Below are 56,203 nucleotides of genomic sequence, written 5' to 3'. Positions count from 1 at the left end.
CGGGTGGGACTCGAACCCACGACCAAGGGATTATGAGTCCCCTGCTCTAACCGGCTGAGCTACCGCCCCGGTTCGCCGCGCGCGCCGGACGTCGGCACGGCAGCAGCAAGACGGCCCCAGCGAGGCCGTCCCGGGCAGCATAGCCGGTCGATCACCCGTGGTGCGCGCCGGGGCCCGCACCCGGGTGCGCGACGGGACGCCCCTCCCGGCGGCGCAGCCCGGGTGGCGGCGGGGCACCCGTCCGGGGCAGCCTGGGCGGATGACGACACGTGGGACGGGGGCGGCGGCCGCGGCGCTCGCGCTGGTGCTGGCCGCGGCGGGCTGCACCACCGCGGCGGGGCCGCCCGGGGGCACCCCGACCGTCAGCTCCGCGCCGCCCGCCGCCACCGCCGGCTCCTCCGACAGCCACGGCTGGAACCGGCAGCGGCTCAGGGGGGCGGCCGCCCGGCACACCGGGGTCACCCGCACCGCCAAGCCCACCGTGCTCAACGGCCTGGTCGGCGCGGTGTTCACCCGCAACGCCGACGGCGACCACTTCTGCACCGCCAGCGTGGTTGACAGCGCCGGGCTCAACCTCGTCGTCACCGCCGCCCACTGCGTCTGGGACCCGCGGCTCGGCCCGCGCAGCGACCTGGTGTTCGTCCCCGGCTACCGCGACGGCGAGACCCCCAGCGGCGTGTGGCCGCTGCTGGCCGTCACCGTGGACGACGCCTGGAACGACCACGCCGACCCGGACCTGGACGTCGCCTTCGCGGTCGTCCAGGCCCAGAACGGCCGTCAGGTCCAGCAGGTGCTCGGCGCCAACCGGCTGGGCGTCAACCGCGGCTACCGGCTCCCGGTGCGGGTCACCGGCTACCCGAGCAGCAGCGGCGTCCCGATCACCTGCTCCGACACCACCTCCCGGCAGAGCCCCACCCAGCTGCGGATCGACTGCCCCGACTACACCGGCGGCACCAGCGGCAGCCCGTGGGTCACCGACTTCGACCCGGCCACCAGGACGGGCACCGTGGTCGGCGTGATCGGCGGCTACCAGGAGGGCGGCGACAGCCCGGACACCTCGTACAGCAGCTACTTCGGCGACCGCGTCCAGGCGCTGTACGACCGCGCCACGGGCTGACCGGGCGCGCGGCGGTGGCGCCGCCGGGCCCGGCCTGGTAGATCTTCCTCACGAACGGCGGAACGCACGGCCCCGGTGCCCGCCCCGAGGAACGAGACGGAGCCCCGATGGCCTCCCGCCCGGCCCGGCCCGCGCGCACGGCACGAACGGCCGCACTGGCCGCCCTGCTGCTGGCCGCCGGCACCGCGTGCGGGGGGCAGGGCGCGGCGCCCAACGCCGAGGTCGCGCAGCCGAGCCCGGCCCGGGACCGGATCGGCACCCTCTCCCTCCACACCGCTCAGGGCCCGCGGGCCTGCACCGCGAGCGTGGTGCAGAGCCCCCGGCGCAACCTGCTGGTCACCGCGGCGCACTGCGTGCAGACCCGCCGGATCGGCCTGCTGGACGGCCTGGTCTTCACCCCCGGGTACCGCAACGGGTCCACCCCGTACGGGACGTGGCCGGTGCAGGCGATCACCGTCGACCCGCGGTGGGCCGCCGACGACGACCCGGAGTACGACGTGGCCTTCGTCACGGTGGGTGCCGTCGACGGCCGACAGGTCGAGGACGCGGTCGGCGGCAACCCGATCGGCACCGGCCAGGGCTTCGGGCTGTCCGTCTCCGTCACCGGCTACCCGAACGAGAGCGACGAGCCGATCACCTGCGAGGTGCGGACCAGCCCGCAGAGCGCCACCCAGGAGCGCTTCGACTGCGGCGGCTACACCGACGGCACGAGCGGCAGCCCGTGGATCGCCGCGAACGGCGCGGTGGTCGGCGTGATCGGCGGCTACCAGGAGGGCGGGGAGAGCCCCGGCACCTCGTACAGCGTCGCCTTCGACCAGCGGGTCGCCGAGCTCTACCGGCGGGCGACCGCCTGACCTGCGGGGCCGGCGCCCGGGCAGCCGCCTCGCGGCGGTGTCGCGCACGTCACGTCGGAGAACCGGGCGGCGGCAACACGAAGGCCCCCCGGTCGACCGGGGGGCCTTCGCTCTGAGCAGTCACCGGGCAGGCCCGGTGCAGCTCCCGCAATTGGACTCGAACCAATAACCTGCCGGTTAACAGCCGGCTGCTCTGCCAATTGAGCTATGCGGGATCGCGGTACCCAACTGCCGTACCACGGACGGGAACAGGACCCCGAGGGGCCTCCTCCCGAGCTCCCCCAATTGGACTCGAACCAATAACCTGCCGATTAACAGTCGGCTGCTCTGCCAATTGAGCTATGGGGGATCGGCTACCGCTCCGGCCCCCGGTCTCCCAGGCTCCTCGGCGCTCGCTGCGGGACATACATTAGCGCACTCGGGGGGGTGGTCCGCCAATCGCTTTCCCGGTTGCCGCCGGGCTGCCGCCCGGCGTGCCCCGCGCGCGCCCGGCGACGGGGCCGGGGATGCTGGGGCGCGGACGGTTCGCCGTCCCGACGGACGGGTAGGGCAATGCGGCAGAAGCCGCCAGGAGAGGGTGGATCCGACCATGTGGAAGCTGTCGTTGGCCGCGGGTCTCGCGGCCGGCTACGTCCTGGGCTCGCGAGCCGGGCGCCGGCGCTACGAACAGATCGCCAAGGTCACCCGGCAGATCGCCGGCAGCCCCGCGGTCCAGGGCGCGACCGACCGGGCCCGGCAGCAGGCCGGGGTGGTGGCCGGCGCGGTCGCGGACCGGGTCGGGGACCGGCTGCCGAACGCCGTCACCGACCGGGTGCCGTACTTCAACCGCGCCCGCACGGAGGACGACGGCTGGGGCACCTTCCGGCCGTGAGGAGCCGGCGGCTCCCCCGGCGCCCCACCCGGGGCGGCGGGGGAGCCGCGCCCCGCGCGCGGGGGCCCGCCTACCCACCGCGCGTGACGGGGCGGTGACGCCCGGGCCACACGGAGCCCAACCCCCGGTCGCGAAGCGGCAACGGCCGGCCCGGCCCGCACGCGTCCCGCGCCGGGCTGAGGCATGATCTCGGCATGGCCATCGTCGCGGGGATAGACAGCTCGACCAACCGCACCCGGATCGTCGCGTGCGACGCCGACACCGGTGCCGTCCTGCGCTCCGGCAAGGCGCCCCATCCCGTCCCCGAGGACCAGGACCTGCGCCCGGGCGAGGCCGACCCGCAGGTCTGGCTGCACTCGCTCGGCGACGCCGCGACCGGCGGCCTGCTGGAGGGCGTCCGGGCGATCGGCGTCAGCGCCCAGCAGCACGGGATGATCGGCCTGGACGCCGGCGGCGTGCTGGTCCGCCCGGCGATCCTCTGGAACGACCCGCGCTCCGGCGGCGCCGCGGCCAAGCTGCTGGACGCCCTCGGCGGCGCGGCGGCCTGGACCGCCGCGATCGGCTCCGTACCCGCCCCCACGTACACCGTCGCCAAGCTGCGCTGGCTGGCCGAGTTCGAGCCGGCCAACGCCCGCCGGGTCGCCGAGGTGCTGCTGCCGCACGACTGGCTGGTCTGGCAGCTGCTCGGCCACCCCAGGCGGCGCACCACCGACCGCGGCGACGCCTCCGGCACCGGCTACTGGTCGCCGGTCACCGGCGAGTACCGGCAGGACCTGGTGGAGCTGGCCCTCGGCCACGAGCTCCGGCTGCCCGAGGTGCTGCCCCCGGCCGAGCCCGCCGGGCACACCCCCGAGGGCCTGCTGATCTCGGCCGGCACCGGGGACAATATGGCCGCCGCGCTGGGCCTGGGCCTGGGCCCCGGCGACGCGGTGGTCTCGCTCGGCAGCGCCGGGACGATCTTCGCGGTGCACGAGGAGGCCGTGGTGGACGCCTCCGGCCTGGTCTCCTCCTTCGCCGACGCCAGCGGCCGGCACCTGCCGATGGTCGCCACCCTCAACGCCGCCCAGGTGCTGCGCTCCACCGCCGCCCTGCTCGGCCGGGACCTGGAGGGGCTGAGCGACCTCGCCCTGCACTCCTCCCCCGGCGCCTACGGCCTGGTGCTGCTGCCCTACCTGGACGGCGAGCGCACCCCCGCCCTGCCGCACGCGGCCGGCACCCTGACCGGGCTCCGGGCCGAGGCGATGACCCCTCAGCACCTGGCCCGGGCCGCCGTCGAGGGCATGCTGTGCAACACCGCCGACGCCCTCGACGTGCTGCGCGCCCGGGGCGTGGCGGTGAACCGGGTGTTCCTGCTCGGCACGGCCGGGCGGCTGCCCGCCGTACGGCACATCGCCCCGATGCTGTTCGGCGTCCCGGTCGTGGTGCCGCCGCCGGGCGCGCACGCCGCCCGCGGGGCCGCCCGGCAGGCCGCCTGGGCGCTGGCGGGCACCCCGGAGCCGCCGGAGTGGGAGCTGCCGGACGCCGAGACCGTGGAGCCCGACGGGGAGCAGGACCTGGCGATCGGCTCGGCGGTGCGTCAGCAGTACCGGGCCGCCCGCGACCAGGTCCACCCGGAGGCGGCGGCCTGACCCCGCGGCGGGGGTGACGGACCGTGCGGATGCGTCACCCGGCGCCCGGTGGCAGCGTGGGACGGGACACGGCCACCGACGCGGAGGGCGGCAGGACGCCATGGCGCTGCACAAGGGGGCCGGCGACGACCGCCGGCTGAGCACCGGCCCGTACCCGACCATCGCCGACCCGCTCGGCGCGATGAAGCTGGCGCCGCCGCTGCACCGGCTCGGCGAGGGCCCGGTCGCGGCCGAGACCGCCTACCAGCTGATCCACGACGAGCTGATGCTGGACGGCAACGCCAAGCTCAACCTGGCGACCTTCGTCACCACGTCGATGGAGGCCCAGGCCACCCGGCTGATGACCGAGTGCCTCGACAAGAACATGATCGACAAGGACGAGTACCCGCAGACCGCCGAACTGGAGCGGCGCTGCGTGGCGATCCTCGCCGACCTCTGGCACGTGCCCGACCCGGACGGGGCGGTCGGCTGCTCCACCACCGGCTCCAGCGAGGCCTGCATGCTGGCCGGCCTGGCGCTCAAGCGCCGCTGGACGCGCCGCAACGCCGACCGCTACGCCGCCGGGGCCCGGCCCAACCTGGTGATGGGCGTCAACGTGCAGGTGTGCTGGGAGAAGTTCTGCAACTTCTGGGAGGTCGAGGCGCGCACCGCGCCGATGGAGGGGGGCCGCTTCCACCTGGACGGCGAGGCCGCGGTCGCGCTGTGCGACGAGAACACCATCGGGGTGGTCGGTGTGCTCGGCTCCACCTTCGACGGCTCGTACGAGCCGGTCGCGGAGATCTGCGCCGCCCTGGACGACTTCCAGGAGCGCACCGGCACCGACATCCCGGTGCACGTGGACGGCGCCTCCGGCGGCATGGTGGCACCGTTCCTCGACCCGGACCTGGTCTGGGACTTCCGGCTCCCCCGGGTCGCCTCGATCAACACCTCCGGCCACAAGTACGGCCTGGTGTACCCCGGCGTGGGCTGGGCGCTCTGGCGCGACCGGGCGGCGCTGCCGGAGGAGCTGGTCTTCCGGGTCAACTACCTGGGCGGCGAGATGCCGACCTTCGCCCTCAACTTCTCCCGGCCCGGCGCCGAGGTCATCGCCCAGTACTACGTCTTCCTGCGGCTCGGCCGGGAGGGCTTCCGGGCCGTCCAGGGCGCCTGCCGCGAGGTCGCCACCTACCTGGCCGGACAGTTCGGGAAGCTGGACGGCTTCCGGCTGCTGACCCGGGGCGACCAGCTCCCGGTGTTCGCCCTCACCACCGGGGAGGGCCTCCCGTTCGACGTGTTCGACGTCTCGCGGCGGCTGCGCGAGCGCGGCTGGCAGGTGCCCGCGTACACCTTCCCGGCGAACCGGCAGGACCTGTCGGTGCTCCGGGTGGTCTGCCGCAACGGCTTCTCCCGGGACCTCGCCGACCTGCTGATGGACGACCTCGACCGGCTGCTGCCGGAGCTGCGGCGCCAGCCCGTCCCGCTGCGGGAGCTCGGGGTGCCGCCCCGCTCGGGCTTCCACCACTGACCGCCCGCGCACCGGGGCGCGTCACGGCGGGGAGGGCGCAGCGAAGCGCCCTCCCCGCCGGAGTGTCCCGGCGCACCGGGGCAGCCTCCCCCCGCGAGGCTGCCCCGGTGCGTGGGGGGCCGGGAGCGGGTGCGGACCGACGACGGGTGATCGATCGGATCCGAACGGTTCCACCGACGGGCGGAACGCACCGGCCAGAGAACTCTGCATGATGACGGCGTGAATGTTCGAGCGTCTCCGGGGCTTGTGAGACACTTCCGTCCGTCTCAGCGCCATGACCTGGGGTTTGGGACGCCAGGCCCACCGGGTTGGAGAAGCGCGGACCCCGGACGGCCGGTGCCGGACCGGCGTCGCTCCCCCGTTCCCCGCCCCCCGTTTCTCGAGTTTGGAGCGCCGCATTGGGTTCCGCCTGGAAGCCGCTGCCCGAGGAGCTGTCCGAGCCCGCCAGACGCCTGGCCGAGGAGCTCCGGGCCGTGAAGGACACCGCCGGGCTGTCGCTGTCCGAGCTGGCCGCCCGGACCCACTACAGCCGGGCCTCCTGGGAGCGCTGGCTCAACGGCAAGCGGGTCGTCACCGAGCAGGCGTTGGACGCGCTGGTCGGGGCGGTCCCCTGCGACGGGGCCGCGCTGCGGGCGCTGTGGCGGCAGGCGGTGGAACAGCCGGCGGTCGAGCGGGCGGCGGTGGAACAGCCGGCGGTCGAGCGGGCGGCGGTGGAACCGACGGCGGGTGCGGAGCAGGCCGGCGGGGCGCGCGCCGACGGGGAGCCGGTCGTCGCGGGGCCGGCGGTCGGGGCGCCCGCCGCCGAGGAGGGGCCCGCCCCCGTGCTCTGGTGGCGGCGCCCCGCGGCGCTGGTCTGCGGTGCGCTCGTGCTGGCGCTGCTGGTGGTGTCGGCGGGCCTGCGGCTCAGCCGGGACGACGGACGGGCCGAGGCGGCCGACCGTCCTGCCCCGACGGCCGCCGCCCCCACCGGCGCCAGGCCCGCTCCGGCCGGCCCGGCCTGTCAGGCCGTCGGCTGCGCGCACAAGGACCCGAAGACCACCGGCTGCGGCAAGGACGCCCGGACCCTGCAGACCCAGGTGATCGGCAAGGTGGTCGTCTACCTCCGGTACAGCCAGGCGTGCCGGGCCGCCTGGGCGGCCATCACCGAGGGCGAGCCGAAGGACCACGCGACGATCACCGACAGCAACGGCGACAGCGAGACGGCGCTCATCCACTGGGGCTACGACAACTACTCGGCGATGCTGGCCGCGGCCGACCCGACCGTCACCTTCCAGGTCTGCGGCTACCAGCCGGCCGGCCACGACTGCACCGCGGTGGTCTCCGACCTGGCCATGGTGGTGGCCTCCACCCCGATCCCGATCGGGCCCGCCTCTCCCCCGCCGGGCACCGGCGCGGGAGCGCCCACGACCCCGGCCCCGGCCACACCGGCCGCTCCGGACCCGACCGACCCCGGCCCGACCGCCGCGACGCCCGGGGCAGCTCCGGCCGACCAGGCCTCGCCCTCGCCCTCCTGACTAGTCCAGGTAGCCCCGCAGCTGCTCGGCGTAGGCGTGGTCGCGGAGCTTGACCAGGGTCTTCGACTCGATCTGGCGGATCCGCTCGCGGGTCACGCCGAACACCGCGCCGATCTCCTCCAGCGTGCGCGGGCGGCCGTCGTCCAGCCCGTAGCGGAGCTGGACGACCTGCCGCTCCCGCTCCCCCAGGGTGGCCAGGACGGCCTCCAGGTGCTGGCGCAGCAGCAGGAAGGTCGCGGACTCGGCGGGCGAGGCGGCGTCGGCGTCCTCGATCAGGTCGCCGAGCGCGACGTCCTCCTCCTCGCCGACCGGGGTGTGCAGCGAGATCGGCTCCTGGGCCAGCCGCAGCAGCTCCCGCACCCGCTCCTCGGTCAGCTCCAGGGCCGCGGCGATCTCGGCCGCCGTCGGCTCCACGCCGCGCTCCTGGAGCAGCCCGCGCTTCGCCCGGACCACCCGGTTGATCAGCTCGACCACGTGCACCGGCACCCGGATCGTCCGGGCCTGGTCGGCCAGGGCCCGGCTCATCGCCTGCCGGATCCACCAGGTCGCGTACGTGGAGAACTTGAAGCCGCGGGCGTAGTCGAACTTCTCCACCGCCCGGATCAGGCCCAGGTTGCCCTCCTGGACCAGGTCCAGCAGGGTCAGCCCGCGCCCGACGTAGCGCTTGGCGACGGAGACCACCAGCCGCAGGTTCGCCTCGATCAGCCGGCGCTTGGCGATCCGGCCCCGCACCACCAGGGTGTCCAGCTCGCCGGCCAGCGGGTCGGGCGGCGGCGGGTCCCCGTTCAGCCGCGCCTCGGCGAGGACGCCGGCCTCCACCCGGCGGGCCAGCTCGACCTCCTCCTCCGCCGTGAGCAGGCGGATCCGGCCGATCTCGCGCAGGTACTGGCGCAGCAGGTCGCCGGAGGGGCCGGTGTCGTCGGCGGGCGCGCGGCCCCCGTCCGGGTCCTCCTCCCCGGCTCGCGCGCCGGGCCCGGGCTCGGGGTCCGGACTGTCCGGATGGCCCTGCGACAGGCCCTGGGCGGGGATCCGGGCGCCGTCCGGGGGCGCCGCGCCGGCCCGCCCGTGGTGGGCGTCCTGCTCCCCGGTCTCCGGCGGCCCGGCCGGTCCGGCGGGGGCCGCTCCCGTACTGGTGGTGGTCGCTGCGACGAGGCCTTGCTCCACGGGCATCCCCTCGGGGCGGGCGCGACTCTGGCGGACCCGCGCTGTACGGAGGTGGGACGTCCTCCAGTGTGCGGTACGCCACGCTCCGTGGCCGAGACTCGTGCGCCGACTTTCTGCGCGCGGCTGCGGGCGGCGGGTGCCGCGGCGCGGGCTACAGCGCCGCCGCGCCCCGGCTGCGCAGCTGCTGCCCGTACTGCTGGAGCTGCCACAGCTCGGTCTGCACCGCGTGCAGCTCCTCGGCCCCGGCCCGCGGGCCGAGGCGCTGGAGGTAGCCGCGGACCTCGGTGATCCGCCGCTCCACGGCCAGCAGGCGCAGCTTCACCAGGAACTCCCCGGCGTAGATCGCGTCCGCCTTGCGGCGCGAGCGCACCGGCTCGACGGTCAGCTCGGTGACCAGCGAGCGCACCCGGTCGTCCGGGCAGGCCTCGCGCACGGCGCTGGTGAAGTCGGGCAGGGTCGCTCCGTACGCGGCGCCGCCGGCCTTGGCGATGGCCTGCCGGACGGCGGTGTACGGCGGGGTCGGGAACTCGTCCTCGCCGTAGTGGTCGAAGGCCGGGCTGACCAGGTCGGGGTGCTGGAGGGCCAGCTTGAGCAGCTCCCGCTCGACGAACTGGGCCGGGTCGCGCGGGTTGAGCCGGAAGGCGGGCTGCGCGGGGCGCTGCGGCCGGACGGGCTCGGGGCGGCGCTGGGCGGCCGCGCCGCGCGGGTTCTGCTGGCGCTCGCGGTCCCAGCGGGCCAGCTGGGAGATCCGGCGGACCACGAACTGCTCGTCCAGGATGCCGAGCATGCCCGCCAGGCGGACGGCGTACTCGTGCTGGATCGAGCGGTCCTTGATCTTGGCGACGATCGGGGCCGCCTCCTCCAGCGCCGCCGAACGCCCCTCAGGGGTGTCCACCCGGTGGCGGGCCACCACCGAGTTCAGCGCGAACTCGAACAGCGGGACGGGGTTGTCGATCAGGTGCTTGACCGCCTCGTCGCCCTGGGCCAGGCGCAGCTCGCACGGGTCCATGCCGCCCGGGCTGACCGCGATGGAGGTCTTGGCGGCGAACTTCTGGTCGTCCTCGAAGGCGCGCAGGGCGGCCTTCTGGCCGGCCGCGTCGCCGTCGAAGGTGAAGACGGTCTCGCCCCGGTACTGCGAGGTGTCCATCAGCAGCCGTCGGATGATCTTGATGTGGTCCTCGGCGAAGGCGGTGCCGCAGGTGGCCACCGCGGAGGTCACCCCGGCCAGGTGGCAGGCCATCACGTCGGTGTAGCCCTCGACCACCACGGCGCGGCCCGACTTGGCGATCTCCTTCTTCGCCAGGTCGATCCCGTACAGCACGTGGGACTTCTTGTAGATCGGCGTCTCGGGGGTGTTGAGGTACTTCGGGCCGTTGTCGTCCTCGCGCAGGCGGCGGGCGCCGAAGCCGACCACCTCGCCGGCGATGTCCCGGATCGGCCAGACCAGCCGGCCGCGGAAGCGGTCGATCAGGCCGCCGCGCTGGCCCTGCGAGGCGAGGCCGCCCAGCAGGATCTCCTTGTCGGAGAAGCCCTTGCCGCGCAGATAGCGGACCAGGTGCTCCCAGCCCGCGGGGGCGTAGCCGACGCCGAAGGTCTTCGCGGCCTCCTCGTCGAAGCCGCGCTCGGCCAGGAACCGGCGGCCGATCTCCGCCTCCGGCGAGGCCAGCTGCTCCTGGTAGTAGGCGGCCGCGACCTTGTGCGCCTCGACCAGCCGGGTGCGCTCGCCCTGCTGGTGGCGGGGGCTGTAGCCGCCCTCCTCGTAGCGCAGGGTGATGCCGGCCTGGGCGGCCATCCGCTCCACGGCCTCGGCGAAGGTGAAGTGCTCGATCTTCATCAGGAAGGCGATGGTGTCGCCGTTCTCCTGGCAGCCGAAGCAGTGGAAGACGCCCTTGGCGGGGTTCACGTAGAACGAGGCGGACTTCTCGTCGTGGAAGGGGCAGACGCCCTTGTACTCGCCGCCGCCACCGTTGGTCAGCTGTACGTAGTCGCCGACCACCGCGTCGATCGGCAGTGCGCTGCGCACCGCCTGTACGTCTTCGTCCCTGATCCGCCCGGCCACCCCGGAAGTCTACTGGGGCGGCCGGGCATTCCGGCCGGGTGCACCCGCGCCGCTCACGCCCAGGCGGCGCCGACGAGCCTGGCGTGCAGGGCCAGGGCCGAGGCGTCGGTGAGGGTGGCGATCTGGTCGACCACCGTGCGCAGGGCGGCGCGGTCGTCCTCGGCCTCGCGGTACATGGCGGCGAACACCGGGTCCAGCCCCTCGGGGGCGCGCCGGGCGAGGACGTACGCCAGCTCGGCGATCACGATCCGCTGGCGGGCCCGCAGCTGGGCCTGCTCGTCGCGCTGCATCACGAAGCGGACGGCGACCGCCTTGAGCACCGCGCACTCCAGCCGGACCTCCCGCGGCACCACCAGCTCGGCGGCGTAGCGGGTGAGCCGGCCCGGGCCGTAGCGGGCCCGGGTGGCCTGCTCGGCGGCCAGGCAGAAGCGGCCGATCAGCTGGCTGGTGAGGTCCTTGAGCCCGGCCCGGGCCCGGGCGGTGCCGTCGTAGGAGCGGGGCCACCACTCCTGGGCGAGCAGCCGGTCCAGGGCGGCGGACAGCTCCTCCGGACCGGCGTCCGGGGCGTAGCGTCCGGCGACCTCGAAGAGCGCGGAGCGCTCGCTCGGGGCGCGCAGCGCGGCCGGGTCGATGTGGCCGGCCTGGAGGCCGTCCTCGACGTCGTGGGTGGAGTAGGCGACGTCGTCGGACCAGTCCATCACGGTGGCCTCGAAGCACTTGCGCCCGGCCGGGGAGCCGGCCCGCATCCAGCGGAAGACCGCCAGGTCGTCGGCGTAGACGCCGTACTTGGTCGAGGCCGGGTCGGTGGGGTGGGCGCCCCTGGTCCACGGGTACTTGGTGGCGGCGTCCAGGGCGGCCCGGCTCAGGTTGAGGCCGACGCTGCGGCCCGGCCAGGGGGCGAGCCGGGCGGCGGGGCGCTCCTCCCGGGGCGCGAAGCGCTTGGGTTCGAGCCGGGTCAGGATGCGCAGCGACTGGGCGTTGCCCTCGAAGCCGCCGCAGGCCTCGGCCGCCTGGTCGAGGGCCTCCTCGCCGGTGTGGCCGAACGGCGGGTGGCCGATGTCGTGGGCCAGGCAGCCGGCCTCCACGAGGTCCGGGTCGCAGCCCAGCGCAGCACCCAACTCCCGCCCGACCTGGGCGCATTCGAGGGAGTGGGTGAGCCGGGTGCGGGGGAAGTCGCTGCGCATCGGGGCGACCACCTGGGTGGTGCCGGCCAGCCGGCGCAGGGCGGCCGAGTGGAGCACCCGGGCACGGTCGCGCTGGAAGGCCGTACGGCCCGGGCGCTTGTCGGGTTCGGGGACCCAGCGGGCCTCGGCGGCATGGTCGTACGGGATCGGGGCGGCGAGGCGGTGCGTGGTGTCGTCCATATGCCCTTCACCGTACGCCGCGCCCCCGACACGCGGGGGGTGGCACGCACGAAGGGGTGCGGGCCGGGGCGTGAACGGCGCGCGGCGGGCGGGCGGCCGCCCCGGTGAGTCGGCCCCACCCGGACGGCGCAGCTCCTCGCGCGTCTCACGCCCGCGGCCCGACGGCGGCCTCAGCCCCGGATCGCCTTCAGGACCACGGCGGACACCGCCTGCTGCCCCCTGGCGTTGGGGTGGACGGGCGCCAGCCCCGGGGCCGGGAACGGCGGCTCCACCCAGCGCTGGTCCTCCCCCGCGCACATGTCGTGCCCGGCCGAGGGCCCGGCGAGGTCGACGAACACCGCGCCGGCCGCCTCCGCGCGCTTCCTGAGCATGGCGTCGAGCTGCCGCTGCTTCTCCACCAGGAAGGCGAGGTCGGAGGCGGCCATCGCGTCGCCCAGCACCGGCCGGCAGGCCGCCGGGTCGGCCGGGAGCAGCCCCGGGTACCCGATCACGTACACCCGGGCCTTCGGGGAGCGCTTCCTGACGTCCTGGAGCACCGTGGCGATCCGCTCGCCGGCCGCGTCCACCTTCTGCTGGACGGCGTCGGTGCCGTGGCCGGCGGCGTAGTGGTCCCGGCAGGGCGACGTGCTGATCCGGTCCGCGCTGTCGGTGATCACGCCCTTGACGAGGTCCACCAGGTTGTCCTTGGCGCACTCCGTCACGACCTCCATGAAGCCGGCGTCGTTGCCGCCGATCCCCAGGGTGACCAGCCGGGTGTCCGCGGTGAGCGCCTCCAGCTGGGCCGGGTTGGTGCCGTCGGCGACCTTCTGCGGGCCGGTCAGGTCCCCGGTGCGGGCGCCGGAGCAGCTGACGTCGGTGAACTGCCCGGCGGCGAGCGAGAGGCCCTTCGCCACCAGGGACGGGTAGTTGACCCCGGAGCGGTAGCAGGCGCCCGGCTCGCCGACCTGCGGCGGGATCTTCAGCCCGGCGGTGTACGAGTCGCCGAGCGCGACGTACGGGCCGCCGGGCGGCGGGGCGCTGCTCGGCGCCGCGGCCGCGCGGGCCGGGGCGGCCGCGGCGGCGGCCCCCGCGCTGCCGTCCGCACCGGCGTCGTCGGTGCAGCCGGCCAGCAGCGCTGCGGCCAGTCCTACGGCCAGGGCGATGGTCGGACGTGCGGTCCTGGGCATGGTCTCCCCCCGGAGATACGGGTCACGGTCGGCTCCCTGCGGCGGCCCGTCCCCCGGGCGCACCAGAGGCCAACGAACGATCGCCGTCGATGACTCCCGCCCGCGGCCGAATCGTCGCGCCGCAGGCCCGGACCGGCCGGATTCCGCCCCCGGCCGGCTACCGGCCCGTGCGGCAGCCCGGCTACTCGGCGCCGCGCTCGTGCTCGGCCAGGAACTGCTCGAAGCGCCGCCCGAGTTCGTCCGCCGAGGGCAGGTCCACCGGCTCGGCGAGCAGGCTCTCCCGGCTCCCCGAGCCCGCCACGGCGTCGTACTGGCCCTCCATGCCGCGGATCGCCGAACGCAGCTCGCCGTCCCCCTGGGCCAGCTGCTCCTCGATGTCGGCGTAGACCTCGGAGACCTGCTCGCGCAGCCGGGTGCCGGGCAGCACCAGCCCGGTCGCGGACTGGGTGGCCTCCAGGATCTGCACGGCGGCCGCCGGGTAGGCGGAGCGGGCCACGTAGTGCGGGACGTGCACGGCGAAGCCCAGCACGTCGTGCCCGGCCTCGGCCAGGCGGTACTCCACCAGCGCCTGGGCGCTGCCCGGGACCTGCGCCTGCTCGAACCACTGCGGGTAGCCCGGGGCGAGGTCCAGCCGGTTGCCGTGCGGCGTCAGGCCGACCGGGCGGGTGTGCGGCACGCCCATCGGGATGCCGTGGAAGTCGATCGAGAGCCGGACCCCGAACCGCTCCACCAGCGCGCGCACGGCGCGCGCGAAGCCCTCCCACTCGACGTCCGGCTCGGGGCCGGAGAGCAGCAGGAAGGGCGCGCCGGCGGCGTCGTGGAGGAGCTGGAGCAGGATCTCCGGCGGGTCGTAGGCCGTCCAGCGGTCGTGGTCGAAGACCATCGCCGGGCGGCGGGCCCGGTAGTCGACCAGCCGGTCGTGGTCGAAGCGGGCCACCACCTGCGGCGCGCCCGTCTCCAGCAGGTGGGCCACCACCTGGCCGCCGGCCTCCCCGGCGTCCATGAAGCCCTCGAAGTGCTGGAGCAGCACGAGGCCCGCACCGGTGTCGCGCAACTGCTCGTTGGCCGCGGCCACGGCGGCCACGCCCCGCTGATCCAGCTCGTACAACGCCTGGAAGTCACGCACCGCGCACCCAACCCCGTTCTCTGCTCGTCCCGGCCGACCGGCTTCTCGTCCTGTCCAGCGTGCCGGGCGCCGCCGGAATTCCCGACCCCGCCCCCGTCCTGCCGCCGCCCCGTGGCCGGGGCGCCCGCGGGACCGCCCCGGGGGCCCGCCGACGGTGCCCCGGGGGCCGCCGGACGGCCGCCGCCGACCGCTCCGGACCATGATCGCACCCGACCGGAGAGCCCCTGGTCACGGCCCGGACGGGGGCCCCTCCGCGGGGCACCCGAACGGGCCGCACGGCCATTCGCGTGCCGCGAAGTGACGCACCGCCTTCTGGCGGGTATCGTCCTCTCGCTGCCTCGCATCGTCGCGTCGTCGTCACGTCGTCCGTAACGCCGTCGGCCACGTCCCGGTCCGGTGCTCGGCCAGCCACCCACGACGCATCTTGCCTTCACCTGGCCGCCTGCTTCCCTTCGCGCTCTCGTACCCTTCTCGGCCATTTCGCGGACGCACACTGTCCCCCCGCTCTTCCCGCCGGACCGGTCCGAGGACCCGTGTCCGTTCCGGCACCCCGCGCCGCCCGTTACGGGCCGCCGCCCCCACCCCGCCCGACCGGACCTCCGGCGTGCGCGGGCACCCGGCCGGCGGACCCGGGCCCAGGCGTACCCAGCCCAGCGCACCCCGTGCCGTACCCCGGCGCGGGAGGCACCCTCCGACCGATGAAGGACCAAGGTTCCGTGCCCGTACCTGTCATCCTCACCGGCCGCACCGTGCGGCTGGAGCCACTCGCCGCGCACCATGCCGAGGCCATCGCCGAGGCCGGCGCCGAGGACCGTACGACCTACGCCTTCACCCCCGTCCCGCACGGCCTGGAAGCCGCCCGCGACTACGTCGCCCGGGCGCTCGCCGACCAAGCCGCGGGCCGGTCGCTGCCGTTCGCGACGGTGAACCTCGCCGACGGCCGGGTCGTCGGCTCCACCCGCTTCCTGGAACTCGACTACTGGCAGGGCCCCATGGTGTGGCCGCCGGTGCCCGGGGTGCCGTTCGGCGATCCGGCCACGGCCGTCCCGGACGCGGCCGAGATCGGCAACACCTGGCTGTCGCCGCGCGCCCAGGGCACCGGCATCAACACCGAGGCCAAGCTGCTGATGCTGCGCCACGCCTTCGAGACCTGGGGCGTGCGGCGGATCTCGCTGCGCGCGGACGCCCGCAACCTGCGCTCGCGCACCGCCATCGAGCGGCTCGGCGCAACCTCCGAGGGCGTCCGCCGGGCGCACTCGCGCGGGCTGGACGGCGTGGTGCGCTCCACCGCGTTCTACTCGATCCTGGACGACGAGTGGCCGGCCGTCCGGGACATCATCGAGCTGCGGATCGCCGCCGCCACCTCGCCGAGCGCCCCGGATCCGGCGATCAACCAGGAGTGCCTTAGACCGGGCGGCAGCGGCGCCGGGCAGCTGATGATCACGGCCTGAAGCCGGGGCGGAACGACTCGTAGCCGAGGGCGGCCAGGCCCAGGACGACCGGCAGGGCGGTGTGGTCGTCCCAGGCCCGGTGGCGGCCCGGGTCGGCCTCGACCAGCGCCTCCACCGGCCGCCAGCCGTCCCGCACCCGGGCCGCCTTCACCCGGTAGATCTCCGCGCCGCCCACGCTGCGGTACAGGTGCAGCACGCCCTCGGAGACGACGGACGCCCAGCGCTCGTCCACGTCCCGGGGCCGCAGGCCGCGCCGGATCCGCTCCCAGTCGGCGTCCGACCAGAGCAGGTCCGGCACCGGGTGCGGGCGGGGCAGGCTGAGCGGCCTCAGGTGCGGCTCCCCGGCCGCCCGGACGCCGCCCGGCTCGGGGAACGCCCACCCGGGCAGCGGCTCCCGCGCGGCCAGCCAGGCCGGCGGGATGCCCGCGGTGCCGGTGTGCGCGGCGACCACCCCGCCGGTGATCGCGGCGACGGTGTCCGTGTCGCCGCCGGCCCCGATCGCCTCCCGGACGGCGGTGCGGTAGTCCGCGAGGTGCCGGGCGGCGCACCACAGCGCGTACGGGACGGTGTCGGCCGCGGACGTGCGGCTGCCGTTGCCGAGCACCTGCGCGGCGAGCCGGGAGTCCGCCCGGTCGAGCAGCCGGCGGGCCTCCCCCAGGCCGTCCCGCACCGCGCCGTTCGGGGTGAGGTCGGCCACCGACGCCAGGAAGCGCTCCGGCGTGGTCGGCCGGGTGCGCGCCCGCACCGCGTACGCGGCCGCCACCGCGACGGCGATCGCGCCGTCCACCGCCTGGGGGTGGGTGTGGGTGGTCAGGGCGGTGTCCGCCGCGGGGCGCACCACCGCCTTCGGATCCTCGGCGTACGCGGCCCCGAGCGGGGCGACCCGCATTGCGGCGCCGTTGCCGTACGAGCCCTGGCCGTCGAAGAGTTCGGCGGCCAGCCGCTTGGCGTCGCCGCCCTCGCGGACCAGCCGGAGCAGCCGGTTGGCGGCCGGCCCGTAGCCGCGGTCGAAGTCGTGGCGCAGGGCGAAGGCGTGGACGAGGTCGAACGCGTCGATCGCGCCGCGCTCGACCTGGGCGGCGTGGACCGAGCAGGCCATCTCGGTGTCGTCGGTCCAGGGCCAGGGGCCCGGTGGCTCGGTGCGGGCGGCGAGATGGGCCCGGGCGGTCTGCGGGACGAAGAACTGGGCACCGAGGGCGTCGCCCACGGAGAGGCCGTTGAGCGCGTCCAGCGCCGGCCCGGCGGGCATGGAGGGAATGGTCATATGGCTCCAGCTCAGCGGCTCGACGGCCCGCCGTCAACACCCGCGGCCGCGGGCCCCACCGACGGGGGATGTTTCGCATACCTCCGATCGCGCCGGGCAGGCACCGGGGCATGACCCGCGCGAACCCGCTCGACCCGGTCGCCCTGCTCGGCGCCGACCAGCAGCACATCGCCACCCGGGCGCAGCTGCGCCGGCTCGGGGTGCCCTCCGGCACGATCGCCCACCGGCTGCGGCCGGGCGGGCCCTGGCAGCAGGTTCTGCCCCGGGTGATCTGCCTCCAGAGCGGTCGCCTGACGTTCCATCAGAAGCTGCGGGCGGCACTGGCATACGCGACGCCGAAGGGCCGCGAGCCGCGCGCCGGGGAGGTGCTGCTGACCGGCCTCACGGTGCTGGCCGAGGCCGGGCTGCCGAGCGCCGGGCACCCGTCCGACCTGACCGCCGTCGACATCCTGATCCCTGCCCAACGCCGCGTCGGTGACAGGGAGTTCGTCCGAATCCACCGGGCCTCCGGGGCGATGCCGGGCGGCTTCGAGCGGGACGACGGGCTGTGGAGCACCACCGTCGCGCGGGCGCTGGCGGACCTCGCGCCGAAGGGCGCCGGGCGGCGCCGGTTCCGGGCGCTGTGCGCGGAGGCCGTCCAGCGGCGGCACTGCGAACTCGGCGAACTGCTGGACCAGTTGCTGTCCCGCCCGGGTGCGCTCGGGCTGCCCCAGGTGGCCGAGGTGGTGGAGGACCTGACGGTCGGGGTGCGGTCGGTGGTCGAGGGCGAGGCCCGCGACCTGCTGGCGCACGCCGGGCTTCCGGAACCGCTGTGGAACCCGGTGCTCTTCCTGGACGGCCGCTTCCTCGCCGTCCCGGACGCCTACTGGCCGCACGCCTGCGTGGCCCTGGAGATCGACTCCCGCGCCTGGCACCTGCGCCCGGCCGACCACGAGCGGGGCCTCGCCCGGGCCAACCGCCTCACCGCGGCCGGCCTCCCGGTGGTCCGCACCACCCCGGCCCAGCTGCGCCGCGACCCGGCCCCGGTGCTCCACGAGCTGACCGCCCTGGTCACCACCGGCCCGCACGCACCGCACCCGCGGATCACCTGGCGGCGGGCACGGTGAGCGGGGCGGGGGCGGGTGCGGGGCGGCTCGGGCACGGGCCCGGCTCAGCAGCGGGAGTCGATCTCCTGGAAGGTGGCGTAGTGGTCGGCGGACCAGTACTGCTCCCCGGCGTTGCCGGTCACCACCCGGCGGGCGCCGCGGTCGTCGGAGCCCGGGGTGACCACGGTGAACTCGTGGTAGTACCCGCCGGCCTTCTTGGGGAGGCGGCTCTCGCGGTTCTCGAAGACGATGCCGTCGCGGCTGTACGGGTAGGGGCCGCCCTTGGCGATCAGGCCGAGGGTGTCCTGGGCCTGGGCGGGGAGCTTGGTGCGGCAGACGTCGGCCATGGCCGGGTCGGTCGGGACCCAGGTGCCGGCCGGGGCGGTGGTGGCGCCGGCGCCGCCGGCGGGCGGGCTCGGCTTGGGGGCCGAGGGCTTGGGCGCCGTGGACCCGGACGTCGAGGGGGCGGCGGTGGCGGCCGCGGTGGGGCTCGCGGCGGCCTTGGGGTGGCTGCTCCCCTGGTTGGCGAGGAGGTACCCGGCCCCGGCCAGGACCGCCAGGATCAGCACGGCCACCACGACGAGCGGGTTTCTGCGGTTGGTCATGCGCTCCAGCTTGGCAGGCGGCCGGACCGCGCCGGACCAGCTACACACGTGGCCGCCGCCACACCACCGGGTGCGGACGCCTGGCCGGGGGCGGGCGAACGGCCCGGGGCAGACGTACGGCCGGGCGGGAACGGACGCCGTTGTCCGTTCCCGCCCGGCCGTGTCACGTACGCCGGTTCTCCTGCGCCGAGCTCCGGTGTACGCCCTCCCGACGGGAGGGTGAGCGGTCAGTCGTACCCGCGCGTGCGGAGGGGATGCCTTCCCTCCCTCAGCGCGAGTCGCTGCCCGCCGACTCGATGGCGGCGCGGCCGGCCTCCAGGCGCGCCACCGGGATCCGGAAGGGGGAGCAGGAGACGTAGTCCAGCCCCACCTCGTGGAAGAAGTGGACCGAGTCCGGGTCGCCGCCGTGCTCGCCGCAGACGCCGAGCTTGAGGTCGGGGCGGGTGGCCCGGCCGGCCTCGACGGCGTGCCTGACCAGCGAGCCGACGCCGTCGCGGTCGATGGTCTCGAACGGGGAGACCCCGAAGATGCCCTTCTCCAGGTAGGCGGTGAAGAACGAGGCCTCCACGTCGTCCCGGGAGAAGCCCCAGACCGTCTGGGTCAGGTCGTTGGTGCCGAAGGAGAAGAACTCGGCGGCCTCGGCGATCTGCCCGGCGGTCACCGCGGCGCGCGGCAGCTCGATCATGGTGCCGAGCTTGATGTCCAGCGTCACGCCGGTGGACCGGGCGACCTCGGCGAGCACCCGCTCGCACTCGTCCCGGACGAGCTCCAGCTCCTGGACGGTGCCGACCAGCGGGATCATCACCTCGGGGCGCGGGTCCCCGCCGGCCAGCTTGCGCTCGGCCGCGGCCTCGGCGATCGCCCGGACCTGCATGCCGAACAGACCGGGGATGACCAGGCCGAGGCGCACGCCGCGCAGGCCGAGCATCGGGTTCTGCTCGTGCAGCTTGTGCACCGCCTGGAGCAGGCGCAGGTCGTTCTCGTTCGGGTCCTTGCGGGCCTCGGCGAGCGCGACGCGCACCGACAGCTCGGTGATGTCGGGCAGGAACTCGTGCAGCGGCGGGTCGAGCAGCCGGACGGTGACCGGCAGTCCGTCCATCGCCTGGAAGAGCTCCAGGAAGTCGCCCTTCTGCAGCGGCAGCAGGGTGGACAGGGCGAGCTCGCGGTCCTTGTCGTTGTCCGCCAGGATCAGGTGCTCGACCTCCTTGCGGCGCTCCTCGCCGAGGAACATGTGCTCGGTGCGGCACAGGCCGATGCCCTGGGCGCCGTAGCGGCGGGCGCGCGAGCCGTCCTCGGCGTTGTCGGCGTTGGCGCGCACCGCCAGCCGGCGGCGGCCGTCGGCGTGCGACATCAGCCGGTGCACGGCCTGGACCAGACCGCCCTGGACGTCGGCGCCGGCGTGCAGGGTGCCCTCGAAGTACTCGACCACGGGGGACGGCAGGACGGGCACCTCGCCGAGGTAGACCTTGCCGGTGGCGCCGTCGATCGACACGATGTCGCCCTCGTGGACGACCTGGCCGTCGGCGGTGGTGAAGCGGCGGCCCTTGGTGTCGACCTCCAGCTCCTCGGCGCCGCAGACGCAGGTCTTGCCCATGCCGCGGGCGACCACGGCCGCGTGCGAGGTCTTGCCGCCGCGCGAGGTCAGGATGCCCTCGGCGGCGATCATGCCGTCCAGGTCGTCCGGGTTGGTCTCCCGGCGGACCAGGATGACCTTCTCGCCGGAGCGGGACCACTTGACGGCGGTGTAGGAGTCGAAGACGACCTTGCCGATCGCGGCGCCGGGCGAGGCGGCCAGGCCCCAGGCGATCTGCCGCGACTCGGCGTTGGGGGCGAAGCGCGGGAACATCAGCTGCGAGAGCTGGCCGCCGGTGACCCGCATCAGGGCCTCGTCCAGGTCGATCAGGCCCTGGTCGACCAGCTGGACGGCGATCCGGAAGGCGGCCGCGGCGGTGCGCTTGCCGACGCGGGTCTGGAGCATCCAGAGCTTGCCGCGCTCGATGGTGAACTCGATGTCGCAGAGGTCGCGGTAGTGGTTCTCGAGCGTCTGCATGATCGTCATCAGCTCGTCGTACGACTTCTTGTCGAGCGTCTCCAGCTCGGCCAGCTGCAGGGTGTTGCGGATGCCGGCGACGACGTCCTCGCCCTGCGCGTTGGACAGGTAGTCGCCGTAGACGCCCTGGGCGCCGGTGGAGGGGTCGCGGGTGAAGGCGACGCCGGTGCCGGAGTCCTCGCCGAGGTTGCCGAAGACCATGGTGCAGATGTTGACCGCGGTGCCCAGGTCGTTCGGGATGCGCTCCTGGCGGCGGTACAGCCGGGCGCGGTCGCCGTTCCAGGAGTGGAAGACGGCGTGGACGGCGAGGTCCATCTGCTCGCGCGGCTCCTGCGGGAAGGCCCGGCCGGTCTCGCGCTCGACGATGCCCTTGAACACCTCGACCAGGGCCCGGAGGTCGTCGGCGTCCAGGTCCAGGTCGTTGGCGGTGCCCTTGGCGCGCTTGGCCTCGTCCAGGGCCTCCTCGAACAGCTCGCCGTCGACGCCCAGCACGGTCTTGCCGAACATCTGGACCAGGCGGCGGTAGGAGTCCCAGGCGAAGCGCTCGTTGCCGGACTGCGCGGCGAGGCCGGCCACCGAGGCGTCGGAGAGGCCGATGTTGAGGACGGTGTCCATCATGCCGGGCATGGAGAACTTCGCACCGGAGCGCACCGAGACCAGCAGGGGGTTGTCGGCCTGGCCGAGCTTCTTGCCCATCTGCTGTTCGAGGGCCGCCAGGTGGGCGCTGATCTCCTCGTGCAGGGAGGCCGGCTCGCTACCGGTCTCCAGGAAGACCTTGCAGGCCTCCGTGGTGATGGTGAACCCCGGGGGGACCGGCAGGCCCAGGTTGGTCATCTCGGCCAGGTTCGCGCCCTTGCCGCCAAGAAGATCCTTGAGGTCCTTGTTTCCTTCGGTGAAGGAGTAAACAAACTTCTGCTGGGACGGCACGGGTCGGTCTCCTCGTACGCGGTTGCCCTGACGCCGGAGAACATACCCATTTCGAAGGCACTTCTCTGCCCTGAATAGGCCACCCGAGGCTGGTACCAATCGGTAACCCGCTAGATCGAATGCACATAAAGGCGTTCACCTCTGTTGGTGAAATCGTCCGCCTGACGCTAGCTAGTGTTCAATTCTTGAAGCCAAGCCGACCTTGTGATCACCCGATGCGGACGCACCGTAGCGGTCGGCGACCCCTGGCGTCGCCCCGGATTGATTTCCTGCACCCGGATCGCCCGATCACCGGCCGATCGACTTCGGGAAGCGATCCGCCACCGACCTGTCCACTTCGTCCACTGACCGGCCGTCAGCCCCCGCCGCATGTGGCAAGCGTCACCAGCGCATCCCACCGGTCGGACGTAGGGCGCCTGCGCCAATCGTCGCACTACGTCCGCACTCGTGCCCGCTGAGTGACCTCGGACTGACGAAAAGGAGCCCTCTTGGCCAGGATGGACAAGAGGGCCAGGACTCGGCGGCCATCGACCCGAACGGGCCGATTTCGCCAGGTCGTACAGATCAGCCGCCAGAGGTGTCCGATTCGGCGTCGACGCCGGGTCGGGCGCAGTCGTACGGATCGTCCAACCAGCCGTCCGGCAGGACCACCCGGTTGTTGCCGCTGGTCCGTCCGCGCGGGCCGTCCGCGCCCTCCGGCCAGCCCTGGGACTGCTCCACCTGGGAGAGGGTCTCGGCCAGTTCGGCCAGCGAGGAGGAGCCGGCCAGCCGCACCCGCAGCTCGGAGCCGACCGAGAAGCCCTTGGTGTACCAGGCGACGTGCTTGCGGAAGTCGACCACGCCGCGGGTCTCGTCGCCCATCCACTCGCCGAGCAGCTGCGCGTGGCGCACCATCGCCGCGGCCACGTAGCCGAAGTCGGGCCGAGCGTAGTCCGCGTCGCCCTCGAAGACCGCGACCAGGTCCTTGAACAGCCACGGCCGGCCCAGGCAGCCCCGGCCCACCACCACGCCGTCGCAACCGGTCTCGCGCATCATCCGCAGCGCGTCGTCGGCCGACCAGATGTCGCCGTTGCCCAGCACCGGGATGTGCGCCGGGACGGACTCGCGCAGCCGGGCGATCGCCGACCAGTCGGCCGTCCCGCCGTAGTGCTGGGCGGCGGTGCGCCCGTGCAGGGCGATCGCAGCCACGCCCTCCTCGGCACCGATCCGGCCGGCGTCCAGGTAGGTGAGGTGGTCGTCGTCGATGCCCTTGCGCATCTTCATGGTCACCGGGAGGTCGCCCGCGTTGGCGACGGCCTCGCGCAGGATCTCGCGCAGCAGGTTGCGCTTGTACGGCAGCGCCGAGCCGCCGCCCTTGCGGGTGACCTTGGGGACGGGGCAGCCGAAGTTGAGGTCGATGTGGTCGGCCAGGCCCTCCTCGGAGATCATCCGGGCGGCCTTGCCGACGGTCTGCGGGTCGACCCCGTACAGCTGGATCGAGCGCGGCTTCTCGCTCGGGTCGAACCTGATCAGCTGCATGGTCTTGGCGTTGCGCTCGACCAGCGCCCGGGTGGTGATCATCTCCGAGACGTACAGCCCCTTGCCGCCGCTCTGCTCGCGGCACAGGGTGCGGAACGGCGCGTTGGTGATGCCGGCCATCGGCGCCAGCACGACGGGCGGCCACACCCGGATCGGGCCGATGTCGAGCGGCGCGAACTCGGTGTCGGACGCGGTGGCTGCGGGCGTGACTGTCATGCGCGGCTGACCTCGGGTGAGGGGGACGGGACTCTCCATTGTCCCCCACCCGGGTGAGCGGCCCCGCTACGGAGCCGAGGACGCCGGGGCGGGCGGCGAGGCGGACGGGGCCGGGGAGGCCGCGGGCGGCGGCGCGAACGCCGACGGGAGGACGGTCACCGCCCCGGAGGTGACCGCGGTGTGCACCCGGTTCGGGCTGGACGAGTCCGCCAGCGCCGGGTCGATCCGGCCGCTGCCGCTGCCGATCTCGCTGGAGACGGCGTACCGGCTGTCCTTCGGCAGGAACAGCGCCACCGACCCCGAGGTGGCCGTGGCCTCCACCTCGTGCGGGGGCCTCGCGAAGGCCAGCTCCACCGCGCCCGAGGTGAGCTGCGCCGACACCCGCGGGGCCGCCAGGCCGGTGCCCCGCACCAGACCGGAGGTGCCGTGCACCGACACCTCCCCGGAGGTGTCGGAGAGTACCAGCTGCCCGGAGGTCAGCTCCATCCGCACGTCCCCGCTCATCCCCTCCAGCTGGACGGAGCCGGTGCCCACCGAACCCGACACCTCCGTCCCGGCCGGCACCTCCAGGTCGATCTCCGCCCCGCAGCCGACCTCCGCGAACGGCAGCACCAGGCGGCAGTGCATCCCGACGGTGAGCACGTCCCCCTCGAAGACGGTGGAGAGCACCGGCTTGCGCAGCAGCCAGTCCAGGCGCTGGCGGACCACCACGTGGCCCTCCTGGCCGGCCCGGACCCGGACCGACGCGTTGCCGGTCTCCAGCCGGAGCCGGTGGACCACCACGTCGTACGGCCGGGTGGAGTCGGTGCGCTGCTGCACCGCCATCGACCAGGTCTGGAGCCCGGCGACGAGCACGACGAGGACGATCGCGAGCGTCCCGGTGATCCGCCAGGCCTTCGCCGCCCCCACTGCTACCCGACCTCCAGGAAGCGCAGCACCGCCATCACCCGGCGGTGGCTGTCCTCGGCCTGCGGCAGGTCGAGCTTGGTGAAGATCGAGTTGATGTGCTTGGCCACCGCGCTGTCGCTGACCACCAGCGCACCGGCGATCGCGGCGTTGGAGCGGCCCTCCGCCATCAGGGCGAGCACGTCGCGCTCGCGCGGGGTCAGCTTCTCCAGCGGGTCCCGGTGGCGGCGCACCAGCAGCTGGGCGACCACCTCCGGGTCCAGCGCGGTGCCGCCCTCGGCGACCCGCTGGAGCGCGTCCACGAAGTCGTCGACGTTGGCCACCCGCTGCTTGAGCAGGTAGCCCACGCCGCTGGTGTTGGTCGCCAGCAGGTCCGCGGCGTAGCGCTCCTCCACGTACTGGGAGAGCAGCAGCACGGCGGTGTCCGGCCACTGCCGGCGGATCACCATCGCCGCCTTCACCCCCTCGTCGCTGAAGCCGGGGGGCATCCGGACGTCGGCCACCACCACCTTCGGGCGGTGCTCCTCGACGGCGGCCAGCAGCTCGGTGGCGTCCCCGACCGCGGCCACGACCTCGAAGCCCACCGCCTCCAGGACCTTGACCAGGCCGACCCTCAGCAGGACCGAGTCCTCGGCGATCACAGCACGCACGGCAACTCCACGGTGATGGTGGTGGGGCCCCCGAGGGGGCTGAGAACGGACAGCGTGCCGTCGACCGAGGCGGCGCGCTTGCGCAGCCCGGTGAGCCCGGTGCCGCGCGAGGCGTCCGCGCCGCCCACGCCGTCGTCGCTGATGACCAGGCGCAGCCGGCCGCCGGCCGTCCGCACCGAGAGGTCGACCTGGCGGGCCCTGGCGTGCTTGGCCACGTTGGTGAGCGCCTCGGAGACGGTGAAGTAGGCGACCGCCTCGACCGTCGGGACGACCCGTTCGGAGAGGTCCACCTCCAGGCGCACCGGGAGCGGGGCGCGGGCCGCGATGCCGGACAGCGCCGCGTCCAGACCGCGGTCCTCCAGGACGGCGGGGTGCAGGCCGCGGACCAGGTCGCGCAGCTCGTCGATGGCCGCCTGGGCCTCCTCGTGCGCGTCGACGATCACCTGCATCACCTCGGGCGGCACGTCCTTGAGGGTGCGCCGGGCCAGGCCCAGGTTCATCGCGAGGGAGGTCAGCCGCTGCTGGGTGCCGTCGTGCAGGTCGCGCTCGATCCGGCGGCGCTCGGCGTCCACCGCGTCGACCAGCCCGGCCCGGCTCTCGGCGATCTCCTCGACCCGCCGCTCCAGCGCCTCCGCCCGGTCCGGGCCGAGCAGCCGCCGGGCCGCCCACACCTCCAGCGCGGCCAGCTGGGTGCCCGCCGGGGAGAGCGCCGCCAGCAGCAGCACCCCGCCGAGGGTGAGCAGGAGGTCCTGGCCGGCCAGGCCGGAGCGCAGGCCGGTCCCGGCGGGCAGCAGCCAGACCCAGCCGTACACGGTGGCCAGCACCGCCCCGGCCGCCCAGGCGTACAGCACCGCCAGCGCGCCCACCGCGAGCAGCGGGCCGACCACCAGGTGGTAGAGGACCTGGCGCCAGGTCATCCCGAGCAGCCAGCGCCGGCGCCCCGTCGGCGGGCGCAGCGGCGGCACCTCCACCCCGTGCAGGGCGCGCAGCCGGCCGCGCTGGACGGCGGTCAGCGGGTGGGTGCCGGCCAGGACGGCGGCGATCACCGGGAAGAGCAGGGACGGCGTGGTGACGGCCAGCCAGACCGGCAGGGCCACGGGTATGCCGGCGGCGGTGAAGCGGACGTCCCGCCAGACCCCGGGCGACCACGGCGGGCGCCCGAGGCTCCTGGCGAGCGCTCGGCGCAACGTGGTGGAGGGCATGGCCGACAGCGTAGGGCCCGGTGATCACGAGCCGCCATGAAGGGGGGTTCCCGGTGGGGGTGTAGCTGGCTACACCCCCGATTCGGTGTGGGGCACCACCGACAGGAGGCGGGCCCGGGCGGAAGGCTTGGGGGCATGACGAGCACCGCACCGCACTCCGCCACTCCGCCGCACGGACGGCGCCCCGACACCCGGGGTGCCGCGTCCGAAGGGCTGCTGTCGGAGCAGGACGCGCCGACGGAGGAGGACGCGCTGCCGGCCGGGGGCGGGCCCTGGTCGGTGCGCAGCATCGCGTCCGGCCGCGGCCGGCCCGCGCTGGAGCTCTACCAGTACGGGGAGCTGACGGACGTCCTGGTCGCCGCCCGGCTCACCCCGCACCTGCTGCGCGGGGCCCGGCACTGCCCGTCCGCCGGGCGGAGCCGGCACGTGCTGGCCTGGGGCCGGCTGGCGGCCGACGGCACCGTGCCCTCGGTGGTGTTCACCGGGCGCCGGCCGTTCCGCCGGGTGCGCGCCGCGGCCGAGGTGGCCACGGTGGCCGGCCGGTTCTGGGTCGCCTGGGCCGAGGGGCCGTTCGACGCGGTGCGGGTCGAGCACACGGCGGGCGGGGTGGCCGAACGGCTGCCGCTGGAGCGGGTCCGCGGCCGCGGCCGGGGGGCGGCGTGACGACGGCCGTCCTCACCGCCGGCCCCGCACCCGCGGACGTCCTGCCGGCGCGCTTCGCCCGGGTGCCGGCCCTGGCCGCGGTCGCGCTGCTGCCCTGGCTGGGCGTCCTCGCCGTCTGCCACGAGACCCCGTGGGTCGTGCTCGACCTCACCGAGTTCGCCGCCCTGCTCTCGCTGGACGCCCTGCTGCGCCGGCGCAGCCCCGCCGCACTGTGGGCGGGCGCGGCGGTGGCCCTGCTGCTCGCCGGGGACGCGCTGGCCGACATCGCCTGCGCCGGGCCCGGCCACGCGGTGCTCGCCGCGCTGGTCATGGCCGCCGGCGTGGAACTGCCGCTCGCCGTGCTCTGTCTGCGGCTCGGGCGGGACGCCGCGGCGCGGACCTAGGACGTGCCCCGGGGCGCTTGCTGCGCGTCCTTGCGGGGCAGCCGGTCCATCAGCGCGCGGGTCTCCTCGTCCAGCGGGGTGTAGGTGACCATCCGCGTCCCCAGCCGGGGGCTGAGCCAGAAGTTGGTGTACTCGCAGCGCAGCAGCCCGACGCCCGGCACCTGGAAGCGCTTGACCCCGTTGCCCGGCCGCATCACGTCGTGCCGCTGCCAGAGCTCCGCGAAGTCCGGCGAGGCCTTGAGCACCCGGGCCAGCAGCGCCTTCCAGGCCGGCTCCGCGCTGTGGTCGGCCATCGCCGAGCGGAACCGGGCCACGATGCCGAGGCGCTCGGTGCGGTAGTCCACCAGCACGTCGCGGAAGTGGGAGGGCGTGAACGCCATCCACATCAGGTTCCGGTCCTCGGGAGCCAGCCGGTCGAGGTCGCCGACGAACGCGGTGTACTGGGGGTTGCACGCCAGTATGTCGTAGCGGGAGTTGAGCACCACGGCCGGGTACGGCGCCAGCTGGTCCAGCAGCAGCCGCACGCTCGGGGTCACCGAGGGGCACTCCTTCACCAGGACCGGGTCGTCCGCGCCGGCCAGGGTGAACAGGTGGGCGCGCTCGCTCGGGTCCAGCAGCAGCGCCCTGGCCACCGAGTCCAGCACCTGGGCGGACACCTGGATGTCCCGCCCCTGTTCCAGCCACGTGTACCAGGTCACCCCGACCGCGGCGAGCTGCGCGACCTCCTCCCGGCGCAGCCCCGGCGTCCGTCGGCGGCCGGTCATCGGCAGGCCCACCTGCTCGGGCGCCAGCCGTTCCCGGCGGCTGCGCAGGAAGCCGGCGAGCTCGTGCCGGCGGGCTTCGGCGGGGCTGGTCCGGCGCTGTACGGCGGCCGAGGCGGCAGCCGGGCCGGTGAGGGCTTGCGCGGAGGGCGGGGCGAGGCTCATGCTCCCCAGCATGCGGCAGCCGACAGCCTGTTGCCAGGTACTTCTTATACCCGGATAACCACACTCTGGTACCAGGGTGCGGCGCGGCGGATCGTGGTGCCCGTGACCCGACCTCTCGCCGTAGCCCCCGTACCGAGCCGCACCGCCACCACCCCCGGCACCGCGGCTGCCCGTACGGCCACCGGCTCCACCGCTCCCGCCCCAACCGCTCCCTCCGCCACCCCCGGCACCGCCACCCTCGGCACCGCCGGGCTGGTCACCGTCCTGCTCGGCGCGTTCCTGCCGATGCTCGACTTCTTCATCGTCAACGTCGCCCTGCCCACCATCGACCAGGACCTGGCCGCCGGGCCCGCCGTCCTGGAACTGGTCGCCGCCGGGTACGGCATCGCCTTCGCCGTGCTGCTCGTCCTCGGCGGGCGCCTCGGCGACAGCTACGGCCGCCGCCGGCTGTTCGTCATCGGCGCCCTGGCCTTCGCCCTGACCTCGCTGGCCTGCGGCCTCGCCCCCGGCGCGTGGTCCCTGGTCGCCGCCCGGGCCGCCCAGGGCGCCTCCGCCGCACTGCTGATCCCGCAGGTGCTCGGCACCATCACCGCCGCCACCGAGGGCGCCCGGCGCGGCCGCGCGCTCAGCGTCTACGGGGCGGTCGGCGGGATCTCGGTGGTGATCGGCCAGGTGCTCGGCGGGATGATCGTCGCCGCCGACCTGTTCGGCACCGGCTGGCGCTCGGTGTTCCTGCTGAACGTGCCGTTCGCGCTGCTCGCCGCGGTGCTCGCGGTCCGCTGCGTCCCGGAGAGCAGGGCCGCCACGGCCACCCGGGTCGACGTCCCCGGCACCGTCCTGCTCACCGCCACGCTGCTCTCCCTGCTCGTCCCGCTGATGGAGGGCCGGGCCGCCGGCTGGCCGCTCTGGTCCTGGGTGCTGCTGGCACTGTTCCCCGTCCTCGCCCTCGCCTTCGGGGCCGTCGAGCGCCGCGCCGAGCGGCGCGGGGACACCCCGCTGGTGCCGCCGTCGCTGCTGCGCGTCCCGGAGATGCGGCGCGGCCTGGGCATCGCCCTGCCCTACTTCACGGGCTTCGGCGGCTTCATGTTCGTCATCGCCGTCGCCCTCCAGCAGGGCCTGCGGCTCGGCCCGGTCGCGGCCGGCTGGGCGCTCGTCCCGATGGCCGTCGGCTACTTCTCCGCCTCGCTGGCCGGCCCGCGGATGATCAGCCGGTGGGGCAGCCGGGTGCTCAGCGCGGGCGCCGTCGTGCAGGCCACCGGCCTCGCCGCCCTCGCCCTGACCGTGCTCGCCGACCCGGCGCACTTCTCCCCGCTGCGGATGGCCCCGGGCGTCGCCCTCGCCGGCATCGGGCAGGGCATGATCGGCACCCCGCTGTTCCGGGTCGTCCTCTCCACGGTGCCGGCCGCCCGGGCCGGCGTCGGCAGCGGCGTCCTCGCCACCGGCCAGCAGTCCAGCCTCGCCCTCGGCGTCGCCACCCTCGGCACCCTCTACCTCTCGCTCTCCCCCGTCCTCGGCATGGACCGCGCCCTCGCCCTGTGCCTGGGGATCCAGCTCCTCGGCTCCTTCACCATCCTCTACCTGACCACCCGGCTCCCCCGCTCCATCGGCTGACCGGGCTCGGCTCCGGCGGGGAGCCGGCGGGCGGCCCCCGCGACCGGCGGCACCGGGCGCGGGGGCCGCCCGCGCTCCGCTGCCGGGCCCTGTGACGGGTTGTCAACCCCGACCAACGTCAGGGGTGCCGCCTGACTTTCGGGTCGGGTGGAAAGGCCGCACCGGGTTCTACCGTCCGGAGCATGACGTACACGCACAGGAATGCGAGGAGGGCCGGCGCGCGAGGCGTCGCCTCCGGCTCCAGGCCCGTCCTCGCCTCGGCCGTGCTCTGCGCAGGCGCCGGGGCGGTGGCATGGCTGGCGCCTAAGCGGGGTGGCGGCGCGGGGCCGGTACGGGTGGCGGCCGGGTGGTCGGCCGAGGGGTACCGGTGGGCTGCGGAGGCTGTCGGCGACGCCCCGCACGCGGTGGCCTCGCTGGCGGCGCCGGCCACCGAGGCCGGGCTGCTGGTGCTGGGGCTGCTGCTGGCGTTCTGCTGGTGGACGGCCCGGGCCCGCGGGGCGGGCGGGGTGGTCGCGGGGGTGGCGCTGGTCGGGCTCGGCACGGTGCTGGCGTACGGCGCGAGCGAGGTGCTGAAGGTGCTCCTCGACGAGGAGCGGCCCTGCCGGGCCCTCGCCGGGCTGCCGGGCACGGCGGTCGGCGGGTGCCCGCCGCCGGGTGACTGGTCCTTCCCCAGCAACCACGCCACCCTGGCGGCCGCGCTGACGACGGGGCTGGTGCTGCTGCGCCCGCGCTGGGCGCCGCTGGTGATACCCGTCGGCGGGGCCACGGCCGCGCTGCGGGTGGCGGCCGGGGTGCACTACCCCCATGACGTGCTCGCCGGCGCCGCGCTCGGCGGTACGGTCACGGCCGCCGTGGTCCTCGCCCTGCGGCCGGCGGCCACCACCGTAGCGGCGCTGACCGCGGCGCCCCTGCTCGGGTGGCTGCTGTCGGCGCCGCCGGCACCGTCCGCCGGCGGCACGGCGGCCTCAGTCCCGCGGGCCGCCCGCGCAGGCCGCGCCGAGGGTCAGCCCGGCCTCGTGGGCGAGGACGGCGGCAGCCGCCCGGTTGGCCACCCCCAGGCGCGACAGGATGGAGCTCGCATGGGCCTTCACCGTGCCTTCCACCACTCCCAGCCGCCGCGCGATCTGACCGTTGGACAGCCCGGCGGCGATCAGCGTCAGCACGTCCCGTTCCCGGGCGGTCAGGGCGGCCACCCGGTCCCGGGCACCGGCGCGCCGGCCGGCGGGGCCGCCGGCCCCGGTGGCGGCCAGGTGGGCGACCACCCGGGCGGCCACCTTGGGTGAGAGGTAGGCCGCCCCCGCGGCCACCGCGTGCACCCCGGCGAGCAGTTCCTCGGGCTCGCCGGACTTGATCAGGAACCCGTTCGCGCCGCCGCTGAGCGCGCGCAGGATGTAGTCGTCCTCACCGAAGGTGGTCAGCATGAGTACTCCGGTGGCCAGGCCGTTGCGGCGGATCTCGGCGGCGGCGGTGATGCCGTCCGCGCCGGGCATCCGGATGTCCAGCACGGCGACGTCCGGCCGGTGGCGCCGGACCAGGTCGACGGCCTCCCGGCCGTCCCCGGTCTCGGCGACGATCTCGACGTCCGGGTCGGTGGCGAGCACCGCGCGCAGTCCCGCGCGGATCATGGGCTCGTCGTCGGCGAGCAGCACCCGGATCGGTGCGGTGGTCATCGGCGGCTCCTGTCGGTCGCTCGGTGCGGAGGTGGTACGGGGAGGCAGGCGCGGCGGGTGGTCAGGAGAGGAGCACGTCGCGCGAGACCAGGCGGGAGTCCTGGAAGCAGAGCCGGTAGGCGTCGCCGGCCCGGTCCACGAACAGTTGGGCGGTGATGGCGTAGTGCGCGCAGGAGACTCCTTCCCCCGAGGGCGGTGCGGGCGTCGAGGGCCCGCTCGGCGGGTGGTACGGCAGCCGGTGGCCCGGCAGCAGCCGCTCGACCGAGGCCTGGTCCTGCCCCACCTGGAGGGTGGCATAGACCTCCGGGTCCAGCACCGACAGGCTGACCACGTAGAACGTCCATGCTCGCAGCACCACGGTCAGCAGCACAGCCGTCGCCAGCGGGACGAGCACCACGGCGGCCAGCGTCCGGCCGGCCTTGCGCCGGGCCCGGTGCAGCTCGCGCACCGGCGACGGCGGGACGGCGGGCTCCGGCGGGACGGGCCCCGCGGCCCGGCGCGGCAGCTCGGCCACGACCTCGAAGCCGCCGTCCGGGCGGGCCCCGTGGGCGAAGGTGCCACCCGCGAGCCGGACCCGCTCGGTCAGCCCGGCCAGGCCGTGGCCGCCGCCGGCCGGACCGCCCGGCGGGGCGGCGGGCGGGGCGGAAGCACCGGTGGGCGTTGCGCCGCGCACGGTTGACGCGGGTGCCGCCGACGCCGCTCCGGGGGCGGCGGGCCCGGGCGCGGGGCCGTTGGCCACCCGCACCCGGGCGCCGTCGGCCGCGTACGCCACCTCCACGGTGACGGCCGCCCGCGGTGCGTGCTTGGCGGCGTTGGTCAGCGCCTCCTGCACCACCCGGTACGCGGCGTGCTCCGTGGTGCGCGGGAGCCCCTCCGGCTCGCCGGTGATCTCCGCGCGGACGTCCAGGCCGGCGGCGGCCGCGTCGGCGACCAGGTGCGGGATGTCCGAGTCGGCCGGCCCCCGGGCCGCGGGGGTGCCGGCCCCGCTCTCGTCCCCGTCGCGCAGGATGCCGATCACCTCGCCGAGCCGGTCGACGGCGGCGGCCGCGCCCGCCCGGATCTCCTGGGCGGCCTGCCGGTGGGGCGGGGCGAGGCCGGGGGCGAGCTTGAGCGCCCCGGCACGCAGGGCGATCAGGCTGAGGTCGTGCCCGAGGGCGTCGTGCATGTCCTGGGCGATCCTGGCCCGTTCGCGCAGGCGGGCCTGCTCGGCGATCAACCGCTGCTCGCGCTCCAACTGTTCGGCCCGCTCCCACCCGGCGCGCACCAGTTCCTGCGACTGCCGCCAGAACCGGCCCAACAGCCACGGCCCCATTCCGGTGCTCACCGCGAGCGCGACGAACCTCAGGCCCAGCACGATCCAGGAGGGCACCGATCCGACCACCAGCACCCCGGCCGACACCAGGACGGCGAAGCCCACCGCCGCCGGCCGCACCCGCTCCGTCCGCAACCCGGCCAGGAAGGAGAACCCGATCGCCGGCAACGCCCACCAGAGGCTCGTGACACCGAGCCCGACACACACCGACGCCGCCACGGGCAACGCCGCTCCACTCATCCGCATGCCCACGACCCTACGAGGGCCGCCGTCCCGGCGGATCTGTCGAAAGTCATGCCCGGGGCGGCCCCGAGCCGGCCGGCGCCGGACCGGTACGACGCACGGGGTGCCGCCGGCGGACCACCTGTGAGATAACCGTGGCACGCATCCGAACCGGGGGAAGGACGGCGGCATGGTCCTCGTCATGGTGTTCCTGCTCGTACTCGCCGGCACCGTCGCCGGTGCCACGGTCCACCTGGTGCTGCGGGACCGCGCGCGGCGGCACCGCTTCGACGACGCCGAGGGAGTGCTGATCGAACAGCACCGGACGGCCCACGCCGCGCGCATGCGGGCGACGTACTCCAGCCTGTCCGTCCACCACGGGAACGGCGTGATCGGCGACGAGGGGAACCGCCACCGCTCCTGACCGCCCGTCGGCTCCGGCGCCGCCTCAGCGGCACAAGGCGGCGTCGACCAGGTCTTCGAGGTGCCGGGTGACGGCGTAGTCGGTCGGCACCGTGGTCACCGCGAGGTGTGCGGCGCGCCCGTCCTCGGTGACGCCGCCCCGGGTCTCGTAGCCGGGGATGTCGCCGCCGTGCCCCCAGTAGACCCCGCCGCAGGACAGCGGCCGGCTGAAGACGCCCAGTCCGGCGCCCATGCCGCTGTCCCCCACCGGGACGGTGGTGCGCAACCGGGCGAGCTGGGCCGCGGGCAACAGGCGGTCCGGGACGAGCAGTTCGGTGAAGAAGCGGTTGAGGTCCGAGGCGGTGGAGACCATCTGCCCGGCCGCCCAGCCCGCCGACGGGTCCATCTCCGTGAAGTCGGTCAGCGGCCCCTCGACGGACTCCCTGCGGTAGCCGTGCGGGTGGGGCTCCCGGATCGTCCGGTCGCCCGCGGCCGGGAAGTAGGTGTGCCGCAGCCCGAGGCGCCGGACGATCCGCCGGTCGATCTCCTCGGCGAGCGGCCGGCCCGTCACCCGCTGGACGACCAGGCCCGCCACCACGTAGTCGGTGCTGCTGTAGCCGAACGTCTCCCCGGGCGCGAAGGCGGGCTTCTGCCGCAGGGCCGCGTCCAGCAGCTCCCGGGGCTCGAAGTACCGGGAGCGGAGCGAGGCCTCGTCCAGCAGCCCCTCGTAGTCGGGCAGGCCGCTGGTGTGCTGGAGGAGCTGCCGGACGGTGATGCCGCGCCCGTCGAGGCCCTCGCCGCGGACCAGGTCGGGGAGGTAGGTGTCGACGGTGGCGTCGAGGTCGACCCTGCCCTCCGCCACCAGCTGGAGCACCACGACGGCGGTGAAGGCCTTGGTGTTGCTCCCGATCCGCACCTGCCCGTCGACGGGGACCGCGGCGCCGGTGGCGAGGTCCCCCACCCCCGCGGTGTAGGTGCGGGTCCGGCCCCGCCCGTCCCGGACGGTCGCGAGCGCGGCGGGCACCCCGTCCGTGCGCACCAGGGCGTCCAGTCCCCGCTGTACGGCGTCCGGTGCGGAGGCAGCGGGCCGGGCCGAAGCGGCGGCCGACGGCGCGGACGGTGCCACGGCCGCGACGGCGCCGGCGGTCGTGAGCGCGAGGCCGAGTGCCATGTGGCGGATGCGCGAGCGACGCACGGGTCAACTCCTCTGTCGTCGTGGGGGCCGGGAGGAATCCCGGTCACGGCCGCCAGTCTGGTCACGCCGCGCACGACGGACCTCCCCCGATCGAGGGAGCGAGGGAGCGCCTCCCCTCCCCCGGCGTCAGGGCCGGGCGGGCCCGCGCAGCGGCAGCGTCCGGCTGTAGACCACGCTCGTGGTGGTGCTGCCGAAGGCGGCCAACTCGTCCACCAGGGCCTCCAGGTGCTCCATGGAGGTCGCCGCCAGCTTGAGGGTGTAGCAGTCGTCGCCGGTGGTCCGCAGGCACTCCAGGACCTCCCGCCGCTCCGCGAGCAGCCGGCGCAGCGGCTCGTGCCGGTTGCCCGGGTACTTCAGCCGGACGACGGCCAGCACCGGGTAGCCGACCTTCGCCAGGTCCACCGCCGCGTGGTAGCCGGTGACGACGCCCAGCGCCTCCAGGTTCCGCACTCGTTCGGTGGTCGCCGAGGCGCTGAGCGACACCCGCCGCCCCAGCTCGCTCAGCGAGATGCGGGCCTCCCGTTGCAGCTGCTCGATGATCGCCCAGTCGGTGTCGTCAAGGTTCACGGTCATAGCGCGAATCTACCGGGAAAACCACGGCGATCCGCTCCCCACAGAGGGAGCATTCCGTTCCGTCCGCCATGATCACGGGGATAGCCTCGATCCATGCAACTTGGCGTCAACATACCGAACTTCGGCCCGGGGACGGACCCCGGCGTGCTGCGCGAGTGGGCCCGGACGGCGCAGGGCCTCGGCTTCGACCTCCTCATGGTGTCGGACCACGTGGTGGTGACCCCGGACGTCGCCGAGCGCTACCCGGAGCCGTTCTACGAGCCGTTCACCACCCTCTCCTGGCTCGCCGCCACCGCCCCCGGCCTGCGGATCGGCACGACCGTACTCGTGCTGCCCTACCGCAACCCGCTGCTGGTGGCACGGACGGCCGGCACCCTCGACCGGCTCACCGACGGCCGGTTCGTCCTCGGGGTGGGAATCGGCTGGGCGCGCCGGGAGTTCGACGCGCTCGGCGTACCGTTCGGCGCCCGCGGCAGGCTCACCGACGAGTACCTGGCCGCGCTGCGGGAGGCCTGGGCGCAGGGGCCGGACCGCCCCGGTCACCGGCGCGTCCCGGTCTGGGTCGGCGGCCACAGCGCGGCGGCGCTGCGCCGGGCCGTCCGGTTCGGCGACGCCTGGCACCCGCTGCGGCTCCCCGTCGCCCGGATGCGGGCGGCCCTGGCCGAACACCCGCTGCCGGGCTTCGCCCCCCGCATCGCCCTGCGGCCGACGCCCGCCCCGGTCGAGGACCCGGAGCGCCCGGCCGGCGTCGGCACCGTCGACCAGATCCTCGACGACCTGCGCCGGCTGCGCGACCTCGGCGCCGGGACCGTCGTGTTCGACCCGTACCACGGCGACCCGGAGGAGACCCGCCGGCCCCACCGGGCCTGGCAGGCCCTCACCACCGTCGCCACCCAGTGGAGGAACGCATGATCACCGAAGCCGACGAGGCCCTGCTGCGCCGCGCCATCGCGATCGCCGCCCGGGCCGTCGACCTGGGCGACGCCCCGTACGGCTCCCTGCTGGCCGGCCCGGACGGCGAGGTGCTCGCCGAGGCCCACAACACCGTCCGGCGCGACGACGACATCACCGCCCACCCCGAGCTGAAGCTCGCCCGGTGGGCCGCCCGCGAACTCGCCCCGGGCACCGCCGCGCGCACCACGCTGTACACCAGCTGCCAGCCCTGCGGCATGTGCGCGGGAGCGGTCCTGCGCTCCGGCCTCGGCCGGGTCGTCTACGCCCTCTCCACGGAGCAGCTCGTCGAGCTCAACCCCGACTCGGGCGCCTGGCCGGCCGTCCCCACCGAGGGCCCGGCCCTGCCCGAGGAGGCCCGGGCCCCGGTCACGGCCTACTACCGGCCGAGCTGAGCACCAGCAGCACGCCGCGGGCCGCACGGGGGAAGGCCCGGGGACGTCAAAGCCGCTGCCGGAACCGGCGGTGCACGCCCTCCTAGACGAACAGCAGCAGGACCCAGCCGACGCCCGACAGGACGGCCGCCGACCGGCCGACCACGGCCGGCCGGCGGCCGGACCCGTCGCCCCGGGCCTGCTGGAAGGCGGCGACCAGCGGGGCGGTCGCCGCGACCGGCAGCGCGATCCCGAGCAGGAACGCGTCCGGGCGGCCGAACCCGAATCCCCCCAGCAGCAGGACGACTCCCGCGAACACCGCGGCGGGAACGACGGCGCACCCGGCGACGACGGTGGCCGCCCGGAAGCCGCGCGGGCGGGCGCAGCAGAGGGGCACGGCGCAGAGGACCACGCAGAGCGCCACGACCACGCCCGCGATCGACAGCCGAAAGCCGAACCTCGCGGAGGCGAGCAGCTGCGGCAGGGCGATCACCGCGATCACCACCCCGATCAGCCCCCGGGCGCTCGCCGGAACCGTCGCCATGCCTCTCCCCTCCCCGCTCCGGCATCCCGTGCCGGGGTCCACTGCCCCGGACACCGGCGGGACGGCCACCGGTTCCCGGACGGAGCCCCGGCCGGCGCCGCTAGGTTCTGTCCGGCCGATCTTGGGCTGTGGGAGGATGTCGTGCATGACTTGCATCCGAAGGGGCCGTGCCTCGTAGAACACCAGCTTTGCTTCGGCCGCGGGAACGCGGCTGGGGTAGACCGTGGGTGCGATATCGCGATGTCCCAGGTCTGTCGGGAGCGGCGAATGCCGCTGTCCGCGTGCTCGAACGGGAGCAATTGTCTCCGGGCATCGTGGCGGTGGCGCTGAGCGTGTGGTCCGTGCGTGTCCACGGCACGAGGCGCCGGTGGAGGCAATGGGAGGCGGAGTTCAACTGCCCTTGCTGCGGCGAGGGTTGGGCCAGGGACAAGCTGCAAGACGCTTTGTTCATGCTTCCGCCAAGGGCCGCCAGCGAACTCCGAGTGCAGGTCGAGCGCCTGGACGCGGTGCTCCTCGGGCGAACGCATCACGAGCCGACGGAAGACCCGGGGCTGGCGTGGTGGCATCGGAGGTGCTGACCGTACTCATGCCACCCACTGGTTCGTTGGCCCTTGCGTGACTGGTCGGGGGGATCTGACAGAGGCGGAGTGGCGGCGCCTGGAGCCGCTCCTACCCACGGCAACAACCGCTGTGGGCGCTGGCGCGATCACCGTCAGGTGGTCAACGGCATCCTGCACCGGGTGCGGACCGGGGTGCAGTGGCGTGACCTGCCTGAACGCTACGGGCCGTGGAAGACCGTCTACGAGCGCCACCGGCGTTGGTCGGCCGACGGAACCCGGGAACGGCTGCTCCAGCAGGTGCAGGCCCAGGTCGATGCCACCGGTGGGATCGACTGGGACGTCTCGGTTGATTCCACCTCGATCCGTGCCCACCAGCATGCGGCCGGCGCACGGAAAGCTCCGCCGCCCGCCGCGTCAAAAGGGGCGGCCGCGATGGCACACCAGAGCGGAAGACCGTGGGTGAGACTGTGCGCCCGTCTGGCGGAGGTGGTGCAGGAGGTGAGGCGCTCGGTCGCTCCCGAGGAGGCTTCACCACCAAGATTCACCTGAGTGCCGACGGGCGTGGCCGCGTGCTTTCACTGTTGCTGACGGCAGGCCAGCGGGCGGACTGCACGCAGTTCGAGCCAGTCATGAGACGCATTCGGGTACCTCGACTCGGGCCGGGCCGCCCGCGCACCACACCGGACAGCGTGAGCGCCGATAAGGCATACAGCAATAGCCGGACCCGCCGCTACCTGCGGCGACGCGGCATCCGCCATGTCATCCCCGAGAAGAGCGACCAGGCCGTGAACCGTGTACGCCGAAGCCGGGCAGGTGGTCGTCCACCCGGCTTCGACACGGAGCGGTACAAGAAACACAACACCGTGGAACGGGCGATCAACAAGCTCAAGAACTACCGAGCTGTGTCCACGAGGTACGACAAGCGCGCATACGTCTACCTGGCACCGTCACCGTCGCAGCAACCATCATCTGGCTCCGGACATGATCGGCGGGACAGAACCTAGGGCGTGCCCGCGGGCCCGGCCGCGCCCGGGCGGCGCCCGTCCGTGCGCGGCAGTTCGTCGAGGTGCTCGCGGGCCCAGGCGCAGGCCGCGTCCATCGCCCCGAGCAGCGAGCGGCCCAGCTCGGTGAGGGCGTACTCGACCCGCGGCGGGTTCTCGTCGTACGCGGTCCGGAGGAGCCAGCCGTCGCGCTCCATCGCGCGCAGCGTCTCGGTCAGCACCTTCGGGCTGACGCCCCGGAGCGGCACCTTCAACTCGGTGAACCGGCGCGGCCCTTCCTCCAGGCAGCGCAGGAGCAGGCCGGACCACTTGTCGCCGACCCGGATGGGCATCCGGTGGCTGCAGTGCGGTCCGGAGGCGCCGGCGTCCACGCGTACGGTCATGACCCCACGATAGAGCCGGTTCCGTTGAAGTAACCGGGCGCCTGCCGCCTATCGTCCTCCCACACCGGGCCCGAACGGGCCATCCAGGGAGGAACCATGAGCAAGATCGTGATCTTCGGCGCGGGCGGACGCGTGGGCCGGGCGGCCGTGGCCGAGGCCGTACGGCGGGGGCACGCCGTCACGGCGGTGGTGCGGGACCCCGGGAAGTACGAGAGCCTCGGCACGCAGCCCTCGGTGACGGTCGTTCAGGGCGACGCGACGGACGCCGACGCGGTGGCCTCGGCCGCCGCCGGGCACGACGCGGCCCTGAACGCCTCGGTACGCCTGGACGTGCCCGCCGAGGAGTACTTCACCGCCACCGCACGGGCGCTGGTCGACGGGCTCGGCCGGGCCGGCGTCGGGCGCCTCCTGGTGCTGGGCATCGCGACCACCCTGGAGGTCGAGCCGGGCCTGCGGGTGATGGACGACCCGCAGTTCCCCGAGGAGTACCGGCTGTTCTCCCAGGGCCACGTCGCGGAGCTCGCGTACCTGCGGGCCGCCGCGACGGACCTCGACTGGCTGATGGTGGTCCCCCCGATGGACCTGGACGCGCAGGCCGAGGCCACCGGGCACTACCGGGGCGCCGTCGACACCGTGGTGGGCCGGGGCCGGATCTCGCACGCGGACCTGGCGGTGGCGCTGCTGGACGAGATCGAGACGCCGCGGCACCACGGGGTGCAGTGGGCCGTGTCGCACTGAGGGCCCGCGGGGCCGCACGGAAAGGGGCCGCACGGAAAGGGAGTGGGCGGATGATCTTCCCCTGAGTAGGGTGAATCCCCGGGCTGCGGGCAGCCGTCCGCCCACGCCGTCCACGCGGCTCCGCACTCGAAAGTGAGCACCAGACAGATGCAACCGACCTTCGTGCTGGTCCACGGGGCTTTCGCGAACTCCTTCTCCTTCGCACCCCTCCAGGCCGAACTCGGCCTCCTCGGACACCGCTCCGTCGCCGTCGACCTGCCCGGGCACGGCTTCGCCGCGACGTTCCCGCGGGCCTACCAGGCACCGCAGGACCCGGTCGGGCTCGCCACCACGCCCGGGGCGATCAAGGGCGTCACGCTCGCCGACAACGTCGCCCACCTCGTCGGGATCCTCGAACGGGCCAAGCGCAACGGGCCCGTCATCCTCGTCTCCCACAGCCGCGGCGGCCTCACCGCCACCGTCACGGCCAACCAGCGGCCCGACCTGATCGACCGCCTCGTCTACGTCTCCGCCTGGGCCCCCGTCGACCTCGACGTCGGCGCCTACTACGCCGAGCCCGAGATGGCCGCCGTCGACGTCATGGCGCTGGCCCTGGCGGTGGTCGCGAACCCGGCCGAACTCGGCGTGCTGCGCACCAACTTCCGCACCGCGGACCCCGAAACCCTCGCCGCCTTCAAGGCGGCCTTCCTCGCCGACGGCACGGACGAGGAGTTCCTGGCCTTCCTCAACACCTTCCAGCCCGACGAGAACCTCGACACCGGCACCCCCGACGACCGGGCCCGGGCCGACACCTGGGGACGGATCCCCCGGACGTACGTCCGGCTGGCCGACGACGCCAGCATCCCGCCCGCTGCCCAGGACCGGATGATCCGCGAGGGCGACGCCCTGACGCCGGAGAACCCGTACGACGTCCGCACGCTCCCGGGCAGCCACCTGAAGTGGCTGGTCGATCCGGCCCCGGCAGCCCGGGTCCTGGGAGAGGTGGCCGCGCTCCTGCCCGCCGCCGAGGCGTGACCGGGGGCCGCCCGCCCGCGCCGCCCCCGGCCCGGGCGGGCGGCCTGCGGCCGGTCCGGCCGCAGGACCCGCCGCTAAGGCCGGCCCGCGGGGATCTCCCGGGGAACCCGGGCCAGCGCCGCGCGCACCATGTCGGCGACGTCGGGGACGTCCGCGCCGAGTTCGCGCAGCCAGTGGGCCGCCTCGGCGACGGGCAGGCGGGCGCGCCGGGCCATCTCCACGAGTCTGGGCAGCAGACTCGGCTGCCCGTAGCCCCGAAGGTCGATGTACCTGCCGCTCTCGCCGACCAGCGCCACCGCCGTGCGAAGGTCCAGCCCCTGGGGCAGGTCGTGCCTGCTGACGGTGATCCCGAAGGTGGTCAGGCAGGCGGCCACCTCGCCGGGCCCCACCCCCAGGTCGCCGGCGACGCCGACGAGTCGATGGAACGGCAGTACCCGGCCGACGGGGATGCCGCTCCACCAGCTGCCATAGATATTCGAATGCGCGAGGAGGCGCTCCTCCAGGTCCCTGGGCTGTGCCGGGAGGCGCAGTCCCGTGCCGACGCCGTACGCCTCCAGCCTGGCGACGACCTCGGCCGGTGAGGCATCGGCATTCCTGCACGCCTCAAACACCTGCTCGAAGGTCATGGTCGACTCCGAGCCGCGGCCCATCGCATCGGGACGGAACGCCTCCAGGATCTCCCGGTCCCGGGGCAGCCTCCGGTCAGGCAACGGCAGGACACGGAACCCCGCGGACAACAGCAGCTCGGCTGCGGATTCCGCCGACAGACCCAGCTCGGACTCGGCCGCGAGCAGATGGCCGGGCGGGACCGTCTCCGCCGAGCTGAGCCACGGCCACCGGCCCTTCAGGTCCTTGCTCGACAACCGGAGCAGGAGGTGATCCGGTGTGGTCGGGAAGTCCATCGGCTCGACGGGCCGCCCCAGGCCCTCCAGCCGGCGGACGACCTCCGGCCCTTCCAGTCCGAGCACCAGGGCCGCCTGGAGCACGTGCCCCGGCCGCACCGCACGGCCTCCGGTCAGCCAGTTGCCGCGCCTGACCGTCTGGTTCCGGCTCAGCAGCCTCAGTGCCGTGCCGTCCGTGAGCAGGTGCTCGGGGTGGGGACCGGCGGGCACGTCGAATCCGTAACGACGGAGGCGGTCGGCCGCGTCGGCCAACGTGGTCCCCAGAGCATGGCGCACGGGCACGAGGTCCGCGGTGACCAGCCTCCCGACCGCCGCGGGATCCCTGCCGGGCGCGGCGTCCAGCAGCGCGGTCTCGTGGCGGAACGAGCCGGTGACGGCCGTCGCGAACCCCTCCGGCTCCAGGCCGAGGACCCCGAGTGCCCGCGCCCTGCGCGCCACGTCGAAGGGATCCCGTCCGGTGCGTCGGGCGTGGTGGTAGACGACACCGGGATCGGCCGCAGTGTGGCTCATGGTCAGCCACCCCCAGTACCTGTTCCCGTCGGCCACGAGGTACCTGTCCGAGGGCAGGGCGCGCAGCAGGCCCGACACGTCGCGGAGCTCCGGGACCAGACGCGCCAGGTCGCTCAGGACCTCGTTGGGTCCGTGAACCAGGATCCGCCACAGGAAGAGGTGATCGGGCATGCCCACGCTCCTGGTCCCCAGTCCGTCCTGCCTCTCGGACAGGAAGAGGCGTCGGAGCTCGATGTCCGGCTCGAAGCCCCCCACGGTGGCGAGGTCCACGCTCGCGCCACGGTGCCTGATCGGTGTCCCGGCCGCCGCCGACGCCTCCGCGACCAGGTCGGCGAGCCGCGGGCTCTCCTCGGACATGCTCATCAGCCACTCGTACGAGACGAAGGGGGCCGGGTCCGCGAGCAGCGCCCTCGCCGCCTCGGCGATCAGCTCGGAGACGGCCGCGGGCAGACCGTCGAGCACCTGGCCGCGGTCGACGGACAGGCGCGCCGGCGAGTAGCGGGCACGCAGGTTGACCGCCAGGCCGAAGGGCTGCTTCTGCGTGCTGGAGAGCAGGTCGGGCTCGGACGGGGGACTGACCACCAGCCCGTCCACCATCAGGGTCCCCTGGCCTTCGCACCAGATGATGTCCACCCCGTCCGGCGCCTGCGGCCAGGGCACCGCCGCCCTCCCCTCACGGTCCAACCGGTCGTACGCGAAGACCCCCCGTTCCCAGACCTCCTCGCGGCTCCCGTGCCTGGCCGTGGTGGTGAACTCCGCGATGCCGAGCACGTCGCACAGCACGTCCACGCACGACCAGGCCGGGTCCCATTCCGCGTCCTGCCGGAGGTACAGCCGGACGCGGGTGTACGACTCCGTGCCGTGCTCCGCCACCCTGGTGATCCCGAACAGGTGCCCCGGGCCGAAGATGGAGGCCTCCAGGACCGCTCCCGCCAGCCCCGTCCGCTTGTCCATCCGGCAGGTGGTCACCTCGATCTCGTCGGCCAGCATGAAGTAGCTGAGCACCCCGATCCCGAAGCGGCTGTTCGGGAAGAGCTCGATCGGCGGCTCCGCGGCCGCCCACAGCGCCGCCTCCTGCCGGTAGGCCGGCTGGTCGGCGAACCGGGCACCCGCCTGCGAGAACACGCCGCGCAGCTGGGTCTCCCCCATGCCGACGCCGTCGTCGTAGCACTCCAGGTACGGCCGGCCGTCCTCCTCCCCCTGGGTGAAGGTGATCCCGCCCTCGTAGTGCGGAACCGGGCGCCCGGTCCTCCTCAGGTACTCCGTGCGGGCCCGGCGGTAGCGGCAGGCGTCCAGGGCGTTCTGGTAGAGCTCGCGGACGGCCAGGTTGCGGTCCTTGTACAGCTGGGTGCCCATCAGCAGGTCGCGGACGCGCCGCTCGTCCAGGCGGAACCTGACCCAGTCGACGATGTTCTCGTCGGCGGCCCTGACCTCCGCCGTGGAGAACCGCTGGGGCAGCTGCGGCATCGCATGGGCGATCCGGTCCGGGATCACCCGCTGGATGCCGTGCAGCAGTTCGTCGACCCTGGCGATGTGCTCTCCCAGCGCCTTCTTCACGGCGCCGTGGTGACAGACGGCGTCGAGGACGGGCAGGGCCTCCGACCCCTTCCAGTCGGCCCCTTCGAGCGTCTCCCTCAGCTGGGCCGGCTGCACCGGCACGGGGATGCCGAGGTGCTCGACGACGGTGTCCGGGAGCGCGGTCATCTCGATGGCCGTCCCGTGGGCCAGCGCGAGCAGCAGGGCGAGCCGCCGCTCCCGGATCAACTGCCGCCCGGGGCCTGCCCGGAGGGCCTGCTCCGGCTTGAGGTCGTCCAGGTGCTCACCGGAGCAGACGTCCGGGCCGCGCCGGAAGCCGTACAGCAGCTTCCGCAGCCGGGCCTGGTCCAGCACCTCCCGGAGCAGGGATCCGGGAGGCACCACCAGGTCGAGGAACTCCGGGAGGCCCGTGTCCCCCCGCTCGACCAGCAGCCACCGGTGGTACAGCCACCAGCCGATCGGCTCCCGCGCCTCCGGGCGGAGCCGGGCCCGGCTGAGCAGGATCCCGTGCTCCGCCAGCGACCGCTGGTAGGAGAGCCGGTCCCCGGTGGCCGAGGGGTCGTGGCCCAGGTCGGTCGGGCCGGCGCCGAGGTGCCCGACGGCCGTCTTCTCCTGGTACACCTGGTGGATCAGCGGCACCAGGAGCAGCAGCGCGGCCTCCGCCGGGCAGAGGTCCGGGGGCAGGTACGACTCCGCCTGGCGCAGGAAGCGCAGCCCGTAGCCCGGGTCCCGCCAGGGGTCGGCGGCCAGCGCCCGGTGCGCCTGGTCGTGGAGCAGGCGGAGCCGCCCGGCGACGGCCGCGGCCTCCTGCCGGTACGGCTCGACGGCGGTCCAGGCCCGGGAGTTCCAGACCTCCTGCGCCCAGGGGCCGAGTGGGGGCGGTGCGCCGGGCGTTCCGGTCTGGTACACGTTCATGACGCCCGCCTGGGCCATCATCCCGTTGACCGTGCCGCCACCGCCCTGGTTGTGGATGTCGTACCGTTCCATCCCCACCTGCTCCGAAGTCCCCGCGTGCGTGCGGAAATCCTAGAAGCCGGGCCTGAGCCCCGAGGGTGATTCGCCGCAAAACGGTTCGCGCCACGGAACCCTTCATGTCAGACTGACGATATGAGCGAGATGCACGTGGGGGACCTGGCCGCCGTTCGCAGTCGCGAGCAGCTGGCCGCCGTGATGGCCGACGGGGCGCGGCCGAAGTGGGTCATGTTCTGGGGGCACACCGAGCGCAAGGGCGGGGGCACCCGGCAGGAGTGCCTGAGCCAGTGGTGGCCGGGCGAGTTCACCGTCGACGGGGTCGCGTACGCCTCCGCCGAGCACTGGATGATGGCCGGCAAGGCCCGGATGTTCGGTGACGAGGAGATCGAGCGGCGGGTGCTGGCCGCCCGCACGCCCGCCGAGGCGAAGAAGCTGGGGCGGCTGGTCAGGGGCTTCGACGACGAGACCTGGACGGCCGGCCGGTTCGAGCTGGTGGTGGCGGGCAACGTGGCGAAGTTCGGGCAGGACGAGGCGCTGCGCTCCTACCTGCTGGGCACGGGTGACCGCGTACTGGTCGAGGCCAGCCCGCTGGACCGGATCTGGGGCATCGGGCTCGCCGCCGACGACATCCGGGCCCAACAGCCCACCGAGTGGCGGGGGTTGAACCTGCTCGGGTTCGCACTGATGGAGGCGCGGGCGCGGCTGGCCGGATGAGCCGGGCCGCCCCGCCGCCGGCCGGGGCGGCCCCGCCGCGGAGCGCGACCGGCGCACTTCTCACAACGACCGCCCTCTGCGCGCTCCTTGACACCACTCGGGCACGACTGGTCGTGCGCTCTTAACTCCCACGCCACATACTGACGCCAGGATGTCACGCAGTCAGGGTCTGGATGGACAGGTTGGGGCGATCATGCGCATGCGGCCGACGGCACAATCCGCAGGCCGGCAGCCGGAGGGCGAGCACCTGGCCGCCGAACTCCGCGCAGAGCTGGACGAGTTACTCCGCGCGAGCCGCTACGCGAGCCAACGCGAACGGCGTCTGAACGAGGCGGTCCGGGCCACCCCGGGGCGCCAGCGGCCGGACGGGGAGCTGCTGCGCCAGCTCGCCCAGGCCCGCACCCTCCGCGAGGGCCTGGCCGCCCGCTGCATCCAACTCAGCGACCAGCTGGAGGAGTTGGAGAGCCGGATCCGGAACCGCCGGCAACCCCCGCCGCCCCCGGACCAGCACCATCAACCCCCGCCGCCCCCGGACCAGCACCATCAACCCCCGCCGCCCCCGGACCAGCACCGGCACCAGCAGCCCCCGCCGCCCCCGGTCCCGCAGCACCAGGACCCCCGGCCCCAGGACCCGGCGCCGCCCGTCCGCCCCGACCTCGGCGCCCTCACCGAGCGGATCACCGCCCTCCACCGGGCCGGCTCCCTCGCCGAGGCCACCGAGGTGATCGACGCGGCCGCCGCCCGCCTGACCCCGGCCGACGCCGCCCTGCTGGTCGGCATGCTGGCCCGCTACGGCCCGGCCGGCGGCTCGCTCCAACTCGCCCGCAGCATCGCCCGCTCCGCGCCCGACCACTCCGTCGCCGTCCTCGCCGAGCTGCGCGAGCTGGGCCTGGCCGAGGAGGCCGCCGAGGTGTTCCACGCCTTCTGGAGCTACCCGGCCGCCTCCGTCCCCGGACTGCTCTCCACGCTGGACCGGGCCGGGCTGGCCGCCGACAGCGCGACACTGCTCTGGGAGTGGGGCTCGGCGCCGGTGCCCGAGCTGACCTCGCTGGCCGCCTGCCTCCAGCAGCACGGCCGGACCGACGGCGTACGGACCCTGCTGCGCCAGGCCGCCGGCCGTTCCACCGCCGACCTGGCCGCCCTCGCCGCCGGGCTGCCGCCCGCGCTCGCCACCCTCCTGCTGGGCGAACTGGCCGTCCTGCGCCCGCCGGCGGAAGTGGTCCGACTGGCCGGCGCCCTGGACGGCGCGGGCAGCTCCGAGCTCTACGGGCAGCTGCTGGCCGCGCTGCTCGCCGAGGAGGCCCGCCACCGCACCACCCTCGCCGCGCTGCGTGCCGCCGGGCTCCCGACCCGCCCGCCCACGGCCCCGCGCTCGCGCTGGGGCCGCCGCTAGCCCCGCCCCCGCCCTACTGCCCCTACCGCCCCTGACCGCCCCCTCGACAAAAGGGGGGAGCCCCCGCCCGCCCCTCAGGGCGAACGGGGGCTCCCCGAGCCGCAGTCACAGCCGCAGCCGCAGCCGCAGCCGCTAGCAGCCGATCAGCCGCGCGCCCAGGTACGCCTTGACCTGGTCCAGCGAGACGCGCTCCTGCGACATGGTGTCGCGGTCGCGGACGGTCACCGCGTTGTCCTCAAGGGTGTCGAAGTCGACCGTGACGCAGAACGGCGTGCCGATCTCGTCCTGGCGGCGGTAGCGCTTGCCGATCGCGCCGGCGTCGTCGAACTCGACGTTCCACGCGGTGCGCAGGTCGGCGGCCAGGCCGCGGGCCTTCGGGGAGAGCTCGGCGTTGCGCGACAGCGGCAGGACGGCGACCTTGACCGGGGCCAGGCGCGGGTCGAGCCGCATGCCGACGCGCTTCTCCATGACGCCCTTGGCGTTCGGCGCCTCGTCCTCGAAGTAGGCGTCGATCAGGAAGGCCAGCATGGCGCGGTTGAGGCCCGCCGCCGGCTCGATGACGTACGGGAAGTACCGCTCGCCGGACTCCTGGTCGAAGTACTTCAGGTCCTGGCCGGAGGCCTCGCTGTGCACCCGCAGGTCGTAGTCGGTGCGGTTGGCGACGCCCTCCAGCTCGGAGAACTCGCTGCCGCCGAAGTTGAAGCGGTACTCGATGTCCACCGTGCGCTTGGCGTAGTGGGAGAGCTTCTCCTTCGGGTGCTCGAAGAAGCGCATGTTCTCGGTGCGCAGGCCGAGGTCGACGTACCAGTCCCAGCGCTGCTGGAGCCAGTACTCGTGCCACTGCTCGTCCTCGCCCGGCTTGACGAAGAACTCCATCTCCATCTGCTCGAACTCGCGGGTGCGGAAGATGAAGTTGCCGGGGGTGATCTCGTTGCGGAAGCTCTTGCCGGTCTGGGCGATGCCGAACGGCGGCTTCTTGCGCGAGGTGGTCTGGACGGCCTTGAAGTTGGTGAAGATGCCCTGGGCGGTCTCCGGGCGCAGGAAGGCCAGGCCGCTCGCCTCCTCGGTGACGCCGAGGTGGGTCTTCAGCATGCCCGAGAAGTCCTTGGGCTCGGTGAACTGGCCCTTGGTGCCGCAGTCGGGGCAGTTGACGTCCTTGAGGCCGTTCGGCGGCGGGAAGCCGTGCTTGGCCTCGTACTTCTCCTCCAGGTGGTCGGCCCGGTGGCGCTTGTGGCAGGAGAGGCACTCGGTCAGCGGGTCGTTGAAGGTGGCGACGTGGCCGGAGGCCTCCCACACCTCGCGGGCGAGGATCACCGACGAGTCGAGTCCGACGACGTCCTCACGGGCCTGGACCATCGTGCGCCACCACTGGCGCTTGATGTTCTCCTTGAGCTCGACGCCCAGCGGCCCGTAGTCCCAGGCGGCACGCGTGCCGCCGTAGATCTCGCTGCAGGGGTAGACGAAGCCACGGCGCTTGCTCAGGCTGACGATCGTGTCGATCTTGTCGGCGGCCACAGTGCTCTCTTCAGTACGTACGGCACGGTCAGGGCACGGCTGGTTGCGCGTACCCGAATACCTCAGGTTACCGGCCATACGGGTACGTGGTTCAAATCGGTACCGTCCGGCCGCCACCACTCTCCGCCATCCGCCGTTCACCCACCCGAGTGATTTGACAATCATTTCCATCTGAGATGAGAATGATTGTCATGATGATCGGACTGCATCGACTCGGCCTCTCCCGGCGCGCCCGCCGTTCCCTCGCCCTCGGCACCACCGCGCTCGCCGCCTCGCTCGCCCTGACGGCCTGCGGAGGCAGCAGCAGCGCCGACGGCGGCGGCGGCCGGCTGAAGGTCGTCGCGTCCTTCTACCCCATGGAGTTCCTGGCCCAGCAGATCGGCAGGGAGCACGTCGCGGTCACCGACCTGACCGCCGCCGGCGTCGAGCCGCACGACCTGGAGCTCACCGCCAAGCAGGTCGGCACCGTCCAGAAGGCCGACGCGATCATCTACCTCAAGGGCCTCCAGCCCACCGTCGACCAGGCCGTCGCGCAGTCGTCCAGCAAGCACAAGATCGACGCCACCGCCGCCAGCCCACTGGTCGACCACCACCTCGACGAGGGCACCGGGGACGGGGCGGACGCGCACGGCGACGGCGCCGACGGCCACCGGCACGAGGACCCGGCCGGCGACCCGCACATCTGGCTCGACCCGACCCGCTACGCGGCGATCGCCAGGAGCGTCGGCGAGGAGTTCGCCACGGCCGACCCGGCGCACGCCGAGGACTACCGGAAGAACACCGACGAGCTGGTCACCAGGCTCACCGCGCTGGACCAGGAGTTCCAGGCCGGCCTGAAGGACACCCGGACCAGGACCTTCGTCACCAGCCACGCCGCCTTCGGCTACCTCGCCGACCACTACGGCCTCACCCAGGTCGCCATCAACGGCGTCGACCCGGAGTCCGAGCCCACCCCGGCCCGCCTCGCCGCCGTGCAGAAGGCCGCCCGGGACAACGGCGCCACCACCGTCTTCTTCGAGACCCTCGTCAGCCCCAAGCTCGCCGAGACGGTCGCCAAGGACCTCGGGCTCAGGACCGCCGTCCTGGACCCGCTGGAGGGCGTCAAGGACCCGGCCAAGGACGACTACCTGACCGTCATGAAGCAGAACCTGGCCAACCTCCGGGCCGCCCTCGGCGCCCCCGCCGACGCGGCCCCCGCCGACTCCGCCACCCCGGCCCCGGCCCCGGCCGGCACCGACGCCGCCACCGCCCCCGCGAACTGACGGGATCCCGCACCATGACCGACCCGATACCCCCGGCCGTCCGCCTCCGCGACGCCGTCGCCTCGCGCGGCGGCCGGCCGGTGCTGCGCGGCGTCGACCTCACCGTCCGGCCCGGCGAGGTCGTCGCCCTGCTCGGCGCCAACGGCTCCGGCAAGTCGACCACCGTCAAGGCCGTGATCGGCTCCGTCCCGCTGGAGCGGGGCACCCTGGAGCTGTTCGGCACCCCGTCCGGCTCCTTCCGCGCCTGGCACCGGATCGGGTACGTCCCGCAGCGCACCACCGCCGCCTCCGGCGTCCCCGCCACCGTCCGCGAGGTGGTCTCCACCGGACGGCTGCCGCAGCACCGGCTGCTGCCCTTCCGCCGCGCGGACCGCGAGGCGGTGGACCGCGCGCTGGCCGCCGTCGGCATGCTGGACCGGGCCCGGGACGGCGTGGCCGACCTCTCCGGCGGCCAGCAGCAGCGGGTGCTGATCGCCCGCGCCCTGGTCGGCACCCCCGATCTGATGATCATGGACGAGCCGATGGCCGGGGTGGACGCCGCCAGCCAGCAGGTGCTCGCCGACACCCTGCGCAGCGAGGTCGGCCGCGGCGCCTCCGTCCTCCTGGTGCTGCACGAACTCGGGCCGCTGGAGCCGCTGATCGACCGCGCCGTGGTGCTGCGGGACGGCTGCGTGGCCCACGACGGGCCGCCCGTGCCCGACACCGGCCTGCACGCGCTGCCCGGCCACGACCACGTCCACCCGCACGCCGACCTGACCCCGCCGAGGCTGCTCGCATGACCGAGATGCTGTCCTACGACTTCATGCAGCGCGCCCTGCTCGCCGCCGTCCTGGTCGGGGTCACCGCCCCGGCCGTCGGGATCTACCTGGTGCAGCGCCGGCAGGCGCTGATGGGCGACGGCATGGGCCACGTCGCGATGACCGGTGTCGGCCTCGGCTTCATCTTCCAGACCAGCCCGGTCTGGATGGCCGTGCTGGTCTGCGTGCTCGGCGCCGTCACCATGGAGCTGGTCCGCTCGCGCGGCAACCAGCGCGGCGACATCGCCCTCGCGATGCTCTTCTACGGCGGCATGGCCTGCGGCAAGCTGCTGGTCTCGATGTCCGCGCAGGCCGGGGCCGGCTCCCTGGAGAGCTACCTGTGGGGCTCGATCCTCACCGTCGCCCCCGCCGACCTGGCCACCATCGCGGTGCTCGGCGCGGTGGTCGTCGCGGTCACCGTGGGCCTGCGCCGCCAGCTCTTCGCGATCTGCCAGGACGAGGACTTCGCCCGGGTCACCGGGGTGCCGGTGCGCACCCTCAACCTGCTGCTCGCGGTGATGGCCGCGGTGACCGTCACGGTCGCCATGCGGGTGGTCGGACTGCTGCTGGTGAGCGCCCTGATGGTGGTCCCGGTGGTCGCCGCCCAGCAGCTCACCCGGTCCTTCGCCGCCACCCAGGCCGCCTCGATCGCGCTCGGCGTGATCGTCTCGCTGGCCGGCGTCACCGGCTCCTACCAGCTCGACGTGCCCTCCGGCCCGGCCATCGTGCTGCTCGCCATCGCGGTCTTCGCGGTGTTCAGCCTGCTCGCAGCGCCGCTCGCCCGGCGGCGCCATCGCGGCACGGGCGAGCACGGGCCCAGGGTCTGCGACGCCGAACTGCCGGCCCAGGCCTCCGCCGGGCCGTCCTGCGCCACGGCCTCCCCTGAGGGGCGGGCAGGACTGGCACAATGATGGGCGAGACGCCCACGACCCCAGGAGGACCCACGGTGACCACCGCAGGCCCGTCGCCGCGCGCCCGCTCGACCCGGCAGCGTGCCGCCGTCTCGGCGGCCCTGGACGAGATCGCGGACTTCCGCAGCGCCCAGGAGCTCCACGACCTGCTCAAGCACCGCGGGGACTCCGTCGGTCTGACCACGGTCTACCGCACGCTCCAGTCGCTCGCGGACGCCGGCGAGGTGGACGTGCTGCGCACCGCCGACGGCGAGGCGGTCTACCGCCGGTGCAGCAGCGGGCACCACCACCACCTGGTCTGCCGGCACTGCGGCGCGACCGTCGAGGTGGAGGGCCCCGCCGTGGAGCGCTGGGCCAACTCGGTCGCCGCCGAGCACGGTTTCAGCGACATCGCGCACACCCTGGAGATCTTCGGGACCTGCGCGGAGTGCGCCAAGAAGGCCTGAACGACGGCGAAGGGCCCGTGGGAGGACGTCCCACGGGCCCTTCGCCGTCCGTACCTCAGCGCGGGGACGGCACCGGCGCGCCGACCTCGTTCGGGATCGCCCCGCCGAAGCGCCGGTCGCGCATCGCGTACTGCTCGCAGGCACGCCACAGGTCGCGGCGGTCGAAGTCCGGCCAGAGCACGTCCTGGAACACGAACTCGGCGTAAGCCGACTGCCAGAGCAGGAAGTTGGAGGTCCGCTGCTCGCCGCTGGGGCGCAGGAACAGGTCCACGTCCGGCATGTCCGGGTGGTACATGTACTTGGCCAGGGTCTTCTCGTTGACCTTCTTCGGGTCGAGCCTGCCGGCCGCGACGTCCTGGGCGATCGCCTGTGCCGCGTCGGCGAGTTCGGCCCGGCCGCCGTAGTTGACGCACATGTAGAGCGTGACGGCGTCGTTGCCCTTGGTCTGCTCCTCGGCGACCTGGAGCTCCTGGACGACGCTCTTCCACAGCTTCGGCATCCGGCCCGCCCAGCGGATCCGCACGCCCATCGCGTCCATCTCGTCGCGGCGGCGGGCGATGACGTCCCGGTTGAAGTTCATCAGGAACTTCACCTCGTCGGGCGAACGCTTCCAGTTCTCGGTGGAGAACGCGTACAGCGAGATGTTCTTCACGCCCAGCTCGATGGCGCCCTTGAGGACGTCCAGCACCACGGACTCGCCGACCTTGTGGCCCTCGGTGCGGGGCAGCCCGCGCTCCTTGGCCCAGCGGCCGTTGCCGTCCATGACGATCGCGACGTGCTGGGGGACCAGCTCGCCGGGGAGCTTCGGGGGCTGTGCGCCGCTGGGGTGCGGGGTCGGGGGGACGTACGCCCGCTGCTTGCCGCCGCCGAAGAGCCGTCGCGCTGCCATGTGCTCACTTCTCCACGTATCTCATCGAGCGGATGCCCCGCTCCAGGTGCCACTGCAGATAGGCCGCGACCAGGCCGCTGCCCTCCCGCCAGTACCGCGGCTCGCAGGCGTCGGCCGTCTGCCAGTCCCCTGACAGCAGCGCCCCGAGCAGTACCAGTGTCTCAGGGGAGGGTACGGCACATCCGGGCACTCGGCAGTCGCCGCAGAGCACCCCGCCCGCGGGGAGGGAGAAGAAGCGGTTCGGTCCCTCCAGGCCGCACTTGGCGCAGTCGGTGAAGCTCGCGCCGTACCCGTTGACCGCGAGCGAGCGCAGCAGGAAGGCGTCCAGCACCAGGTGCGACTCGTGCGAGCCGGCCGCGAGCGTGCGCAGCCCGCCGACCAGCAGCAGGTACTGCTGGACGGCCGGCTCGCCCTCGTTCTCGGCGAACCGCTCGGCGGTCTCCAGCATCGCGGTGCCCGCCGTGTAGCGGCCGTAGTCGGTGACGATCGAGCCGCCGTACGGGGCGATCGTCTCCACCTGGGTGCAGAGCGGCAACCCGCGGCCGACCAGCTCACTCCCGCGGCTGAAGAACTGCACGTCCACGTGCGAGAACGGCTCCAGCCGGGCACCGAACTTGGACTTGGTCTTCCGCACCCCGCGGGCGACCGCCCGCACCTTGCCGTGGTGGCGGGTCAGCAGGGTGATGATCCGATCGGCCTCGCCGAGCTTCTGCGCCCGCAGCACGACGCCGTCGTCCCGGAAAAGACTCATGGGGACCATTGTCCCCCACCCGTCCCCGGCGCCGGACAGCCGTGTTGCCCGCACCGGCGGCCGTGGGGGAGGACCACTGCGGTGCGGGTCACGGCGGGCCCGGGGGTGGGGAGGCCGGGCCCGTTGTGGGGGATTCGGAGGTGGTAGGCGGCCGTCCGGGGCCCGCTCGGGAGCGGACGGCGGACGGAAGGTGCTGCTCGTACGGCGGTCGGTCGGCGGTGCTACTTGTACGGTGTCCTGGCCGCCGCCTCCAGCAGCGCCCCGACCCGGGACTGCGGCAGGTCCAGGCAGCGCCCGACCGCGGCCAGCGCCTCGCGCTCCGGCGGCAGGTAGTGCCCGTCCGCCAGCGCGATCGCCGCGCCCTGCAGCAGCAGCCGCTCGCGGCCGGAGCGGGCCAGGTGCGGGGTGAGCGGTTCGACCACGGCGTGCAGTTCGACAGCCAGGCCGCCGGACATCCCGCGGGCGTCGTGGAGCTCGTCTCCGAGCCCGGAGAGCGCGGCGAGCGCGGCCAGCACCTGGGCCTCGCCGCAGTCCTCGAACCCGGCCTCGCGCACCGCCGCGCAGGCCGCGTCGCGGGCCGCCCGGTGCGCGGTGCCGCCGGCCGCGAGCAGGGCCAGCGCGATGGTGTACTGGGCGTCCCGCAGCATCGCGCCGAGGCGCACGCAGGTGGGCTGCTCCAGACTCTCGACGCCGTACCGGCCGCGGCAGCTGGTGCACTGCACGCTGCCGATCACCGGCCCGAGCGGGACCACCGGGGTCCCGAGCAACCGCAGCCACCGCCGGCCGTGCTGCCGGCGGTAGTTGCGGTCCCCGCCGCAGCCCGGGCAGAAGAAGTCACCGAGAACGTCAGTCCGCCACCGCGGGCGAACACCCCACAACCTGGTCACGGCGCCACTCCCCAGACATGGCAGGCGGCCTGCTCGACGATGGGCAGGTCACGCGACCGGACACCGAGGCCGTCCCACCGACCCGGCTTTCCGGTGGATCGATGTTGCCACGGTTACCGGCACGTGTCAGTACCTCGAACGGCTTCCGGTCCGAAAAAATGTGGCGCAGGCCACAGCCGCAGGCGGAGGCGGCGAAGGGCCGTCCCCCGGGACGACCCTTCGCACACCACCCGTTCGAATTAGCCCCGCTGCGAGCGGTTGACGGCGCTGATCATCGCCTTCAGCGAGGCCAGCACGGTGTTGCCGTCGATGCCCACGCCCCACAGCACCTTGCCGTCCACGGCGCACTCCACGTACGCGGCGGCCTGGGCGTCGCCGCCCTCGCTCAGCGCGTGCTCGGCGTAGTCCAGGACGCGCACGTCCACGCCGATCCGGGCCAGCGCGTCGGCGAAGGCCGAGACCGGGCCGTTGCCGGTACCGGTCAGGGTCACCGGGGCGCCGTCCACCACGGCCTCGGCGGTCAGCGCGTCCCGGCCGTCCTCCGTGGTCAGGGTGCGCGAGCCGCTCAGCGAGATCCGGCCCCACGGGTTGTCCGGGGTCGGCAGGTACTCGTCCTCGAAGACCCGCCAGATCTCGGCCGGGCTGACCTCCCCGCCCTCGGCGTCGGTCTTGGCCTGGATGATCCGGGAGAACTCGATCTGCATCCGGCGCGGCAGGTCCAGCTTGTGGTCGTTCTTCAGCACGTACGCCACGCCGCCCTTGCCGGACTGGCTGTTGACCCGGATGACCGCCTCGTAGGTGCGGCCGACGTCCTTCGGGTCGATCGGCAGGTACGGCACGCCCCAGGTGTGCTCCCCCACCGGTACGCCCGCGGCCGCGGCGTCCGCCTCCAGGGCGTCGAAGCCCTTCTTGATGGCGTCCTGGTGCGAGCCGGAGAAGGAGGTGTACACCAGGTCGCCGGCGTACGGGTGGCGCGGGTGCACCTCCATCTGGTTGCAGTACTCGGCGGTGCGGCGCACCTCGTCGATGTCGGAGAAGTCGATCTGCGGGTCGATGCCCTGCGAGAACAGGTTCATCCCCAGGGTCACCAGGTCGACGTTGCCGGTCCGCTCGCCCTGCCCGAACAGGCAGCCCTCGATCCGGTCGGCGCCCGCCATGTAGGCCAGCTCGGCGGAGGCGACGGCGGTGCCGCGGTCGTTGTGCGGGTGCACCGACAGGCAGACGAACTCGCGGCGGGACAGGTTGCGCGACATCCACTCGAACTGGTCGGCCTGGACGTTCGGGGTGGCCCGCTCGACGGTGGCGGGCAGGTTCAGGATGATCTCGCGGCCCTCGCCCGGCTGCCAGACGTCCATGACCGCCTCGCAGACCTCCAGGGCGAAGTCCAGCTCGGTGTCGACGAAGATCTCCGGCGAGTACTGGTAGCCGAAGACGGTCTCCTCGCCCAGCAGCTTCTCCGCGTACTCCATCACCAGCCGGGTGCCGTCGGTGGCGATCGCCCTGGTGGCCGCCCGGTCGTTGCGGAACACCACCCGGCGGAACAGCGGCGCGGTCGCGTTGTACAGGTGGACGGTCGCCCGCGGGGCGCCGACCAGCGACTCCACGGTCTTCTCGATCAGCTCCTCGCGGGCCTGGGTCAGCACCGAGATGGTGACGTCCTCGGGGATCGCCCCCTCCTCGATCAGCGAGCGCACGAAGGCGTGGTCGGTGGCCCCGGAGGACGGGAAGCCGACCTCGATCTCCTTGTAGCCCATCGCCACCAGCAGGTCGAACATCTTGCGCTTGCGGGCCGGCGACATCGGGTCGATCAGCGCCTGGTTGCCGTCCCGCAGGTCGGTGGACAGCCAGCGCGGCGCCTTGGTGATCACCTGGTCCGGCCAGGTGCGGTCCGGCAGGTCGACGGTGCCGAACGGCAGGTAGCGCCCGTGCCGCATGCCCGACGGCCGCTGGCGCAC

At 74.2% G+C, this 56,203-nt stretch carries 47 protein-coding genes, 3 tRNA genes and 2 pseudogenes (2 of these 52 running past the window's edge); 24 read left to right on the top strand and 28 right to left on the bottom strand.

All coding sequences use genetic code 11. The features are described from left to right. Nucleotides 1-69, bottom strand: a tRNA-Ile gene (locus ACH5AR_RS11835); it reaches 5 nt to the left of the window's first position. A gap of 190 nt (nt 70-259) precedes the next feature. Here ACH5AR_RS11835 and ACH5AR_RS11830 point away from each other — a divergent pair. Next, on the top strand, nt 260-1,117 hold the full coding sequence (locus tag ACH5AR_RS11830; protein ID WP_396301207.1) for a trypsin-like serine peptidase: 858 nt from the start codon (nt 260-262) through the stop codon (nt 1,115-1,117). Between the two features lie 107 nt (nt 1,118-1,224). After that, nucleotides 1,225-1,971: a trypsin-like serine peptidase gene (locus tag ACH5AR_RS11825; protein WP_396301206.1), complete on the top strand. Its 747-nt coding sequence runs from the start codon at nt 1,225-1,227 to the stop codon at nt 1,969-1,971. Nucleotides 1,972-2,113: 142 nt separating this feature from the next. Here the strand turns inward: ACH5AR_RS11825 and ACH5AR_RS11820 are convergent. Both ACH5AR_RS11820 and ACH5AR_RS11815 read right to left on the bottom strand, forming a co-directional pair. Continuing rightward, nucleotides 2,114-2,186: transfer RNA gene (locus ACH5AR_RS11820), tRNA-Asn, on the bottom strand. Nucleotides 2,187-2,247: 61 nt separating this feature from the next. Next, nucleotides 2,248-2,320 (bottom strand) — tRNA-Asn (locus ACH5AR_RS11815). Nucleotides 2,321-2,548: 228 nt separating this feature from the next. Here ACH5AR_RS11815 and ACH5AR_RS11810 point away from each other — a divergent pair. The 4 genes from ACH5AR_RS11810 to ACH5AR_RS11795 all read left to right on the top strand — a co-directional run bounded on the left by ACH5AR_RS11810 (nt 2,549) and on the right by ACH5AR_RS11795 (nt 7,488). Further along, nucleotides 2,549-2,842: a hypothetical protein gene (locus ACH5AR_RS11810; RefSeq protein WP_396301205.1), complete on the top strand. Its 294-nt coding sequence runs from the start codon at nt 2,549-2,551 to the stop codon at nt 2,840-2,842. Nucleotides 2,843-3,036: 194 nt separating this feature from the next. Further along, entirely contained in the window at nt 3,037-4,470 is a 1,434-nt protein-coding gene (locus ACH5AR_RS11805) for an FGGY family carbohydrate kinase (RefSeq protein WP_396301204.1), read from the top strand. A gap of 100 nt (nt 4,471-4,570) precedes the next feature. After that, on the top strand, nt 4,571-5,974 hold the full coding sequence (locus ACH5AR_RS11800; protein ID WP_396301203.1) for a glutamate decarboxylase: 1,404 nt from the start codon (nt 4,571-4,573) through the stop codon (nt 5,972-5,974). Between the two features lie 398 nt (nt 5,975-6,372). Then, on the top strand, nt 6,373-7,488 hold the full coding sequence (locus tag ACH5AR_RS11795; protein WP_396301202.1) for a DUF2690 domain-containing protein: 1,116 nt from the start codon (nt 6,373-6,375) through the stop codon (nt 7,486-7,488). Here the strand turns inward: ACH5AR_RS11795 and ACH5AR_RS11790 are convergent, their stop codons facing one another. The 5 genes from ACH5AR_RS11790 to ACH5AR_RS11770 all read right to left on the bottom strand — a co-directional run bounded on the left by ACH5AR_RS11790 (nt 7,489) and on the right by ACH5AR_RS11770 (nt 14,367). After that, a complete protein-coding gene (locus tag ACH5AR_RS11790) occupies nt 7,489-8,658 on the bottom strand; it encodes a sigma-70 family RNA polymerase sigma factor (protein ID WP_396301201.1) in 1,170 nt (389 codons plus the stop codon). It abuts the gene before it with no gap. Between the two features lie 145 nt (nt 8,659-8,803). Further along, nucleotides 8,804-10,711 (bottom strand): DNA primase, encoded by a 1,908-nt coding sequence (dnaG, locus tag ACH5AR_RS11785; RefSeq protein ID WP_396301200.1) that lies wholly within the window; start codon nt 10,709-10,711, stop codon nt 8,804-8,806. Nucleotides 10,712-10,764: 53 nt separating this feature from the next. After that, nucleotides 10,765-12,075, bottom strand: a complete 1,311-nt coding sequence (locus ACH5AR_RS11780; RefSeq protein WP_396301199.1) for a deoxyguanosinetriphosphate triphosphohydrolase — start codon at nt 12,073-12,075, stop codon at nt 10,765-10,767. Between the two features lie 170 nt (nt 12,076-12,245). Beyond that, entirely contained in the window at nt 12,246-13,241 is a 996-nt protein-coding gene (locus tag ACH5AR_RS11775; RefSeq protein WP_396301198.1) for an SGNH/GDSL hydrolase family protein, read from the bottom strand. A 181-nt stretch (nt 13,242-13,422) separates the two neighbouring features. After that, nucleotides 13,423-14,367, bottom strand: coding sequence for a PAC2 family protein (locus ACH5AR_RS11770; RefSeq protein ID WP_396301197.1), 945 nt, complete (start codon nt 14,365-14,367; stop codon nt 13,423-13,425). 716 nt (nt 14,368-15,083) lie between these two features. On the opposite strand from ACH5AR_RS11770, the gene ACH5AR_RS11765 reads away from it, so the two are divergent. Next, on the top strand, nt 15,084-15,818 hold the full coding sequence (locus ACH5AR_RS11765; RefSeq protein ID WP_396301196.1) for a GNAT family N-acetyltransferase: 735 nt from the start codon (nt 15,084-15,086) through the stop codon (nt 15,816-15,818). Here the strand turns inward: ACH5AR_RS11765 and ACH5AR_RS11760 are convergent. Then, on the bottom strand, nt 15,808-17,082 hold the full coding sequence (locus ACH5AR_RS11760; protein ID WP_396301195.1) for an ADP-ribosylglycohydrolase family protein: 1,275 nt from the start codon (nt 17,080-17,082) through the stop codon (nt 15,808-15,810). The two genes, ACH5AR_RS11765 and ACH5AR_RS11760, sit on opposite strands and share 11 nt — an antisense overlap. A gap of 110 nt (nt 17,083-17,192) precedes the next feature. Here ACH5AR_RS11760 and ACH5AR_RS11755 point away from each other — a divergent pair, with 110 nt between their 5' ends. Then, entirely contained in the window at nt 17,193-18,188 is a 996-nt protein-coding gene (locus ACH5AR_RS11755) for a hypothetical protein (protein WP_396301194.1), read from the top strand. A 44-nt stretch (nt 18,189-18,232) separates the two neighbouring features. Here the strand turns inward: ACH5AR_RS11755 and ACH5AR_RS11750 are convergent, their stop codons facing one another. The 6 genes from ACH5AR_RS11750 to ACH5AR_RS11725 form a co-directional block, all read right to left on the bottom strand. Continuing rightward, nucleotides 18,233-18,772 (bottom strand): ribonuclease, encoded by a 540-nt coding sequence (locus ACH5AR_RS11750; protein WP_396301193.1) that lies wholly within the window; start codon nt 18,770-18,772, stop codon nt 18,233-18,235. A 268-nt stretch (nt 18,773-19,040) separates the two neighbouring features. Then, entirely contained in the window at nt 19,041-21,749 is a 2,709-nt protein-coding gene (gene ppdK, locus ACH5AR_RS11745) for a pyruvate, phosphate dikinase (RefSeq protein WP_396301192.1), read from the bottom strand. A 564-nt stretch (nt 21,750-22,313) separates the two neighbouring features. Further along, nucleotides 22,314-23,483, bottom strand: coding sequence for a tRNA dihydrouridine synthase DusB (gene dusB, locus ACH5AR_RS11740; RefSeq protein WP_396301191.1), 1,170 nt, complete (start codon nt 23,481-23,483; stop codon nt 22,314-22,316). Nucleotides 23,484-23,549: 66 nt separating this feature from the next. Continuing rightward, a complete protein-coding gene (locus ACH5AR_RS11735) occupies nt 23,550-24,392 on the bottom strand; it encodes a DUF4097 family beta strand repeat-containing protein (protein ID WP_396301190.1) in 843 nt (280 codons plus the stop codon). Nucleotides 24,393-24,394: 2 nt separating this feature from the next. After that, a complete protein-coding gene (locus tag ACH5AR_RS11730) occupies nt 24,395-25,039 on the bottom strand; it encodes a response regulator (RefSeq protein WP_396301189.1) in 645 nt (214 codons plus the stop codon). Continuing rightward, nucleotides 25,027-26,241, bottom strand: coding sequence for a histidine kinase (locus ACH5AR_RS11725; RefSeq protein ID WP_396301188.1), 1,215 nt, complete (start codon nt 26,239-26,241; stop codon nt 25,027-25,029). The genes ACH5AR_RS11730 and ACH5AR_RS11725 overlap by 13 nt, the downstream gene beginning before the upstream one ends. 135 nt (nt 26,242-26,376) lie before the next feature. Here ACH5AR_RS11725 and ACH5AR_RS11720 point away from each other — a divergent pair, with 135 nt between their 5' ends. Then, nucleotides 26,377-26,904: a hypothetical protein gene (locus ACH5AR_RS11720; protein ID WP_396301187.1), complete on the top strand. Its 528-nt coding sequence runs from the start codon at nt 26,377-26,379 to the stop codon at nt 26,902-26,904. Continuing rightward, nucleotides 26,901-27,287, top strand: coding sequence for a hypothetical protein (locus ACH5AR_RS11715; protein WP_396301186.1), 387 nt, complete (start codon nt 26,901-26,903; stop codon nt 27,285-27,287). The genes ACH5AR_RS11720 and ACH5AR_RS11715 overlap by 4 nt, the downstream gene beginning before the upstream one ends. Here the strand turns inward: ACH5AR_RS11715 and ACH5AR_RS11710 are convergent. Next, the gene (locus ACH5AR_RS11710; protein ID WP_396301185.1) at nt 27,284-28,213 is read right to left on the bottom strand and encodes a helix-turn-helix transcriptional regulator; all 930 of its coding nucleotides are present in this window, start codon (nt 28,211-28,213) and stop codon (nt 27,284-27,286) included. The two genes, ACH5AR_RS11715 and ACH5AR_RS11710, sit on opposite strands and share 4 nt — an antisense overlap. 93 nt (nt 28,214-28,306) lie before the next feature. Between ACH5AR_RS11710 and ACH5AR_RS11705 the strand changes: the two genes are divergently transcribed. Continuing rightward, a complete protein-coding gene (locus ACH5AR_RS11705; protein WP_396301184.1) occupies nt 28,307-29,824 on the top strand; it encodes an MFS transporter in 1,518 nt (505 codons plus the stop codon). A gap of 182 nt (nt 29,825-30,006) precedes the next feature. Continuing rightward, a pseudogene (locus tag ACH5AR_RS11700) lies at nt 30,007-30,675 on the top strand (phosphatase PAP2 family protein); the annotation flags it as partial. A 114-nt stretch (nt 30,676-30,789) separates the two neighbouring features. Here the strand turns inward: ACH5AR_RS11700 and ACH5AR_RS11695 are convergent. Together ACH5AR_RS11695 and ACH5AR_RS11690 are read right to left on the bottom strand one after the other, a co-directional pair. Next, nucleotides 30,790-31,494, bottom strand: coding sequence for a response regulator (locus ACH5AR_RS11695; protein ID WP_396301183.1), 705 nt, complete (start codon nt 31,492-31,494; stop codon nt 30,790-30,792). Between the two features lie 61 nt (nt 31,495-31,555). Further along, a complete protein-coding gene (locus ACH5AR_RS11690; protein ID WP_396301182.1) occupies nt 31,556-32,974 on the bottom strand; it encodes a sensor histidine kinase in 1,419 nt (472 codons plus the stop codon). 244 nt (nt 32,975-33,218) lie between these two features. On the opposite strand from ACH5AR_RS11690, the gene ACH5AR_RS11685 reads away from it, so the two are divergent. Continuing rightward, nucleotides 33,219-33,452: a hypothetical protein gene (locus tag ACH5AR_RS11685; protein ID WP_396301181.1), complete on the top strand. Its 234-nt coding sequence runs from the start codon at nt 33,219-33,221 to the stop codon at nt 33,450-33,452. 24 nt (nt 33,453-33,476) lie between these two features. On the opposite strand, the gene ACH5AR_RS11680 is transcribed toward ACH5AR_RS11685, so the two are convergent. Both ACH5AR_RS11680 and ACH5AR_RS11675 read right to left on the bottom strand, forming a co-directional pair. Further along, a complete protein-coding gene (locus ACH5AR_RS11680; RefSeq protein ID WP_396301365.1) occupies nt 33,477-34,601 on the bottom strand; it encodes a serine hydrolase domain-containing protein in 1,125 nt (374 codons plus the stop codon). A gap of 150 nt (nt 34,602-34,751) precedes the next feature. Continuing rightward, the gene (locus ACH5AR_RS11675; protein WP_396301180.1) at nt 34,752-35,198 is read right to left on the bottom strand and encodes an Lrp/AsnC family transcriptional regulator; all 447 of its coding nucleotides are present in this window, start codon (nt 35,196-35,198) and stop codon (nt 34,752-34,754) included. Between the two features lie 93 nt (nt 35,199-35,291). On the opposite strand from ACH5AR_RS11675, the gene ACH5AR_RS11670 reads away from it, so the two are divergent. After that, on the top strand, nt 35,292-36,110 hold the full coding sequence (locus tag ACH5AR_RS11670; protein ID WP_396301179.1) for an LLM class flavin-dependent oxidoreductase: 819 nt from the start codon (nt 35,292-35,294) through the stop codon (nt 36,108-36,110). Then, the gene (locus ACH5AR_RS11665; RefSeq protein ID WP_396301178.1) at nt 36,107-36,544 is read left to right on the top strand and encodes a nucleoside deaminase; all 438 of its coding nucleotides are present in this window, start codon (nt 36,107-36,109) and stop codon (nt 36,542-36,544) included. The genes ACH5AR_RS11670 and ACH5AR_RS11665 overlap by 4 nt, the downstream gene beginning before the upstream one ends. A gap of 82 nt (nt 36,545-36,626) precedes the next feature. Here the strand turns inward: ACH5AR_RS11665 and ACH5AR_RS11660 are convergent, their stop codons facing one another. Further along, nucleotides 36,627-37,067, bottom strand: a complete 441-nt coding sequence (locus ACH5AR_RS11660; RefSeq protein ID WP_396301177.1) for a hypothetical protein — start codon at nt 37,065-37,067, stop codon at nt 36,627-36,629. 615 nt (nt 37,068-37,682) lie between these two features. Between ACH5AR_RS11660 and ACH5AR_RS11655 the strand changes: the two are divergent. Continuing rightward, a pseudogene (locus ACH5AR_RS11655) lies at nt 37,683-38,612 on the top strand (IS5 family transposase). 15 nt (nt 38,613-38,627) lie between these two features. Here ACH5AR_RS11655 and ACH5AR_RS11650 read toward each other — a convergent pair. Further along, entirely contained in the window at nt 38,628-39,011 is a 384-nt protein-coding gene (locus tag ACH5AR_RS11650) for a winged helix-turn-helix transcriptional regulator (RefSeq protein WP_396301176.1), read from the bottom strand. A 96-nt stretch (nt 39,012-39,107) separates the two neighbouring features. Between ACH5AR_RS11650 and ACH5AR_RS11645 the strand changes: the two genes are divergently transcribed. Next, nucleotides 39,108-39,749, top strand: a complete 642-nt coding sequence (locus ACH5AR_RS11645) for an NAD(P)-dependent oxidoreductase (protein WP_396301175.1) — start codon at nt 39,108-39,110, stop codon at nt 39,747-39,749. 147 nt (nt 39,750-39,896) lie between these two features. Then, the gene (locus ACH5AR_RS11640) at nt 39,897-40,763 is read left to right on the top strand and encodes an alpha/beta hydrolase (protein ID WP_396301174.1); all 867 of its coding nucleotides are present in this window, start codon (nt 39,897-39,899) and stop codon (nt 40,761-40,763) included. A gap of 74 nt (nt 40,764-40,837) precedes the next feature. On the opposite strand, the gene ACH5AR_RS11635 is transcribed toward ACH5AR_RS11640, so the two are convergent. Beyond that, nucleotides 40,838-44,698, bottom strand: coding sequence for an ATP-binding protein (locus ACH5AR_RS11635; protein WP_396301173.1), 3,861 nt, complete (start codon nt 44,696-44,698; stop codon nt 40,838-40,840). Nucleotides 44,699-44,818: 120 nt separating this feature from the next. Here ACH5AR_RS11635 and ACH5AR_RS11630 point away from each other — a divergent pair, with 120 nt between their 5' ends. Together ACH5AR_RS11630 and ACH5AR_RS11625 are read left to right on the top strand one after the other, a co-directional pair. Further along, a complete protein-coding gene (locus ACH5AR_RS11630; RefSeq protein WP_396301172.1) occupies nt 44,819-45,397 on the top strand; it encodes an NADAR family protein in 579 nt (192 codons plus the stop codon). Nucleotides 45,398-45,590: 193 nt separating this feature from the next. Next, a complete protein-coding gene (locus tag ACH5AR_RS11625) occupies nt 45,591-46,790 on the top strand; it encodes a hypothetical protein (protein ID WP_396301171.1) in 1,200 nt (399 codons plus the stop codon). Between the two features lie 132 nt (nt 46,791-46,922). On the opposite strand, the gene ACH5AR_RS11620 is transcribed toward ACH5AR_RS11625, so the two are convergent. Beyond that, on the bottom strand, nt 46,923-48,305 hold the full coding sequence (locus ACH5AR_RS11620) for a glycine--tRNA ligase (RefSeq protein ID WP_396301170.1): 1,383 nt from the start codon (nt 48,303-48,305) through the stop codon (nt 46,923-46,925). A gap of 194 nt (nt 48,306-48,499) precedes the next feature. On the opposite strand from ACH5AR_RS11620, the gene ACH5AR_RS11615 reads away from it, so the two are divergent. The 4 genes from ACH5AR_RS11615 to ACH5AR_RS11600 are packed head-to-tail and all read left to right on the top strand — an operon-like array spanning nt 48,500 to nt 51,721. Then, a complete protein-coding gene (locus tag ACH5AR_RS11615; protein WP_396301364.1) occupies nt 48,500-49,567 on the top strand; it encodes a metal ABC transporter substrate-binding protein in 1,068 nt (355 codons plus the stop codon). Between the two features lie 14 nt (nt 49,568-49,581). After that, entirely contained in the window at nt 49,582-50,346 is a 765-nt protein-coding gene (locus tag ACH5AR_RS11610) for a metal ABC transporter ATP-binding protein (RefSeq protein WP_396301169.1), read from the top strand. After that, complete coding sequence (locus ACH5AR_RS11605) at nt 50,343-51,275, top strand: metal ABC transporter permease (protein ID WP_396301168.1); 933 nt, start codon at nt 50,343-50,345, stop codon at nt 51,273-51,275. Before ACH5AR_RS11610 ends, ACH5AR_RS11605 begins: the two co-directional genes overlap by 4 nt. A 35-nt stretch (nt 51,276-51,310) precedes the next feature. Then, nucleotides 51,311-51,721: a Fur family transcriptional regulator gene (locus tag ACH5AR_RS11600; RefSeq protein ID WP_189918013.1), complete on the top strand. Its 411-nt coding sequence runs from the start codon at nt 51,311-51,313 to the stop codon at nt 51,719-51,721. 55 nt (nt 51,722-51,776) lie between these two features. On the opposite strand, the gene ACH5AR_RS11595 is transcribed toward ACH5AR_RS11600, so the two are convergent. The 4 genes from ACH5AR_RS11595 to leuA form a co-directional block, all read right to left on the bottom strand. Then, nucleotides 51,777-52,610 (bottom strand): isoprenyl transferase, encoded by an 834-nt coding sequence (locus ACH5AR_RS11595; protein ID WP_396301167.1) that lies wholly within the window; start codon nt 52,608-52,610, stop codon nt 51,777-51,779. A 4-nt stretch (nt 52,611-52,614) separates the two neighbouring features. Beyond that, a complete protein-coding gene (recO, locus tag ACH5AR_RS11590) occupies nt 52,615-53,361 on the bottom strand; it encodes a DNA repair protein RecO (RefSeq protein WP_396301166.1) in 747 nt (248 codons plus the stop codon). Between the two features lie 221 nt (nt 53,362-53,582). Continuing rightward, a complete protein-coding gene (locus ACH5AR_RS11585; RefSeq protein ID WP_396301165.1) occupies nt 53,583-54,248 on the bottom strand; it encodes a TerB family tellurite resistance protein in 666 nt (221 codons plus the stop codon). A 239-nt stretch (nt 54,249-54,487) separates the two neighbouring features. Then, nucleotides 54,488-56,203 carry the 3' portion of a 2-isopropylmalate synthase gene (gene leuA, locus ACH5AR_RS11580; protein ID WP_396301164.1) on the bottom strand. The gene runs 81 nt beyond the window's last position, so 1,716 of the gene's 1,797 nt are visible here — the last part of the coding sequence; the start codon falls outside the window, past its right edge — the gene reads right to left on this strand; it ends in the stop codon at nt 54,488-54,490.

The organism is Kitasatospora sp. NPDC018619 (genome assembly GCF_044391605.1).
GTDB lineage: Bacteria > Actinomycetota > Actinomycetes > Streptomycetales > Streptomycetaceae > Kitasatospora.
Note: the sequence above shows the minus strand (reverse complement) of the source record. Positions and strands in the feature narration are given on the sequence as shown.

Excerpts from the sequence above, each read along its gene's own strand:
- ACH5AR_RS11830 (WP_396301207.1), top strand. The coding sequence starts at position 260 with ATGACGACACGTGGGACGGGGGCGGCGGCCGCGGCGCTCGCGCTGGTG.
- ACH5AR_RS11825 (WP_396301206.1), top strand. The coding sequence starts at position 1,225 with ATGGCCTCCCGCCCGGCCCGGCCCGCGCGCACGGCACGAACGGCCGCA.
- ACH5AR_RS11805 (WP_396301204.1), top strand. The coding sequence starts at position 3,037 with ATGGCCATCGTCGCGGGGATAGACAGCTCGACCAACCGCACCCGGATC.
- ACH5AR_RS11800 (WP_396301203.1), top strand. The coding sequence starts at position 4,571 with ATGGCGCTGCACAAGGGGGCCGGCGACGACCGCCGGCTGAGCACCGGC.
- ACH5AR_RS11790 (WP_396301201.1), bottom strand. The coding sequence starts at position 8,658 with ATGCCCGTGGAGCAAGGCCTCGTCGCAGCGACCACCACCAGTACGGGA.
- ACH5AR_RS11780 (WP_396301199.1), bottom strand. The coding sequence starts at position 12,075 with ATGGACGACACCACGCACCGCCTCGCCGCCCCGATCCCGTACGACCAT.
- ACH5AR_RS11775 (WP_396301198.1), bottom strand. The coding sequence starts at position 13,241 with ATGCCCAGGACCGCACGTCCGACCATCGCCCTGGCCGTAGGACTGGCC.
- ACH5AR_RS11760 (WP_396301195.1), bottom strand. The coding sequence starts at position 17,082 with ATGACCATTCCCTCCATGCCCGCCGGGCCGGCGCTGGACGCGCTCAAC.
- ACH5AR_RS11755 (WP_396301194.1), top strand. The coding sequence starts at position 17,193 with ATGACCCGCGCGAACCCGCTCGACCCGGTCGCCCTGCTCGGCGCCGAC.
- ACH5AR_RS11750 (WP_396301193.1), bottom strand. The coding sequence starts at position 18,772 with ATGACCAACCGCAGAAACCCGCTCGTCGTGGTGGCCGTGCTGATCCTG.
- dusB (WP_396301191.1), bottom strand. The coding sequence starts at position 23,483 with ATGACAGTCACGCCCGCAGCCACCGCGTCCGACACCGAGTTCGCGCCG.
- ACH5AR_RS11725 (WP_396301188.1), bottom strand. The coding sequence starts at position 26,241 with ATGCCCTCCACCACGTTGCGCCGAGCGCTCGCCAGGAGCCTCGGGCGC.
- ACH5AR_RS11720 (WP_396301187.1), top strand. The coding sequence starts at position 26,377 with ATGACGAGCACCGCACCGCACTCCGCCACTCCGCCGCACGGACGGCGC.
- ACH5AR_RS11710 (WP_396301185.1), bottom strand. The coding sequence starts at position 28,213 with ATGAGCCTCGCCCCGCCCTCCGCGCAAGCCCTCACCGGCCCGGCTGCC.
- ACH5AR_RS11695 (WP_396301183.1), bottom strand. The coding sequence starts at position 31,494 with ATGACCACCGCACCGATCCGGGTGCTGCTCGCCGACGACGAGCCCATG.
- ACH5AR_RS11685 (WP_396301181.1), top strand. The coding sequence starts at position 33,219 with ATGGTCCTCGTCATGGTGTTCCTGCTCGTACTCGCCGGCACCGTCGCC.
- ACH5AR_RS11680 (WP_396301365.1), bottom strand. The coding sequence starts at position 34,601 with ATGGCACTCGGCCTCGCGCTCACGACCGCCGGCGCCGTCGCGGCCGTG.
- ACH5AR_RS11675 (WP_396301180.1), bottom strand. The coding sequence starts at position 35,198 with ATGACCGTGAACCTTGACGACACCGACTGGGCGATCATCGAGCAGCTG.
- ACH5AR_RS11670 (WP_396301179.1), top strand. The coding sequence starts at position 35,292 with ATGCAACTTGGCGTCAACATACCGAACTTCGGCCCGGGGACGGACCCC.
- ACH5AR_RS11665 (WP_396301178.1), top strand. The coding sequence starts at position 36,107 with ATGATCACCGAAGCCGACGAGGCCCTGCTGCGCCGCGCCATCGCGATC.
- ACH5AR_RS11660 (WP_396301177.1), bottom strand. The coding sequence starts at position 37,067 with ATGGCGACGGTTCCGGCGAGCGCCCGGGGGCTGATCGGGGTGGTGATC.
- ACH5AR_RS11650 (WP_396301176.1), bottom strand. The coding sequence starts at position 39,011 with ATGACCGTACGCGTGGACGCCGGCGCCTCCGGACCGCACTGCAGCCAC.
- ACH5AR_RS11645 (WP_396301175.1), top strand. The coding sequence starts at position 39,108 with ATGAGCAAGATCGTGATCTTCGGCGCGGGCGGACGCGTGGGCCGGGCG.
- ACH5AR_RS11640 (WP_396301174.1), top strand. The coding sequence starts at position 39,897 with ATGCAACCGACCTTCGTGCTGGTCCACGGGGCTTTCGCGAACTCCTTC.
- ACH5AR_RS11635 (WP_396301173.1), bottom strand. The coding sequence starts at position 44,698 with ATGGAACGGTACGACATCCACAACCAGGGCGGTGGCGGCACGGTCAAC.
- ACH5AR_RS11630 (WP_396301172.1), top strand. The coding sequence starts at position 44,819 with ATGAGCGAGATGCACGTGGGGGACCTGGCCGCCGTTCGCAGTCGCGAG.
- ACH5AR_RS11625 (WP_396301171.1), top strand. The coding sequence starts at position 45,591 with ATGCGCATGCGGCCGACGGCACAATCCGCAGGCCGGCAGCCGGAGGGC.
- ACH5AR_RS11615 (WP_396301364.1), top strand. The coding sequence starts at position 48,500 with ATGATCGGACTGCATCGACTCGGCCTCTCCCGGCGCGCCCGCCGTTCC.
- ACH5AR_RS11610 (WP_396301169.1), top strand. The coding sequence starts at position 49,582 with ATGACCGACCCGATACCCCCGGCCGTCCGCCTCCGCGACGCCGTCGCC.
- ACH5AR_RS11605 (WP_396301168.1), top strand. The coding sequence starts at position 50,343 with ATGACCGAGATGCTGTCCTACGACTTCATGCAGCGCGCCCTGCTCGCC.
- ACH5AR_RS11595 (WP_396301167.1), bottom strand. The coding sequence starts at position 52,610 with ATGGCAGCGCGACGGCTCTTCGGCGGCGGCAAGCAGCGGGCGTACGTC.
- recO (WP_396301166.1), bottom strand. The coding sequence starts at position 53,361 with ATGAGTCTTTTCCGGGACGACGGCGTCGTGCTGCGGGCGCAGAAGCTC.